Source organism: Promicromonospora sp. NPDC052451, assembly GCF_044547525.1.
GTDB lineage: Bacteria > Actinomycetota > Actinomycetes > Actinomycetales > Cellulomonadaceae > Promicromonospora.
This window is the reverse complement of record NZ_JBIUAP010000014.1, coordinates 114,094-171,736: the sequence shown is the minus strand read 5'-3', so window position 1 is coordinate 171,736 and position 57,643 is coordinate 114,094. Positions and strand designations below refer to the sequence as shown.

49 protein-coding genes (1 of these 49 cut by a window edge) are annotated in these 57,643 nt (G+C 73.4%); 17 read left to right on the top strand and 32 right to left on the bottom strand.

Annotation, left to right across the window (positions count from 1 at the left end; translation table 11 throughout):
* Positions 1–135: 135 nt before the first annotated feature.
* Entirely contained in the window at positions 136–1,764 is a 1,629-nt protein-coding gene (miaB, locus tag ACIG47_RS22090) for a tRNA (N6-isopentenyl adenosine(37)-C2)-methylthiotransferase MiaB (RefSeq protein WP_397433180.1), read from the bottom strand.
* Between the two features lie 160 nt (positions 1,765–1,924).
* Here miaB and ACIG47_RS22085 point away from each other — a divergent pair, with 160 nt between their 5' ends.
* The 4 genes from ACIG47_RS22085 to ACIG47_RS22070 all read left to right on the top strand — a co-directional run bounded on the left by ACIG47_RS22085 (position 1,925) and on the right by ACIG47_RS22070 (position 5,358).
* Positions 1,925–2,740, top strand: a complete 816-nt coding sequence (locus ACIG47_RS22085; RefSeq protein ID WP_397412907.1) for an amino acid ABC transporter ATP-binding protein — start codon at positions 1,925–1,927, stop codon at positions 2,738–2,740.
* Between the two features lie 59 nt (positions 2,741–2,799).
* Positions 2,800–3,642 (top strand): glutamate ABC transporter substrate-binding protein, encoded by an 843-nt coding sequence (locus ACIG47_RS22080; protein WP_397412908.1) that lies wholly within the window; start codon positions 2,800–2,802, stop codon positions 3,640–3,642.
* Between the two features lie 142 nt (positions 3,643–3,784).
* Positions 3,785–4,474, top strand: a complete 690-nt coding sequence (locus tag ACIG47_RS22075) for an amino acid ABC transporter permease (protein ID WP_397412909.1) — start codon at positions 3,785–3,787, stop codon at positions 4,472–4,474.
* Positions 4,471–5,358 (top strand): amino acid ABC transporter permease, encoded by an 888-nt coding sequence (locus tag ACIG47_RS22070; RefSeq protein WP_397412910.1) that lies wholly within the window; start codon positions 4,471–4,473, stop codon positions 5,356–5,358. Before ACIG47_RS22075 ends, ACIG47_RS22070 begins: the two co-directional genes overlap by 4 nt.
* Before the next feature lie 127 nt (positions 5,359–5,485).
* Here the strand turns inward: ACIG47_RS22070 and ACIG47_RS22065 are convergent, their stop codons facing one another.
* From ACIG47_RS22065 to ACIG47_RS22055, 3 genes are all read right to left on the bottom strand, one after another.
* Positions 5,486–6,130, bottom strand: a complete 645-nt coding sequence (locus ACIG47_RS22065) for a regulatory protein RecX (protein ID WP_397433179.1) — start codon at positions 6,128–6,130, stop codon at positions 5,486–5,488.
* A gap of 34 nt (positions 6,131–6,164) precedes the next feature.
* Positions 6,165–7,373, bottom strand: coding sequence for a recombinase RecA (gene recA, locus ACIG47_RS22060; RefSeq protein ID WP_397419316.1), 1,209 nt, complete (start codon positions 7,371–7,373; stop codon positions 6,165–6,167).
* Positions 7,374–7,629: 256 nt separating this feature from the next.
* Entirely contained in the window at positions 7,630–7,866 is a 237-nt protein-coding gene (locus tag ACIG47_RS22055; RefSeq protein WP_119137856.1) for a DUF3046 domain-containing protein, read from the bottom strand.
* A 103-nt stretch (positions 7,867–7,969) separates the two neighbouring features.
* On the opposite strand from ACIG47_RS22055, the gene ACIG47_RS22050 reads away from it, so the two are divergent.
* Complete coding sequence (locus ACIG47_RS22050) at positions 7,970–13,069, top strand: DEAD/DEAH box helicase (RefSeq protein ID WP_397433178.1); 5,100 nt, start codon at positions 7,970–7,972, stop codon at positions 13,067–13,069.
* Here the strand turns inward: ACIG47_RS22050 and ACIG47_RS22045 are convergent.
* Positions 13,035–13,772 (bottom strand): DUF998 domain-containing protein, encoded by a 738-nt coding sequence (locus ACIG47_RS22045; RefSeq protein ID WP_397433177.1) that lies wholly within the window; start codon positions 13,770–13,772, stop codon positions 13,035–13,037. The two genes, ACIG47_RS22050 and ACIG47_RS22045, sit on opposite strands and share 35 nt — an antisense overlap.
* 204 nt (positions 13,773–13,976) lie before the next feature.
* Here ACIG47_RS22045 and ACIG47_RS22040 point away from each other — a divergent pair, with 204 nt between their 5' ends.
* The gene (locus ACIG47_RS22040; RefSeq protein WP_397433176.1) at positions 13,977–14,786 is read left to right on the top strand and encodes a DNA-formamidopyrimidine glycosylase family protein; all 810 of its coding nucleotides are present in this window, start codon (positions 13,977–13,979) and stop codon (positions 14,784–14,786) included.
* 152 nt (positions 14,787–14,938) lie between these two features.
* Here ACIG47_RS22040 and ACIG47_RS22035 read toward each other — a convergent pair whose 3' ends face one another.
* The 3 genes from ACIG47_RS22035 to pgsA all read right to left on the bottom strand — a co-directional run bounded on the left by ACIG47_RS22035 (position 14,939) and on the right by pgsA (position 16,648).
* Positions 14,939–15,292: a helix-turn-helix domain-containing protein gene (locus tag ACIG47_RS22035; RefSeq protein ID WP_397419320.1), complete on the bottom strand. Its 354-nt coding sequence runs from the start codon at positions 15,290–15,292 to the stop codon at positions 14,939–14,941.
* A gap of 247 nt (positions 15,293–15,539) precedes the next feature.
* Positions 15,540–16,061, bottom strand: a complete 522-nt coding sequence (locus ACIG47_RS22030) for a CinA family protein (RefSeq protein ID WP_397433175.1) — start codon at positions 16,059–16,061, stop codon at positions 15,540–15,542.
* A complete protein-coding gene (pgsA, locus tag ACIG47_RS22025) occupies positions 16,058–16,648 on the bottom strand; it encodes a CDP-diacylglycerol--glycerol-3-phosphate 3-phosphatidyltransferase (RefSeq protein WP_397433174.1) in 591 nt (196 codons plus the stop codon). The genes ACIG47_RS22030 and pgsA overlap by 4 nt, the downstream gene beginning before the upstream one ends.
* Before the next feature lie 87 nt (positions 16,649–16,735).
* Here pgsA and ACIG47_RS22020 point away from each other — a divergent pair, with 87 nt between their 5' ends.
* Positions 16,736–17,986, top strand: coding sequence for a CapA family protein (locus tag ACIG47_RS22020; protein WP_397433173.1), 1,251 nt, complete (start codon positions 16,736–16,738; stop codon positions 17,984–17,986).
* A gap of 56 nt (positions 17,987–18,042) precedes the next feature.
* On the opposite strand, the gene ACIG47_RS22015 is transcribed toward ACIG47_RS22020, so the two are convergent.
* Both ACIG47_RS22015 and ACIG47_RS22010 read right to left on the bottom strand, forming a co-directional pair.
* On the bottom strand, positions 18,043–20,838 hold the full coding sequence (locus tag ACIG47_RS22015) for a DNA translocase FtsK 4TM domain-containing protein (protein ID WP_397433172.1): 2,796 nt from the start codon (positions 20,836–20,838) through the stop codon (positions 18,043–18,045).
* Between the two features lie 104 nt (positions 20,839–20,942).
* Positions 20,943–21,353: a hypothetical protein gene (locus ACIG47_RS22010; protein ID WP_397433170.1), complete on the bottom strand. Its 411-nt coding sequence runs from the start codon at positions 21,351–21,353 to the stop codon at positions 20,943–20,945.
* 88 nt (positions 21,354–21,441) lie between these two features.
* Between ACIG47_RS22010 and ACIG47_RS22005 the strand changes: the two genes are divergently transcribed.
* On the top strand, positions 21,442–22,029 hold the full coding sequence (locus ACIG47_RS22005; RefSeq protein ID WP_397433169.1) for a TetR/AcrR family transcriptional regulator: 588 nt from the start codon (positions 21,442–21,444) through the stop codon (positions 22,027–22,029).
* A gap of 80 nt (positions 22,030–22,109) precedes the next feature.
* Here the strand turns inward: ACIG47_RS22005 and add are convergent, their stop codons facing one another.
* The 5 genes from add to rraA form a co-directional block, all read right to left on the bottom strand.
* Positions 22,110–23,114 carry an adenosine deaminase gene (gene add, locus ACIG47_RS22000; protein ID WP_397433168.1) on the bottom strand — a complete coding sequence of 335 codons (1,005 nt, stop codon included), beginning with the start codon at positions 23,112–23,114 and terminating at the stop codon, positions 22,110–22,112.
* Positions 23,115–23,539: 425 nt separating this feature from the next.
* Entirely contained in the window at positions 23,540–24,295 is a 756-nt protein-coding gene (locus ACIG47_RS21995) for a DUF4328 domain-containing protein (RefSeq protein ID WP_397433167.1), read from the bottom strand.
* Between the two features lie 160 nt (positions 24,296–24,455).
* Positions 24,456–26,141, bottom strand: coding sequence for a ribonuclease J (locus ACIG47_RS21990; protein WP_397415975.1), 1,686 nt, complete (start codon positions 26,139–26,141; stop codon positions 24,456–24,458).
* A gap of 34 nt (positions 26,142–26,175) precedes the next feature.
* Positions 26,176–27,141, bottom strand: coding sequence for a 4-hydroxy-tetrahydrodipicolinate synthase (gene dapA / locus ACIG47_RS21985; RefSeq protein WP_397415977.1), 966 nt, complete (start codon positions 27,139–27,141; stop codon positions 26,176–26,178).
* A 117-nt stretch (positions 27,142–27,258) separates the two neighbouring features.
* Entirely contained in the window at positions 27,259–27,723 is a 465-nt protein-coding gene (rraA, locus tag ACIG47_RS21980; RefSeq protein WP_397433166.1) for a ribonuclease E activity regulator RraA, read from the bottom strand.
* Between the two features lie 98 nt (positions 27,724–27,821).
* Between rraA and ACIG47_RS21975 the strand changes: the two genes are divergently transcribed.
* The 7 genes from ACIG47_RS21975 to ACIG47_RS21945 all read left to right on the top strand — a co-directional run bounded on the left by ACIG47_RS21975 (position 27,822) and on the right by ACIG47_RS21945 (position 33,529).
* Positions 27,822–29,294: an NAD-dependent succinate-semialdehyde dehydrogenase gene (locus ACIG47_RS21975; protein ID WP_397433165.1), complete on the top strand. Its 1,473-nt coding sequence runs from the start codon at positions 27,822–27,824 to the stop codon at positions 29,292–29,294.
* A gap of 73 nt (positions 29,295–29,367) precedes the next feature.
* The gene (locus tag ACIG47_RS21970) at positions 29,368–30,177 is read left to right on the top strand and encodes an AzlC family ABC transporter permease (protein WP_397433164.1); all 810 of its coding nucleotides are present in this window, start codon (positions 29,368–29,370) and stop codon (positions 30,175–30,177) included.
* Entirely contained in the window at positions 30,174–30,494 is a 321-nt protein-coding gene (locus ACIG47_RS21965) for an AzlD domain-containing protein (protein WP_397415987.1), read from the top strand. Before ACIG47_RS21970 ends, ACIG47_RS21965 begins: the two co-directional genes overlap by 4 nt.
* 102 nt (positions 30,495–30,596) lie before the next feature.
* The gene (locus tag ACIG47_RS21960) at positions 30,597–31,100 is read left to right on the top strand and encodes a GNAT family N-acetyltransferase (RefSeq protein ID WP_397415989.1); all 504 of its coding nucleotides are present in this window, start codon (positions 30,597–30,599) and stop codon (positions 31,098–31,100) included.
* 91 nt (positions 31,101–31,191) lie between these two features.
* The gene (locus ACIG47_RS21955; RefSeq protein ID WP_397415991.1) at positions 31,192–31,659 is read left to right on the top strand and encodes a hypothetical protein; all 468 of its coding nucleotides are present in this window, start codon (positions 31,192–31,194) and stop codon (positions 31,657–31,659) included.
* 12 nt (positions 31,660–31,671) lie between these two features.
* Positions 31,672–32,172, top strand: a complete 501-nt coding sequence (locus ACIG47_RS21950) for a GNAT family N-acetyltransferase (protein WP_397433163.1) — start codon at positions 31,672–31,674, stop codon at positions 32,170–32,172.
* Positions 32,173–32,236: 64 nt separating this feature from the next.
* Positions 32,237–33,529, top strand: a complete 1,293-nt coding sequence (locus ACIG47_RS21945) for an MFS transporter (protein WP_397433162.1) — start codon at positions 32,237–32,239, stop codon at positions 33,527–33,529.
* Here the strand turns inward: ACIG47_RS21945 and ACIG47_RS21940 are convergent.
* From ACIG47_RS21940 to rimP, 16 genes are all read right to left on the bottom strand, one after another.
* Positions 33,435–34,937, bottom strand: coding sequence for an MFS transporter (locus ACIG47_RS21940; RefSeq protein ID WP_397433160.1), 1,503 nt, complete (start codon positions 34,935–34,937; stop codon positions 33,435–33,437). The genes ACIG47_RS21945 and ACIG47_RS21940 overlap by 95 nt on opposite strands.
* Before the next feature lie 190 nt (positions 34,938–35,127).
* The gene (locus ACIG47_RS21935; protein WP_397433187.1) at positions 35,128–35,631 is read right to left on the bottom strand and encodes a hypothetical protein; all 504 of its coding nucleotides are present in this window, start codon (positions 35,629–35,631) and stop codon (positions 35,128–35,130) included.
* A 38-nt stretch (positions 35,632–35,669) separates the two neighbouring features.
* Positions 35,670–36,443 (bottom strand): 4-hydroxy-tetrahydrodipicolinate reductase, encoded by a 774-nt coding sequence (gene dapB / locus ACIG47_RS21930; RefSeq protein ID WP_397433158.1) that lies wholly within the window; start codon positions 36,441–36,443, stop codon positions 35,670–35,672.
* An 89-nt stretch (positions 36,444–36,532) separates the two neighbouring features.
* The gene (locus tag ACIG47_RS21925; protein ID WP_397433157.1) at positions 36,533–37,861 is read right to left on the bottom strand and encodes a M16 family metallopeptidase; all 1,329 of its coding nucleotides are present in this window, start codon (positions 37,859–37,861) and stop codon (positions 36,533–36,535) included.
* A gap of 1 nt (position 37,862) precedes the next feature.
* Positions 37,863–40,097, bottom strand: coding sequence for a polyribonucleotide nucleotidyltransferase (locus ACIG47_RS21920; protein ID WP_397416004.1), 2,235 nt, complete (start codon positions 40,095–40,097; stop codon positions 37,863–37,865).
* 204 nt (positions 40,098–40,301) lie between these two features.
* On the bottom strand, positions 40,302–40,571 hold the full coding sequence (gene rpsO, locus ACIG47_RS21915) for a 30S ribosomal protein S15 (RefSeq protein WP_119137907.1): 270 nt from the start codon (positions 40,569–40,571) through the stop codon (positions 40,302–40,304).
* 199 nt (positions 40,572–40,770) lie between these two features.
* Positions 40,771–42,705 carry a heme peroxidase family protein gene (locus ACIG47_RS21910; protein ID WP_397433156.1) on the bottom strand — a complete coding sequence of 645 codons (1,935 nt, stop codon included), beginning with the start codon at positions 42,703–42,705 and terminating at the stop codon, positions 40,771–40,773.
* 102 nt (positions 42,706–42,807) lie between these two features.
* Complete coding sequence (locus ACIG47_RS21905; RefSeq protein ID WP_397433155.1) at positions 42,808–44,418, bottom strand: DUF6297 family protein; 1,611 nt, start codon at positions 44,416–44,418, stop codon at positions 42,808–42,810.
* Complete coding sequence (locus ACIG47_RS21900; RefSeq protein ID WP_397433154.1) at positions 44,415–45,095, bottom strand: ATP-binding cassette domain-containing protein; 681 nt, start codon at positions 45,093–45,095, stop codon at positions 44,415–44,417. The genes ACIG47_RS21905 and ACIG47_RS21900 overlap by 4 nt, the downstream gene beginning before the upstream one ends.
* 41 nt (positions 45,096–45,136) lie before the next feature.
* On the bottom strand, positions 45,137–46,132 hold the full coding sequence (locus ACIG47_RS21895) for a bifunctional riboflavin kinase/FAD synthetase (protein ID WP_397433153.1): 996 nt from the start codon (positions 46,130–46,132) through the stop codon (positions 45,137–45,139).
* Positions 46,133–46,265: 133 nt separating this feature from the next.
* Positions 46,266–47,348: a tRNA pseudouridine(55) synthase TruB gene (gene truB / locus ACIG47_RS21890; protein ID WP_397433152.1), complete on the bottom strand. Its 1,083-nt coding sequence runs from the start codon at positions 47,346–47,348 to the stop codon at positions 46,266–46,268.
* A 70-nt stretch (positions 47,349–47,418) separates the two neighbouring features.
* Positions 47,419–47,856, bottom strand: coding sequence for a 30S ribosome-binding factor RbfA (gene rbfA, locus ACIG47_RS21885; RefSeq protein WP_397416018.1), 438 nt, complete (start codon positions 47,854–47,856; stop codon positions 47,419–47,421).
* A gap of 92 nt (positions 47,857–47,948) precedes the next feature.
* The gene (gene infB, locus ACIG47_RS21880; RefSeq protein WP_397433150.1) at positions 47,949–50,894 is read right to left on the bottom strand and encodes a translation initiation factor IF-2; all 2,946 of its coding nucleotides are present in this window, start codon (positions 50,892–50,894) and stop codon (positions 47,949–47,951) included.
* A gap of 177 nt (positions 50,895–51,071) precedes the next feature.
* Positions 51,072–51,338, bottom strand: coding sequence for a YlxR family protein (locus ACIG47_RS21875; RefSeq protein ID WP_397433149.1), 267 nt, complete (start codon positions 51,336–51,338; stop codon positions 51,072–51,074).
* A 99-nt stretch (positions 51,339–51,437) separates the two neighbouring features.
* A complete protein-coding gene (nusA, locus tag ACIG47_RS21870) occupies positions 51,438–52,487 on the bottom strand; it encodes a transcription termination factor NusA (RefSeq protein WP_397433148.1) in 1,050 nt (349 codons plus the stop codon).
* Between the two features lies 1 nt (position 52,488).
* Positions 52,489–53,082, bottom strand: a complete 594-nt coding sequence (gene rimP, locus ACIG47_RS21865) for a ribosome maturation factor RimP (protein WP_397433147.1) — start codon at positions 53,080–53,082, stop codon at positions 52,489–52,491.
* A 313-nt stretch (positions 53,083–53,395) separates the two neighbouring features.
* On the opposite strand from rimP, the gene ACIG47_RS21860 reads away from it, so the two are divergent.
* A complete protein-coding gene (locus ACIG47_RS21860; protein ID WP_397416029.1) occupies positions 53,396–54,364 on the top strand; it encodes a DUF4439 domain-containing protein in 969 nt (322 codons plus the stop codon).
* A gap of 127 nt (positions 54,365–54,491) precedes the next feature.
* Here ACIG47_RS21860 and ACIG47_RS21855 read toward each other — a convergent pair whose 3' ends face one another.
* Positions 54,492–56,318, bottom strand: coding sequence for a proline--tRNA ligase (locus ACIG47_RS21855; protein WP_397433146.1), 1,827 nt, complete (start codon positions 56,316–56,318; stop codon positions 54,492–54,494).
* 760 nt (positions 56,319–57,078) lie between these two features.
* On the opposite strand from ACIG47_RS21855, the gene ACIG47_RS21850 reads away from it, so the two are divergent.
* Positions 57,079–57,643: the 5' portion of an Fpg/Nei family DNA glycosylase gene (locus tag ACIG47_RS21850; RefSeq protein WP_397433144.1), read on the top strand. It continues 347 nt past the right edge of the window; only the first 565 of its 912 coding nucleotides appear in the window; it begins with the start codon at positions 57,079–57,081; its stop codon lies off the right edge, out of view.

The window sequence follows — 57,643 nt, the reverse complement described above, 5'->3', positions numbered from 1 at the left end:
CGGGGGGCGGCGCGGCCCCCGCCGCGGCACCCCGCCGGGCCCCCCCCCCCCACTTACACCGGGGCACACACCGGGGGCGAGGTAGAACCGCAGCAGGACCTGCGGTTCTACCTCGCCCCGGTTCTGTCCCTCGTTCTACTTCGCGCGGAGGGTGGGCAGGCCCAGGGAGACCGGGCCCGACGGCGCCGGCGTGCCGTGCGAGTGCGTGTCCTCACCACCGCCGAGGCGGATCTTCTCCCGCTCGGCCCACGCGTCGCCGGATCGGGTGCGGCGCACCGCGAGCGGTCCCGGCGTGACCGGGTCGGCGATCAGGTGGTGCGGGGCGGCCTTCGTCACGGTCACCGTCACCATGTCGCCCGGCCGCGGCAGCCCCTGGGGCACGACGTCGGCCAGGCGCGGGTCGTCCAGGCTCGTCGGTGCGCCGGGGAGGTTCTCGGCGTCCGACGGCAGGCCGAAGTGCACGAGGCGGTTGTCGGCGGCCCGGCCGGACAGCCGGCGGCGCGCGCCGTCCTTGCGGCCCGAGTCCTCGGCGACGAGCACCTCCAGCGTGCGCCCGACCTGCCGCTCGGCCTCCTGGGCCCCGATGCGCTCCTGGAGGGCGAGCAGGCGCTCGAACCGCTCCTGCACGACCTCCTTGGGGAGCTGGTCCTCCATGGTGGCGGCGGGCGTGCCGGGGCGGGGCGAGTACTGGAACATGAACGCCGAGCTGAACCGGGACGCCTCGACCACGCGCATGGTCTCGGCGAAGTCCTCCTCGGTCTCGCCCGGGAAGCCGACGATGATGTCGGTGGTGATCGCGGCGTCCGGCATGGCGGCGCGGACGCGGTCCAGGATGCCGAGGAACTTCTCCGAACGGTAGGAGCGGCGCATCGCGCGTAGGATCCGGTCGGAGCCGGACTGCAACGGCATGTGCAGCTGCGGCATCACGTTCGGTGTCTCGGCCATCGCGGCGATGACGTCGTCGGTGAAGGCGGCCGGGTGCGGGGACGTGAACCGCACGCGCTCCAGGCCCTCGATCTGCCCGCACGCGCGCAGCAGCTTGGCGAACGCGCCCCGGTCGCCGAACTCGACGCCGTAGCTGTTGACGTTCTGGCCCAGCAGCGTCACTTCGATCGCACCGGCGGCCACGAGCGCCTCCACCTCGGCCAGGACCTCGCCCGGACGGCGGTCGCGCTCCTTGCCGCGCAGGTGCGGCACGATGCAGAAGGTGCAGGTGTTGTTGCAGCCCACCGAGATGCTGACCCAGCCGGCATAGACCGACTCGCGCCGGGTCGGCAGGGTCGACGGGAAGACCTGCAGGGACTCCGCGATCTCGACCTGTGCCGCCTCGTTGTGCCGGGCGCGCTCCAGCAGCACCGGCAGGGCGTCGAGGTTGTGGGTGCCGAACACGACGTCGACCCACGGGGCCTTGGCGACGATGTCGCCGCGGTCCTTCTGCGCCAGGCAGCCGCCGACGGCGATCTGCATGCCCGGACGCGCCGCCTTGATGCTCGCGAGCTGGCCGAGGTTGCCGTACAGCCGGGTCGCGGCGTTCTCGCGGACGGCGCAGGTGTTGATCACCACGACGTCGGCCGTGCTCGCCGCCTCGTCCTCGCTGGTCGCGCGCTGGTAGCCCGCCTGTTCGAGCATGCCGGCCATGTGCTCGGAGTCGTGCACGTTCATCTGGCAGCCGAGCGTGCGCACCAGGTAGGTGCGGGGGCGGTCGTCCGCAGCGCCGGCGGAGGCGGCGTCGGGCAGGGCTGGGGTGAGGGCGGTCGTGGACATCGGGGTCGATTTTACGACCCTCGCGGCGTGCCGCCGAACCGTGCCGGAGGAACGAATTCGCGCGAGAATCAGGGGCAATGCGGTCATCTGTTACCGAAACGTTGTGCTCGGATGACCCGTCGACTTGGTCCCTGAAACATCGGATCGTTAGGTTCAAGGGATGGACCAGAGCACCTCGACCACCGGCCAACCGGCGGCCGACGAGACCGCGGACGCTCCGACGTCGGATCGCGCCCTCGGAGCACCCCTCGTAGAGCTGAAGCACGTGAACAAGCACTTCGGCGCGCTGCACGTCTTGCAGGACATCGACCTCACCGTCCGCAAGGGCGAGGTGCTGGTCGTGATCGGCCCGTCCGGCTCCGGCAAGTCCACGCTGTGCCGGGCGATCAACCGCCTGGAGACCATCGACGACGGCACGATCACGGTCGACGGCAAGGAGCTGCCCGAGGAGGGCAAGGCCCTGGCCAGGCTGCGCGCCGAGGTCGGCATGGTCTTCCAGTCGTTCAACCTGTTCGCGCACAAGACCGTGCTCGACAACGTGACCCTGGGCCCGCGCAAGGTCCGCGGCCTGAGCAAGAAGGACGCGGAGGAGCAGGCCCGTAAGCTGCTCGACCGCGTGGGCGTCGGCAACCAGGCGGGCAAGATGCCCGCCCAGCTCTCCGGCGGCCAGCAGCAGCGCGTCGCGATCGCGCGCGCCCTGGCGATGCAGCCGAAGGTGATGCTGTTCGACGAGCCGACGTCGGCCCTCGACCCCGAGATGGTCAACGAGGTGCTGGACGCCATGGTCGCGCTCGCCCAGGAGGGCATGACGATGATCGTCGTGACCCACGAGATGGGCTTCGCCCGCAAGGCCGCGGACCGCGTGGTCTTCATGGCGGACGGGCAGATCGTCGAGGAGGCTCACCCCGAGGAGTTCTTCACGGCGCCCAAGAGCGAGCGGGCGCGCGACTTCCTGTCCAAGATCCTGACCCACTGATCTCACACCCGATCCCACCCCTCGGGGCCCATCAGGCCCCGGACTACCGAAGGGCAATCATGCGTAAGCACACCATGGGCCTCCTGGCGATGGCGGCAGCCTCGACCCTCGCGCTGTCCGCGTGCGGCAGCAGCCAGGTCGGCGAGCCGGAAGGCGGCTCGTCCGAGGGCGGCGACGGCATCACCATCGGCATCAAGTACGACCAGCCGGGCCTCGGTCTGCAGGACGGCGCCGACTACACCGGGTTCGACGTCGACGTCGCCCGGTACGTCGCGAACGAGCTGGGCTACAGCGAGGACCAGATCACGTTCCGCGAGACGCCGTCGGCCAACCGCGAGAGCATGCTGCAGAACGGCGACGTCGACATGATCTTCGCCACCTACTCGATCACGGACGAGCGCAAGGAAGTCATCGACTTCGCCGGCCCGTACTTCGTCGCCGGCCAGGACCTGCTGGTCGCCGCCGACAACACGGACATCACCGGTCCGGAGGACCTGGAGGGCAAGAACCTCTGCTCGGTCACCGGCTCGACCTCGGCCGAGAAGATCAAGACCGACTACGCCGAGGGCGTGCAGCTTCTGGAGCGCCCGGGCTACGCCGAGTGCGTCACCGCCCTGTCCGCCGGCCAGGTCGACGCCGTCACCACCGACGACATCATCCTCGCGGGCCTCGCCGCGGCGAACGGCGACGGCAACCTCAAGGTGGTCGGCAACCCGTTCTCCGAGGAGCGCTACGGCGTGGGCCTGCCCAAGGGCTCGGACCGGTGCGAGGACATCAACGCCGCGATCACCAAGATGATCGAGGAGGGTGCCTGGGAGGATGCCGTGGCCGCGAACACCGAGGGTGCCGACTACACCCCGAACGCGGACCTCAACCCGCCGACGCCGGACGCCTGCGCCTGACGTCCCTCCAGCGGTGACCGGGATCGCGTCTGAGCTGTCGGACGCGATCCCGTTCGCTGCGGGGCGGCGGCACCTCCGCCGCCCACGACCTGTCCGACCGGGGCGGGCCCGTCAGGGCAGCGCCTCACCCGAAAGGTGACCCGTGAACGACTATCTGTCCGGGCTCGGCTCGCTCCTGGAGCGGTACGACGTCCTGGGGGCGTTCTGGACCAACATCCAGCTGACGTTCTGGGGCGCTCTGTTCGCCCTGGTGATCGGCACCGTGCTCGCACTGATGCGGATCTCGCCGATCGCCTCGCTGCAGTGGTTCGGCACCGCGTACGTGAACATCTTCCGCAACACGCCGCTGACCATCATCATGACCTTCCTGGTCCTGGCGGTGTGGACGCAGCTCCAGGTCAGCCTGGCCGACGACTTCAACGCGAACTTCTTCCGGTTCGCCGTGGTCGGCCTGTCGGTCTACCACGCCGCGTTCGTGTGCGAGGCGATCCGCTCCGGGGTGAACACGGTGCCCCTCGGGCAGGCCGAGGCCGCCCGGGCGATCGGGCTGTCGTTCCTGCCGGCCGCGCGCCTCATCATCCTGCCGCAGGCGTTCCGCGGCGCCATCGCGCCGCTGGGCAACACGCTCATCGCGCTGCTGAAGAACTCGACGGTCGCCGCCGCGGCCTCGGTCTCCTGGGAGACCGCCTCCACGATGAAGACGATGATCGAGTTCAACGCCAACTACCGCTGGGAGATCTTCGGGTTGTTCGCCATCGGCTACGTGATCCTGGTGATCCCCATCGGTCTGCTGACCACCTGGCTGTCCAACCGTCTGGCGGTGAAGCGATGAGCTCCTCGGTCCTCTTCGACGCACCGGGACCCCGCGCCCGGACCTGGATCCTCGGCGGGAACGTGCTCGGCGTCCTCGCCGCGATCGGGCTGATCGCGTGGTTGCTGAGCGAGCTCGCCGCCAAGGGGCAGCTGTCCTGGGACCTGTGGGGGCCGGCCTTCTCGGCCCGCACGTGGGAGTTCTACCTGCTCCCCGGGCTGATGAACACGCTGCGCGCCGCGGCCTACGCGATCGTCGGCGCCGTCGTGTTCGGCCTCGTCTTCGGCATGGGCCGCCTGTCGCACATCACCGCCGTGCGCTGGGTGAGCGGGGTGGTCGTGGAGTTCCTGCGCGCCGTGCCCGTGCTGCTCATGATGGTGTTCTTCTACGGGCTCTTCGGTCAGCTGCTGCCCGGCGTGGCCGACAAGGCGTTCGTCGCCGTCGTCGTGGCGCTCATCCTCTACAACGGCTCCGTCATCGCCGAGCTGGTGCGGTCCGGTGTGGGGAACCTGCCGAACGGCCAGGGCGAGGCCGGGCTCGCGATCGGTCTCACGCGGGGACAGACCCTGCGCTCGATCCAGCTCCCGCAGGCCCTCGTGGCGATGCTTCCGGCCATGGTCTCGCAGGTGGTGGTCGTCCTGAAGGACTCCGCGCTCGGGTCGATCATCGGCTTCAGCGAGCTGCTCCGGAGCGGTCAGATCGTCTCCTCCGGCGACGGCAACCCGCTGCAGGTGCTCGCCCTCGTGGCCGTGGTGTTCATCCTCGTGAACTGGCTGCTGACCGTCGTGGCCCACAAGCTGTCCGGCCTGCTGTCGAGCCGCACGTCCGGGTCCACGGATGCCGGGCCGGGTATCGGCAACCCGACCGCGGTGGCGGATGCCGCCGGCGGGCACGGGAACATCTGACAGGTCCCGGAACACCTCGGGGAGGAGACGAGGGGGCCGGGCGGGTCCGCAGCCTTCGGCTGCCGGCCCGCCCGGCCCCCTCGTACGTCCCGGCCGTCAGTCCTCGGCCGTCAGTCCTCGGCCGTCGTCAGTCCTCGGCGTAGCCGAGGTCGTCCGTCTCCTCGCCCTCCGCGGCCAGCGCGTCACGGACCAGCTCGAACGCCAGGCCGGGCGGGTACCCCTTGCGGGCCAGCGAGCCGACGGCCCGGCGCACCCGAACCTGTCGGTCCAGGCTGCGTGTGCGAGTGACGAGCTTGGCGGCTGCTCGTGCACCCGCGGCGCGCTCGTCGTCCGGATCGAGCTGGTCCAGGGCCACGGTCGCCGTGTCCTCGTCGATCCCCCGCCGCCGCAGCTCGGCGGCGATACCGCGCCGGGCCAGACCGCGTTCGGCATGCCGGGTGCGGACGATCGTCTCGGCGTAGGTCGCGTCGTCCACCAGGCCCACCTCGCCGAACCGGTCGAGCACCTGGGCCACGACGTCCTCCGGGTAGCCCTTGCGGGCCAGGGACTGCTCGAGCTCGCGGCGGGACTTCTGCGCCGCCGTCAGGATCCGGAGGACGACCTCACGGGCCTTCTCGACGGCGTCGTCCCGGCTGATCTCGCCGGCCTCCAGGCGTTCCGCGACGGTCAGCCGGGGCGCCCGGTCGGCGCCGCCGCGACGGTCGCGACCGCCTGCTCGACCGCCCGGACGGTCCCCGTCCCGGGCAGCGGGACGGCCCCGACGCTTCCCCACGCCGGGACCGTCCGCTGGATCACCGTACTGCACGTCAGAACGGTGCCTTCTCGGCGGCCGCCTCCGCCTTGGCCGCGGTCTTCGTCGCAGCCGGCTTGGTGGCCTTCGCACGCGTCGCGGTCGACTTCGTGGCCTTGGCCGTGGCGGTCGTCCGGGTGGACGAGCTCGCCGCGGCGACGGTGCCCGTGACCGACGTCGTGTCCGTGGCCGGGGCCGCCGGGCTCGCGTCCGCCGGGGCGTCGACCTTCGGGCCCACGCCCAGCTTCTCCTTGACGCGCTTCTCGATGTCGTTGGCGAGGTCCGGGTTGTCGCGCAGGAAGGACCGCGCGTTCTCCTTGCCCTGCCCGAGCTGGTCGCCCTCGTAGGTGAACCACGAGCCCGACTTGCGCACGAAGCCGTGCTCCACACCCATGTCGATGAGGCCGCCCTCGCGGGAGATGCCCACGCCGTACAGGATGTCGAACTCGGCCTGCTTGAACGGCGGGGCCATCTTGTTCTTGACGACCTTCACACGGGTGCGGTTACCGACCGCGTCCGTACCCTCCTTGAGAGTCTCGATGCGGCGGATGTCGAGTCGCACCGAGGCGTAGAACTTGAGCGCCTTGCCACCGGTCGTGGTCTCGGGCGAGCCGAAGAACACACCGATCTTCTCGCGGAGCTGGTTGATGAAGATCGCCGTGGTGCCGGACGCGCTGAGCGCACCGGTGATCTTGCGCAGGGCCTGGGACATCAGGCGGGCCTGGAGACCCACGTGGCTGTCACCCATCTCGCCCTCGATCTCGGCCTTGGGCGTCAGTGCGGCCACCGAGTCGACCACGATGATGTCGAGGGCACCGGAGCGGATCAGCATGTCCGTGATCTCCAGCGCCTGCTCACCGGTGTCCGGCTGCGAGACCAGGAGGGCGTCGGTGTCGACGCCGAGCTTCTTGGCGTACTCGGGGTCCAGCGCGTGCTCGGCGTCGATGAACGCGGCGATGCCGCCCTGACGCTGGGCGTTGGCCACCGCGTGCAGCGCGATGGTCGTCTTGCCGGAGGACTCCGGACCGTACACCTCGACGATGCGCCCACGGGGCAGTCCTCCGATACCGAGCGCCACGTCGAGGGCGATCGAGCCGGTCGGGATCACCTCGATCGGGGCGCGCGTCTCGTCGCCGAGGCGCATGACCGAACCCTTGCCAAAGTTGCGGTCGATCTGGGCGAGGGCCGCTTCGAGGGCCTTCTCGCGATCTGCTGGTGCGGGCATGTGCAACACCTTCGTCTTCAGGGCGCTCTGTGCGCCGGCGTGGATGGCTCGGTACGTCGTTGCCGACCGTACGCGGAACCACTGACACGGACGCCTGCTCCGGCCGCCGCCTGTGGACGACGTTCCGAAATCCGTGCCTGTGGTCGAAGTCTAGCCGAACGCGTGTTCGAGGCAAGGCGCGACACGCGGGCGTGTCGCGCGGCCCGTCACGGCGCGGTCCTGCACGAGGACCGCAGTCGTCACCGCCCGCGTCAGGTCAGCGCCGGGGCGGCGGAGCCTGGCGGAACTTGTCGGTGCCCCAGCGCTCGGCGTCGGGCACGTCGAGCGCGTCGCACAGGGCGTGCCACACGTCACGGGGCTCGTCCCCGTCCTCCAGGGCCGCCACCGGGGTCCGGCCGTCCAGCGCGGGAAGGACCTGCTCGCGCGCCAGGGCGCGCCCGTACGCGGGACCGAAGACCTCGTCGACCAGCTGCCAGAAATCCCGTTCGCGCACCCGTCAACCCTACGTCCCCGGGGGCGCACCACGGCAACCGGCCTCCTCCACGGCCGGGCACCAGGTCAGGGTGTGTGTCGGTGGTCGGGGACAGAATGGGTCCATGTCCACGCCCGACGACCCGCTCTCCCGTTTCGGCCCCGCCACCCGTACCTGGTTCACGGGCGCGTTCGCGCAGCCCACCGCAGCCCAGGCCGGTGCGTGGGACGCCGTCGCGGCCGACCGGCACGCCCTCGTGGTCGCGCCGACCGGTTCGGGCAAGACGCTCGCGGCGTTCCTCTGGTCGATCGACCGGATCATGTCCGCGCCCCCGCCGGCCGAGCGCACCCGCCGCTGCCGCGTGCTGTACGTGTCGCCCCTGAAGGCCCTGGCCGCCGACGTGCAGCGCAACCTCCGCTCCCCGCTCACCGGGATCCGCCAGGCCGCAGCCCGCGAGGGCATCGAGGTGCCCGACGTCACCGTGGGCATGCGCACGGGAGACACGCCCGCGAACGAGCGGCGTGCGTTCGCGACCCGCCCGCCGGACATCCTCGTCACCACCCCGGAGTCGCTCTTCCTCGTGCTGACGTCGTCGGCCCGCGCCGGGCTCGCCGGCGTCGAGACGGTGGTGCTCGACGAGATCCACGCCGTCGCCGGTACCAAGCGAGGGGCGCACCTCGCCCTCAGCCTGGAGCGTCTCGACGCGCTGCTGGACCGGCCGGCCCAGCGCATCGGCCTGTCGGCCACGGTGCGGCCGGTGGACGCGGTCGCCCGGTTCCTCGCGGGCGGACGGAACGGCGACGGCGCCCGCGAGGTGGTCGTCGTGCAGCCACCGTCGCGCAAGGAGTGGGCCATCGACGTCGTCGTGCCCGTGCCGGACCTCGCCGACCTCGACAGCGCCCCCGCGCCCGAACCGGCCGGCGCCCGGGACGACGGGCACCCGGGCTCCGGCGACGACGAGATCGACCTCTCGGGCGAGGCCACCCGCCCGCTGCGTCGGGCCTCCGTCTGGCCGCACGTCGAGGAGCGGGTGGTCGACCTCGTCGCGGACCACACCTCCACCATCGTCTTCACGAACAACCGCCGGGGCGCCGAACGGCTCACGGCCCGCATGAACGAGGTGTGGGCGCAGCGGCAGGGCCTGGAGGTCGCCGACCCGGCCAGCACCTGGGCCGCGCTCGTCCCGGGTCAGTCCGGCACGGCGGCCGGGATCCCCCGGCCCGCCCCCGGTCGGCGCGGCCTGCCCGAGGCGGTCCCTGGACAGGGCGGACCGGGTCAGGGCGCGCAGGGTCAGGACGGCCAGGACCAGGACACCGTCCTGGCCCGTGCCCACCACGGCTCGATGAGCCGTGCGGAGCGCACACGTACCGAGACGGAGCTCAAGGAGGGCCGGCTGCCCGCCGTCGTCGCGACGTCGTCCCTGGAGCTCGGCATCGACATGGGCGCGGTCGACCTCGTGGTCCAGGTCGGTGCCCCGCCGTCGGTGGCGAGCGGCCTGCAGCGGATCGGGCGCGCCGGGCACCAGGTCGGCGCGGTCTCCCGGGGTGTGGTCTTCCCGATGTTCCGGGGCGACCTGGTGCCCGCCACCGTCATCGCGGAGCGGATGCGCGCGGGCGAGATCGAGCACCTGCACGTGCCCGCCAACCCGCTCGACGTGCTGGCACAGCAGGTGGTCGCCGCGCTCGCCGTCGACGACTGGGCCGAGGCCGACCTGCTCGCCCTCGTGCGCCGTGCCGCACCGTTCACGCACCTCGGCGACGCCACGTGGCGTGCCGTGCTCGACATGCTCGCGGGGCGCTATCCGAGCGAGGACTTCGCGGAGCTGCGTGCGCGGATCACGTGGGACCGCGCCACCGGCATGCTGCGCGGCCGTCCTGGCGCGCTGCGCCTGGCGGCGACGAGCGGCGGCACCATCCCCGACAAGGGCGCCTACGGCGTGTTCCTGGCCACCGAGGGCCCCACCGGCGGCACTCCCGACGACGTGCTCGCCGACAGCGTGACCGGCGGCGCCGCCCGTGCGCGGGGCGGCAAGCGGGTCGGCGAGCTGGACGAGGAGATGGTCTACGAGTCCCGCGTGGGCGACACGTTCACGCTCGGGTCCAGCACGTGGCGCATCGAGGAGATCACCACCGACCGCGTGCTGGTCACCCCCGCGCCCGGCCTACCAGGCAGGCTGCCGTTCTGGAAGGGCGACGCGCCCGGCCGGCCCGCGGAGCTCGGGCGCGCGGTCGGCGCCTTCGTCCGGGAGGCCGACGCCGCCCTCGCCGCCGACCCGGCCGCCGGTCGCGCCCATCTGCGCGCCGCCGGGCTGGACGACTGGGCCGCCGACAACCTCGCCGCGTACCTGGCCGAGCAGCGGCTCGGCACGGGTCGCGTACCCGACGACCGGACCGTGGTGGTGGAACGGTTCCGTGACGAGCTCGGCGACTGGCGCGTGGTGATCCACTCGCCGCTGGGCGCGCGCGTGCACGCACCCTGGGCGCTGGTGATCTCCGCCCGCCTGCGGGCGCGCTTCGGCCTGGACGTGGCAGCCATGCACTCCGACGACGGCATCGTGCTCCGGCTGCCCGACACGGGCGGCGGCTGGGACGGCGGGCCGGACGGCGACCCGTGGGATACGGGCGGTGCTCCGGCCGCCCCGGACGACGACGGCTACCCGGACGGCGCACCGCACGCGCGGCACGTGTCCGGCCGGATCACGCTCGAGGACCTGCTCCTGGACCCGGACGAGGTGCTCGGCTCCGTGCGCGACGAGCTCGGGTCGTCGGTGATGTTCGCCGCGCGGTTCCGTGAGGCCGCCGCCCGCGCGCTGCTCCTGCCCCGGCGCCGCCCGGACCGGCGGCAGCCGCTCTGGCAGCAGCGGCAGCGGTCGGCACAGCTCCTGGAGGTGGCCAGCCAGTTCCCCGACTTCCCGATCGTGCTGGAGGCGGCCCGCGAGTGCCTCCAGGACGACTTCGACGTCGCCGCCCTGGCCGGCCTGATGCGCGACATCGCCTCCGGCGGTGTCCGGGTCGTCGAGGTCACCACGGCCACACCGTCGCCCTTCGCGCAGTCGCTCCTGTTCGGCTACACCGCCCAGTTCCTGTACGACGGCGACGCGCCGCTGGCGGAGCGCCGCGCGGCCGCGCTGTCCCTGGACCCGGAGCTCCTGGCCGAGCTGCTGGGCGAGCAGGGCACCGCCGACCTGGCGGACCTGCTGGACCCGGGCGCCGTCGAGCGCACCGAGGCGGAGCTGGCCAGGCTCGCACCCGACCGGCAGGCCCGCGACGCCGAGGGGCTCTGGGACCTGCTGCGCCGCACCGGACCGCACCCGGTGGACGCCCTGGCGGCCCGTACCCAGGAGGACGCGCGGCACGCCGTGGGGAGCTGGCTCGAGGAGCTGGAGGCCTCCCGGCGTGTGATCCGCGTCCGGTTCGCCGGCGAGGAGCAGTGGGCGGTCGCGGAGGACGCAGGCCGGCTGCGCGACGCGCTCGGCGTGGCGCTGCCTGTCGGCGTGCCGGAGACGTTCACCGAGCCCGTACCGGACCCGCTCGGCGATCTGCTGCGCCGGCACGCCCGTACGCACGGTCCCTTCGGCGCAACCTCCGTGGCTCAGCGCTTCGGGCTCGGCGTCGCCGTCGTGACGCACGCCCTGGCGCGGCTGGAGGCCGACGGGGTGCTGGCCCGCGGCAGCCTGCGACCGGCCTCCCTCGGCGGCACCGGCGACGAGTGGTGCGACCCCGGCGTGCTGCGCCTGCTCCGGCGCCGCTCGCTGGCAGTGCTGCGGGCCGAGGTGGAACCGGTCGAGCAGGAGGCGCTCGGCACCTTCCTGCCCCGCTGGCAGAACGTCTCCACGGGCCTCCTGCGCGGTGCGGACGGTCTGGTGCAGGCGATCGAGCAGCTCGCGGGGGCGGCGGTGCCGGCATCGGCGCTGGAGACGCTCGTGCTGCCCGCCCGGGTCGCCGACTACTCCCCCGCGCTCCTCGACGAGCTGACGGTCGCGGGCGAGGTGCTGTGGTCCGGGCACGCCCGCCTGCCCGGCTCCGGCAGCGGGGACGGCCTGGTGTCGCTCCACCTGGCCGACGGCGCCCCGCTCACCCTCGCCGACCCGGCACCGGTCGAGGAGGACGGCCCGCTGGACTCCGACCTGCACCGCGCCGTGCTGGACCTGCTGACAGGGTCCGGCGGCTTCTTCCTGCCCCGGATCACGGAGCTCACGGGCGCCGAGACGGACGCGGTGCTCGACGTCCTCTGGGACCTCGTCTGGGCCGGCGAGGTCACCAACGACGGGCTGGGCGCCCTGCGCGAGCGTGTCAGTGGCTCGGGCGCCCACCGGGCGCCGCGCACGGCGGCGCGGGCGCGCCCGGTGCGGCGGTCGAGGTTCGCGCTCTCCCCGGGGCGCCCGGCCTCCGCGCTGCGAGCGAGCACGTCCGTTCCGGGCGGGGGCGGCCGCTGGGCCGCGCTGCCGGCGCGCGAGACCGATCCGACCGTACGCGCGCATGCCCTGACCCAGGTGCTGCTCGAGCGGCACGGTGTGCTCACCCGGCCTGGTGCCGCAGCGGAGGGCGTGGGCGCGGGATACCGCGACGTCTACCGCGTGCTGTCCGGGCTGGAGGAGCGGGGCGCGGTGCGGCGCGGGTACTTCGTCGAGCACCTGGGTGGCTCGCAGTTCGCGCTGCCCGGGGCCGTGGACCGGCTGCGGGTCGACGCGCAGGACCGCGCCCGGGTCGTCGAGGCCGAGCTGGAGGCGGTGGAGCGCACGTCCGCCCCGGCGTCCTCGGGCACGGGCGGTGCCGTGGTGCTCGCCGCGATGGACCCCGCCAACCCCTACGGCGCGGCGCTCGCCTGGCCCCCGGGCCCGGCGCCGGACGACCGCGCCGGGGGCGACACGCCGTCCGAGAACGGCGCTCCGGCGCCCGGCACCAGCGGCACCAGGGCCGTCACCGCCCACCGCCCCGGTCGCAAGGCCGGTGCCGTCGTGGTGCTCACCCACGGTGACCTCACGCTGTTCGTGGAACGGGGCGGGCGCACGGTCCTGTCCTTCACCGAGAACACCGCCCGGTTGGCGGCGGCCGCCGCCGCCCTCGCCCGCGCCGTCCGCGAGGGACGGCTGGGGCGGCTGGTGGTCCAGCGCGTCGACGGGGAGCCCGCCCTGGACGCCGCCCGCCGTCAGCCGGCGGCGCGCGCGCTCCTGGAGGCCGGGTTCGCGATCACCCCGCGAGGTCTGCGGATCTCGGTGCGCTGAGCGCCGGAACCGGCTCGGTGCCGGGCTCCTCGACCGGGCCCTCCCGGTCGATCGTGGCCGCGAGCAGGAACAGGTAGCCGATCATGATGACGAACCCGATCCGCTCGATGAGGCCGAAGGCAATGATCCCCGAGTCGGCGAAGAACACGAGCGAGAGGTGCACCGCCAGGAACACCGCCACCACGATGCCCAGTGCGCTCGCCGCCGCCCGCAGGCCCTGCGGGAGCGCGGACCGCGGCCGCTCGATCGAGCGCTCCAGGCTCAGGCCGACGAGCGGGAGCACGCAGAACGCGGTCGCCGCGCTCACGCGATGGATCGTGGCCGAGAGAGTGGCGGCCGTGCCCGGCGGGTCCGTCGGGAAGGCCCCGACGAGCACCATGGCCACGGCGAAGACGATCATCGCGGCAGCGGGCACGGGCCCGACGGCGAGCCCGGCACGGTACATCCGGACGGTGAGGAGCAGGCCGAGCACCGCCAGCGTCACACCGCCGGCGAGGATGAGCTCGCCACCCCCGGGAACGAAGGCGTACCAGCTGATCGGGTCGAGCACCGGGTCGACGACCGACGCGCCCACCACGTGCGCGGCGACCATGGGAAGCAACGCGGTGGCACCGAACCAGCCGACCGCACGGGTGCTGCGGGCGTCTACGGGCGTAGCGGGCTGCTCGGGATGTCGTCCCAGGTCAACGGCTTCGACGGTCATGGGACATAGCCTGACCGACCGGCGGCACGGAATCCATCGGGTTTCCCCCCGATCGCACCCTGACATCTGCGGGGGTCATCCCCCTGGTCACCCGCTCCCGCTGTCCGGTGTGCCCGGTCCGGCCGGGGTGATATGCCGGTCGCACGCCATCACCGGGCAGAGGACGCCCACTACGCTGAAGGCCCCACGACGAGGGGAGCACTCGTGCCCGAGGGCGATGTCCTGCGTCTGACCGCCGAACGGCTCACCGCCGCGCTGCGCGGACTGCCGCTCGTGCGCGCCGAGCTGCGCTGGCCCAGCGCGGCCGCCGCTCACCTGACCGGGGCGACCGCCCTGGAGACCGTCGCGTACGGCAAGCACCTGCTCACCCGGCTCGACGACGGCCGCACCCTGCACACGCACCTGCGGATGGAAGGGCTCTGGAAGATCCATCGCACCGGTTCGCGGGACGCCACGGCACGCCACCCCGCCATCCGCGCCGTGCTCGCGACCGACGCCTGGACCGCCACCGGATGGCACCTCGGCATGCTCGACCTGCTCCGCACGCACGACGAGCACCGCGTGCTGGCCGGGCTCGGCCCCGACGTGCTCGGTGCCGACTTCCCCACCGTCGGGCTGCCCGACGCCGCCGCACGGCTGGTGCGCGATCCGGACCGGCCGCTGTGCGCCGTCCTGCTGGACCAGCGGACCGCGGCCGGGATCGGCACCATCTGGATGGCCGAGTCCCTCTTCGCCCGACGCCTGTGGCCCTGGACCCCGGCGGGGACGCTGTCGGAGCGGGAGCGGTACGACCTGCTGCGGACCGCCCGCCGGCTCATGGAGCGCAGCGTCGCCGTGGGCCGCGCACGGGGCCTGGGCGCGGTCGAGATGCACGCCCACGGCCGTGCGGGACGGCCCTGCCACCGCTGCGGCACCCCGATCGAGGTGGGGACGGCGAACGAGAAGCCCTTCGAGCGCCCGGTGTTCTGGTGTCCGGGGTGCCAGGCCCCTGACCGGGCCTCCGGCGCGGCGTGACGCACGCAGACACAGAGCCGGGGGGGGGGGGGCGGGCGCCCGGCCCCGGCCCCCCCCCCCCCCCCGGGGGGGGGGGGGGGGCCGGGGCCGGGCGCCCGCCCCCCGCCCCCCGGCTCTGTGTCTGCGGTACTGCCGTTCCTGGTGCTGCCGGCTCAGCCGACCGGTGCCAGGTCCGACTGTGCGACCTCCCGCCGCCCTGCGGTCCGGTCGCCTCCCCGAGCCAGGAGCCCGGCGACGAAGTCCGCCGGGATGGTGTCGGGGATCTGGAAACCTTCGGCTACCGCTACGCGGTCGCTCACCTCACGCAGCACCAAGGACAGCGGCACGTCGAGCGCCTCGCAGATGGAACCGAGCAGCTCGGACGACGCCTCCTTCTGTCCTCGCTCCACCTCGCTGAGGTAGCCCAGCGACACTCGTGCCGCCGAGGAGACCTCCCGCAGGGTGCGCCCCTGACGCTGCCGCGTGTCACGCAGCACGTCTCCGATCTCTCGCCGTAGTACGACCATCTCGCGCCCCCTCTCGGTGCCTGTCCCTGTACTCACGCCCTGTCCTGACTGGACCGGACGTGCCTTGCGTGTGGTGCGTCCTCCAAGAGCGGAGGTCGTTCTACCGTACCCCGCGCTCGTGGAGTTCTTGCGCCGGCTCCGGGTGGTCGGCCTGTTCGTGATCACACCGGGACCAACGTCGTGGATATGAGCCTTGTTCCCGAAGGCCCCCTCCGTCAAGCCCTGTGCAAGATTAAACCAAGAAGTTTCACTTGTCTGTAACTTCACGCGACTCGATCGCGGGCGTGTCGTGGTTTTCACCCGGCGCCTCGCTGACGAGCGTCGACGCGAGGTCCAGGACCCCGCGCACCGCACCCGAGATCACCGTGGAACGATCGCCCGCGAGGTCGAGCCGGTGCACCTCCGTCGCCACGGGCGTGCTCACTGCGACGAACACCACGCCGGGCGGCTGACCGTCCTGAGCGTCCGGGCCCGCGACGCCCGTGGTCGCCAGGCCCACGTCGGAGCGCGTCAGCGCACGGACCCCGGCCGCCATCTGCGCGGCGACCGCCTCGTCCACGGCGCCCCGTTCGGCGAGCAGGTCCACGTCCACGCCGAGCAGCCCGGCCTTGAGGTCCGTCGCGTAGGCCACCACGCCGCCGCGGACGACGCGCGACGCGCCAGGGACCGAGACCAGCGTCCCCGTCACGAGGCCGCCCGTCAGGGACTCCGCCACGCCGATCGTCCAGCCCCGGGCGGCCGCCGCGGCCAGCAGCTCGGCAACGGTCATGCCCGCGGCGCCTTCGCCCGCGCCTCCCGGCGGATCCGCCACCCCTGGTAGACGTACTCGACGCCGGTCACGACGGTGACCACGAACGCCGCCATCAGCACGACCCAGGCGATCACGGTGAGCCAGCCGAGGCCCTCGCGCGGGAGCAGGAACAGCGAGATGGCCACGGTCTGCAGCACCGTCTTGAGCTTGCCGCCCCGTGACGCGGGCATCACCTCGTACTTGACCATGCCGAGGCGCATGAACGTGATGCCGAGCTCGCGCACCAGGATCACCACGGGGATCCACCAGGGCAACTCGCCGAGGGGGATCCAGAGCAGGATCAGCGCCGCGCCCACGAGCAGCTTGTCCGCGATCGGGTCGAGCAGCTTGCCCAGGTCGGTGATGAGGCCCCGCGACCGGGCGAGGTAGCCGTCGATCTTGTCCGACACCGCCGCGACCACGAAGATCGCCGTGGCCACGAGCCGCCACGTCGTGTCGTCCCCGCCTTCGACGAGAAGTGCCCAGGCGAAGAACGGGACCATGGCGATGCGAATCATCGTGACGATGTTCGCAATGTTCCAGGGCGACGGAGCGTCGTTGACCATTGCCCAAGCGTAACGGCGCCGGGCGCCCCGCCCGGACCGGCAGCTCCTTTGGTCGCCGCGGCGTGCGACCTGCCATAGCATCCGGAGGTGACCACAGCCCGCGCCCTGCGGATCCTCGCGTCCGCGGCCCTGTCCGGCGCCCTCGTGGCCGGCGCGGCGGGCTGCACGCCCGTCGCCGGACCGGCACCGGCGTCGACGCCCTCCCGGCCCGCCGCCCCGAGTGCGGCCCCCTCCCCCTCGCCCACCCCGACGCCGCGCGACGTCCGGTTCACGCTGCTCGCGGCGGGCGACGTGCTGACGCACGACCCGGTGAACGACTCGGCGACCGGCACGGACGGCATCGACTACTCGCCGCTGCTGTCGGGCATCGACCCCTGGGTCGCCGGGGCGGACCTCGCCCTGTGCCATCTCGAGGTGCCCGTGGCGCCCGACGGCGTGGCGCCGTCGGGCTACCCGGTGTTCCGGGCGCCGCAGGAGATCGTCCGCGACCTGGGCGAGCAGGGCTGGGACGGCTGCTCGACGGCGTCCAACCATTCGGCCGACGCCGGCTACGACGGGCTCGCGGCCGCCCTGGACGCGTTCGACCGCGCGGGCATGGGACACGTCGGGACCGCACGCGACCGGCAGGAGTCGCTGGAGCCGCAGTACTACGAGCTGAACCGGGAGGGCCGGACCGTCACGGTCGCCCACCTGGCGGCGGCCTACGGGCTGAACGGGTACACCCCGCCGCGCGGCGACTGGTCGGTGGACCTCATCGACTCCACGCAGATCGTCCGGCAGGCCGAGCAGGCGCGGGCCGCGGGCGCGGACCTGGTGGTCGTCAGCCTGCACGACGGCACCGAGTACGTCACCGAGCCCACCGACCACCAGAAGGAGACGGTCAAGGCGCTGGCGCGTTCCGGTCAGGTGGACCTCGTGATCGGCCACCACGCGCACGTACCGCAGCCCGTGGCGCACCTGCGCGGCGGCCCGGGCGGCGACGGGATGTGGGTGGCGTACGGCCTCGGCAACCTCCTGTCCAACCAGGGGCCGGACTGCTGCGTGCTGGCGTCGAACGTCGGACTGATGATGGTGGCCGACGTCGTGCAGCGACCCGGCCGGCCTGCGCGCGTGACCGGCGTGCGGTGGGCGGGCACCACCGTCGACCTGGCCGCGGGCCATCGGCTGCGGGTGACCCGCGACGCGCTCGCGCACCCGGACCAGGGACAGCTCTCCGCCGCCGACCTGCAGCAGCGGCTCGCCATCGCCCAGGATGCGGCCGGTCACGCCGCGCGCGAGCAGAAGAAGCCGCCGCGCCCGACGGGCGAGCCCCCGCGCGTCGTCCCCCGCGGCCGCTGACCCACGACGGCCGGTCAGCGGCGACGGCCGGTCAGCGGCTCAGGTCACCCGAGAGGTCAGCGCAGCGCCTCGGCGTCGTCGTGGTACTCCGTGGCGACGGGCGGCATGTGACCGTCCGTGCCCTCGGCGTACTGGTCCTGCGGCGGGTAGCCCGCGTCGCCGTCCGGCTCGGCCTGGTCGAACACCTGCGGCGGCTGATCGCCGCGGATGAGGGCGAGCGCCGCGGGCAGCTCCTCGGCCGTGACGAGCACGTCGCGCGCCTTGGAGCCCTCGGACGGGCCGACGATCTCCCGCGACTCCAGGAGGTCCATGAGCCGCCCCGCCTTGGCGAAACCGACGCGGAGCTTGCGCTGCAGCATGGACGTGGACCCGAACTGCGTGGTGACCACGAGCTCGGTGGCCTGCAGCAGGAGGTCGAGGTCGTCGCCGATGTCCTCGTCGACCTGCTTCTTGGCGGCCGCCGGCGCGGCGACGTCCTCCCGGTAGACGGGCTTGAGCTGCCCCTTGACGTGCTCGACGACCTCGTGCACCTCGGACTCGGTGACCCAGGCGCCCTGCACGCGCATCGGCTTGGCCGCACCCATCGGCAGGAACAGGGCGTCACCCTGGCCGATGAGCTTCTCGGCGCCGGGCTGGTCCAGGACCACGCGGGAGTCCGCGAGCGAGGAGGTGGCGAACGCCAGCCGGGAGGGCACGTTCGCCTTGATCAGGCCGGTCACGACGTCGACGGACGGCCGCTGCGTGGCCAGCACGAGGTGGATGCCCGCGGCACGGGCGAGCTGCGTGATGCGCTGGATCGAGGCCTCGACGTCGCGCGGGGCGACCATCATGAGGTCCGCGAGCTCGTCGACCACCACGAGCAGGTACGGGTACGGCGCGATCTTGCGCTCCGAGCCCGGCAGCGGCTTGACCTTGCCGGCCCGGACGGCGACGTTGAAGTCGTCGACGTGCTTGTAGCCGAAGGTGGCCAGGTCGTCGTAGCGGGCGTCCATCTCGCGCACCACCCACTCCAGGGCCTCCGCGGCCTTCTTGGGGCTGGTGATGATGGGCGTGATGAGGTGCGGGATGCCCTCGTAGATCGTGAGCTCCACGCGCTTGGGGTCCACCAGGATCAGGCGCACCTGCTCGGGCGTGGAGCGCATCAGGATCGAGGTGATCATCGAGTTGATGAAGCTCGACTTACCGGCGCCCGTGGCACCGGCCACCAGGATGTGCGGCATCTTGGCCAGGTTGGCCACCACGTAGCCGCCCTCGACGTCCTTGCCCACACCCATCACCATCGGGTGCTCGGTGCGGCGCGCGGCGCCCGAGCGCAGCACGTCGCCCAGCACGACGGTCTCGCGGTCGGAGTTCGGGATCTCGATGCCGATCGCCGACTTGCCCGGGATGGGCGACAGGATGCGCACGTCGGCGCTCGCCACCGCGTAGGCGATGTTGTTGGACAGCGAGGTGATCCGCTCGACCTTGGTCTTGGGCCCCACCTCGACCTCGTAGCGCGTGACGGTCGGGCCGCGGCTGAAGCCGGTGACCTTCGCGTCGACGCCGAACTGCTCGAACACGCCGGTCAGCGACTCCACGACCCGGTCGTTGGCGGCGGAGCGCGCCTTGTGCGGCGGGCCCTGCACGAGCAGGTCCTCGTCGGGGAGCAGGTAGACGGTGTCGCCCTCGAGCATGGGCTGGACGCCGCGCGGTATCGGCTGGCTCTCCTGCGGCGGCCGGGGCCCGTCCGCGGGCTTCGCCCGCTCGCCGCCGGGACCCAGGACGCCGGGGCCGATGGCGGGGGCGCCCGTGACCTTGCCCGCGGACTCGCTGGTCGGGATGCGCTGGGTGGTGAGCTTGCCGGCCTTCGCGGCGCGCTCGGCGGCCTCGACCTCGGCGGCCTTCTCGAACGCCTCGTCGCCCACGAAGCCCGCCAGGCGCTCCTTCTCGGCGGCGATCTCCTGCTTGGTCCGGCGCTTGCGCCGCTTGGTCTCCGGCTTGCCGTCGTGCGCCGAGACGCCGTCGGCCAGGGCGAGCCCGTCCTCGCCCGCCGCGTCGTGGTCGCGGTGGTTGCCGGTCAGCCGGTCGTACAGGCCGCGCAGGCGCGCGGGGATCCGGTGCACGGGCGTGGCCGTCACGATGAGCACGCCGAAGAACCCGGCCAGGACGTACAGCGGGATCGCGAACCACTGCGTCAGGCCGGTGACCACGGGGGTCGCGAAGAGGAAGCCGATCACGCCGCCGGCGTCCTGCACCGGGGTGAAGCCGTCGGCCGGGGACGGCAGGTCCGCGCTGATGTGCACCAGGGAGCACGTGGCCACCACGAGGAAGCTGAGCCCGATGGCCACCCGGCCGTTCTGCTGGGTGCGCTCGGGATGACGCATCACCCGGAAGGCGAGCCAGACGAGCAGCACGGGCAGGGCCACGCCGGCCACGCCGAACGTGCCCGCGACCACGGCGTGCACGCCGTCGCCGAAGGGTCCGTCGATGCCCCACCACTCCCGGGCGGCGACGATCACCGCCACGGCGAGCAGCGCGAAGCCGACGCCGTCGCGCCGGTGGTCCGCTTCCAGTTCCTGTCCTCCCTGCTGTCCTGCGGTCCGCGCGGTCTCGTCGGCCGGGTCCTGCGCCGCCCGCGGCCCCGCGGCGCGGGTGGCGCTACCGACCGCGTGGGCCATCCCCATCCACAGGCCGCGCACCGCGCGGACCGGCCACGGCGGGCGGACCGGTGCGGACGCGGCCTTCGCGGCCGGGCGGGCAGCCCCCCGGCGCTGCGTCGACCGCTTCGACGCGGCAGCCTTGGGCCTGGCGCTCTTCGCGCCCTGCCCGGTTCCCTTCCCGGAGCTTCGCCGGGCCGACGTGCGGGTCGCCATGATGTCGCCACCGTAACCGCGGACGACGGCCCGGCCCAGGAACCCCTCGCGGTGTGTCCTGGACCGGGCTGCTGTCCGGTATGTGGTGATCCCCTCGTGTGACGTCAGGCCAGGAGGAGCCCGGCCGCGAGCGTGACGACGCCGGCCGCGAGCACCACGGCCCCCGCAGGGAGCAGCACGACGGCGCGGTTGGGCGTCGTGCGCCCCTCCCCCATGGCCGAGAAGAAGAACCCGGCGGGCAGGAGGATCGCCGCGCACAGCACGCCGGTGGCGCCGAGCCAGCGCCAGAAGCCGGTCAGGTCGGTCGCCTCCGCGAGCAGGAGGCAGAGCAAGCCGAGGATCACCAGCACGCCGGCGTGCGCGTGGCCGGCCCGGAAGAAGCTCTTCTGCAGGTCGGTCGCCACCATCCGCCCGCCGAAGACCTTGAGCAGGAAGAACCCGCCCGACTCGATGCCGACGACGGTCAGCAGCACGATGCCCGCGGTGATGCGGGCGGGGTCCGAGAGCTCGAGCACGACGTCCTCCTGGGACTGGTCCGTTGTTTTGTAACAGCGTTATCAAACAACGTTCGCAAACTCTCGTCAAGGCTTCTAGACTCACGGCATGGCCCGCCCACGACTGCACGACGACGCCCTGCGCACCCGGCTCCTCGACATCGCGTCGCAGGTGATCTCCGCCGACGGCGAGGGCGCCGTCACCGTCCGCAAGGTCGCCGCCGACGCCGGGACCAGCGCCTCGGCGGTCTACGCGCTGTTCGGCTCGCGGGAGGCGCTGGTCGAGGCGGTCGGCGCGGAGGGGTTCCGGCGCTTCGCCGATCACCTCGCCGCCGCGGGCAGGGACGGCGACGCACTCGACGACCTGCGCGACCTCGGGCGCGCCTACCGGCGGTTCGCCCTGGCCGACCCGCACTTCTACCGGGTCATGTTCTACCGCGGCGTCGCCCCCGCGGACGGCGACCGGACCACCGCCGTCGAGCAGCCCACCTTCCGGGTGCTGCACGACGCCGTGGCCCGGGTGCTGGGCGGCGCCCCGCCCGAGCGCGTGCTGAGCGCCGCCGTCGGGCTGTGGGGCCTGGTGCACGGCCTGGTCTCGCTGGAGCTCGCGGGTCTGCTGCCCGGGGACGAGGCCACGCGCGAGGCCACCTACGCCCAGGCCGGACGGACGGTCGCCGAGGCACTGCTGGCCGGCTGACGCCGCACGGTGCGGATCATCGCCGAGCCCGCTGGAGAGTTCGTGCCGTCCGCCACGACCGGCGGCGGCCGGTTCCCGGGTCAGGCGGCACGGCGCCAGGACTCGACGTCGGCCAGGTAGGCGGCCACCCGCTCCGGCGGCAGGAACGACCCGCGGAACGACGCGGCCGCGAGCGCCGCCCGCTGGTCACGGGTGTGGCCGAAGGCGGCGGTGACGGCGTCGTCGACGTCGTCCACGTAGGCGCCGAAGTAGGGCGGGTCGTCGGAGTTGACGCTCACCAGCACGCCCGCGGCCATCATGGCGGGCAGCGGGTGCTCGGCCAGCGACGGGACGGCACGCAGCCGCACGTTGGACACCGGGCACACGGTGAACGGGACCTGCTCGGCCGCCACGCGCGCGAGGAGCTCCGGGTCCTGCACGACGGCGATGCCGTGGTCGATGCGTTCGGCGTGCAGCAGGTCGAGCGCGTCGCGGATGTTCGCTGCGGGACCTTCCTCCCCGGCGTGCGCGGTGCGGCGCAGTCCTGCGGCCTCGGCGCGCGCGTAGACCTCGGCGAACAGGCCCGGCGGGTGGCCGATCTCCGCGTTGTCGAGGCCGATGCCGGCAACGGGGGCTCCCATCGCCAGGAGCTGCTCCAGGACGTCCAGGGCGTCGGCGGCGGCCTTGTCCCGGTGGAACGCGGCGATCAGCAGGGTGGAGACGCCCAGGTCGGCCTCACTGCGTGCCAGGACCCCGGCGATGCCGGCCACGACGTCGTCCAGCGGCACGCCGCGCACCAGGTGGGCCTGCGGGTCGAAGGTGATCTCGGCGTGCCGCACCCCGGCGCGGGCCGCGCGCTCCAGGTAGACGCGGGTGAGGTCGGCGAAGTCGGCGGCGGTGCGCAGCACGGCCATGTTGGCGGTGTAGAGGTCGAGGAACGACTGGAGGTCCGCGAAGTCGTACGCGGCACGCAGGGCGTCCGGGTCCGCGTACGGCAGCCGGACACCGTTCCTGGCGGCCAGCTCGAACGCGAGGTCCGGCTCCAGCGTGCCCTCCAGGTGCACGTGCAGCTCGGCGCGGGGCGGACGGTTCGACGGTTCGGCCATGGGGGCAGGCTACGTCGCCAGGGGCCCGAGCTCGGTCACATGCACCGTCAGGGCTGGTGGGTTCGGTCGGTTCGCCGGTTCGGCCACGGGGGCAGGCTACGTCACCAGGGGCCGAGCTCGGTCACATGCACCGTCAGAGCTGGTGGGCTCGGTCGGTTCGCCGGTTCGGCCACGGGGGCAGGCTACGTCACCAGGGGCCGAGCTCGGTCACATGCACCGTCAGAGCTGGTGGGTTCGGTCGATTGCCTCGAGATCGGTCCATTGAACTACCGATCTCAAGGCAACCGACCGAACACTCGGTGTCAGCACACGCAGCTGACCGAACACCCGGAAACGTCGGGGGCAACTGACCGAACACCCGGAAGCGGGGCGTGGGGCAACTGACCGAACCGAGACCATCGCCACCGGGCACCCGGTTCAGCCGGTCAGTACTGCGTGGTCGAGGTGGCCGCGATCCGCTCGACCTGGGCGCGGGTGATGTCACGGACGATGCGGATCCACAGGACGAGCGCCACGATCATCGCGACCGTGGCGACCGCCTCGACCGGCACCAGCAGGTCGGCCGCGGCCTGCGTCACCGTCGGTGTGGTGCTGCTGCCCATCCGGCCCGCCACGTTGTAGGCGAAGAAGAAGACGAGCCAGAGCGCCCACCATCCGCCGATCCCGGACACGGGGCCGGTCGCCGTTGCGCGCCGGATGTCCCGCACCACCTGATACGGGAACCAGTACGAGACGATCGGCACCCACCAGCCCAGCCAGGTCCAGGCAGCGCTGCGCTCGTGGACGAACGACGGGTTGGCGGCCCTGGCGGTCGACCGGCTGCGGTAGAGCCAGACACAACTGACGACATAGCACGCGACCTGCAGGGCGAAGAGCACGATGCTGACGCCGTCATACCCGGTGAACTGACTGTTGAACGCCGACAGCCCGGCCTCCCCCGCCGCACGCAGCACCTCGGCGGACTGGGGCGCCAGGGCGAGATGCATCACCTGGACCGCTGTCCACACGCACGCCAGCACGAGCGAGGCCATGCCCAGGCCGGAGGCGCTACGCAGGGGCGGCAGGTCGTACAGAGGCGCCCCGTAGGTGTACTGCGGAGCGGGCGCTGCCGCAGGCAGGTTCCCAGGCACGGGCGGCGTCGGGCCGCCGGGCGCTGTGAAGGGGTTGTCGGGCTGCGTCATCAAGGTGCCTTTCCGGACGTTCTCAGGAACACCGGAACGCTAGCCCGACCAAACCACCACCTAAGCCCGAAAAAGGGTGAACTCGTGGGCGAAAGAGAACGGGGCCGTGCGCCTGATCTGGCTGATCAGGCACACGGCCCCGTCCCCCGGGTGCCGGCCGTTACGCCTCGACGACCACCGGCACGATCATCGGCTTGCGCCGCAGCCGGGTGGCCACGTAGCGACCGATGGTCCGCCGCATGATCTGCTGAAGCTGGTGCGTGTCCGTGGCCCCGCCCGCGATCGCGTTCTCCAGCGCCGCGGTGACCTCCGGCATCACCTTGTCGAACACCGAGGCGTCCTCGGCCATACCCCGCGCGAGCACCTGCGGGGGTGCCAGCACCTTACCCGTCGCCGTGTCGATCACGGCGAAGACCGAGACGAAACCCTCCTCGCCCAGGATCACGCGGTCCTTGAGCTCGGCGTCGGTGATCTCGCCCACCGACGATCCGTCCACGTACACGTAGCCGCACGGCACGGCGCCGACCACGGAGGCCTTGCCGTCCACGAGGTCGACCACGACGCCGTCCTCGGCGAGCACCACGCGGTCGGCCGGAACGCCCGTGCGGACCGCGAGCGCCCCGTTGGCCACGAGGTGACGCACCTCGCCGTGCACCGGCATGACGTTCTTCGGCTTGAGGATGTTGTAGCAGTACATGAGCTCGCCGGCCGAGGCGTGCCCCGATACGTGCACCTTGGCGTTGCCGCCGTGCACCACGCGCGCACCGAGGCGGGTGAGCCCGTTGATGATGCGGAAGACGGCGTTCTCGTTGCCCGGGATGAGCGACGAGGCCAGGATCACGGTGTCGCCGTACTCGACCTGCACCTTGTGGTCACCGTTGGCCATGCGGCTCAGCGCGGCCATGGGCTCGCCCTGGGAGCCGGTCGACATGTAGACGATCTGGTCGTCCGGCACCGAGTCGGCCTTCTTCAGGTCGATCAGCACGCCCGGCGGCACGTCGAGGTAGCCGAGGTCGGCGGCGATGCCCATGTTGCGCACCATGGAGCGCCCCACGAGGGCGACGCGGCGGCCGTGGGCGTGCGCGGCGCGCAGCACCTGCTGCACACGGTGCACGTGGGAGGAGAACGACGCGACGATGATGCGCTTGTCCGCGTGGGCGAACACGTTGTCCAGCACGGGGCCGATCTCGGCCTCCGGCGTCACGAAGCCCGGCACCTCGGCGTTGGTGGAGTCGACCATGAACAGGTCGACGCCCTTCTCGCCGAGGCGGGCGAAGGCGCGCAGGTCGGTGATGCGGCCGTCGAGCGGCAGCTGGTCCATCTTGAAGTCACCGGTGTGCAGCACGGTGCCGGCGGCGGTGGTGACCGCCACGGCCAGCGCGTCCGGGATGGAGTGGTTGACCGCGACGAACTCGCAGTCGAAGACGCCGAGCTTCTCCCGCTGTCCCTCCCGCACCTCGAGGGTGTAGGGCTTGATGCGGTGCTCCTTGAGCTTCGCCTCGATGAAGGCGAGCGTCAGCCGGGAGCCGACCAGCGGGATGTCCTTGCGCAGGCGCAGCAGGTAGGGCACGGCGCCGATGTGGTCCTCGTGCCCGTGCGTCAGCACGATGGCCTCGATGTCGTCGAGGCGGTCCTTGATGTAGTCGAAGTCCGGCAGGATCAGGTCCACGCCGGGCTGGTTGTCCTCGGGGAACAGCACGCCGCAGTCGATGACGAGCAGCTTTCCGGCATGTTCCAGGACAGCCATGTTGCGTCCCACCTCGCCCAGGCCGCCGAGGGCGACCACGCGCAGGCCGCCTTCGGGCAGCGCAGGGGGCAGGGACAGTTCAGGGTGAGGATGACTCACGTGGCCTCCAAGGCCTCGTTCCAACAGAAAAGTTTCAGTGCCCGACGGCGGCGCTCGCCTCCGCGAGCTCGTTCGCCTCGGGCCGGGGTGCGCCGTCGCGCAGCAGGCCGGCCTCGGCCAGCACCGCGCGCAGGACGGCGACCTCGTCGTCGGTCGCGGCGACGTTCGGCAGCCGCAGGAAGCGGTTGTCGGTGATGCCGAGCAGCTCGACCGCGGCCTTGGCCATGACGGCCTGCGCACCGGCACCGTTGAGCGCGTCGATCACGCCGGTGGTGGTGCGGAAGACCTCGGCCGCTCCGGCCAGGTCCCCGGCGTCGAACCGGCGGACTGTCTCCGCGAAGCGGGCGCCGACCACGTGGGCCGACACGGACACGATACCCGCGCCGCCGACGCTCAGGAACGGCAGGAGCAGCCCGTCGTCGCCGGAGTACCAGGCCAGGCCCGTCTCGCCGATGAGCTTGGTGGCCGCGTAGACGTCGCCGGTGGCGTCCTTGTTCGCGACGATCCGGGGGTGCTGTGCCAGGCGGCGGTAGGTGTCGGGGGCGATGCGCACCACGGTGCGGCCAGGGACGTCGTACAGCATCACGGGCAGGTCGGTCGCGTCGGCGACGGCCACAAAGTGCTGGTACAGGCCCTCCTGGCTGGGCCGGGAGTAGTAGGGGGAGACGACGAGCAGGCCGTCCGCGCCGGACTCCGCCGCCTGCTCGGCCATGCGGATCGCGTGCACGGTGTCGTTCGAGCCGGCGCCCGCCACGACGGCGGCGCGGTCGCCCACGGCCTCCACGACCGCGGCGACGAGCTCTTCCTTCTCGGGGGTGTGCGTGACCGGCGACTCGCCGGTGGTGCCGGACAGGACGAGACCGTCGTTCCCGTCGTCGACCAGCTTCTTCGCCAGCTTGACCGCCGCCTTCAGGTCCACGGCGCCGTCGGGCGTCATCGGGGTGACCATGGCGGTCAGGACCGCGCCGAACGGGCGCGCGGGGTCAGTGGGAAGAACCATGGCACTACCGTACCGTTTACGGCACCGTTCACCGCCCGGTGACGGGCGTGCGGAGCCGCTGCACCGGGCGACGGACGCCCGGGTCGTGCGGCGCCGCGGGCCGTGCTCCCGCCGCGCTCAGCGCTCGACCAGCACCCCGTCCTCGTCGGCGTAGACCATCGCGCCCGGCCGGAAGACGACGCCGCCGATCTCGACGGGCTCGTCCAGGACCCCGGCACCGGTCTTCGACGACTTGCGAGGGTTGGTGCCGAGCGCCTTCACGCCCAGGTCCAGCCCGCCGATCGCCACCGAGTCGCGGATCGCGCCGTAGACGATCGTCCCGGCCCAGCCGTTCGCGACGGCGGCGCCCGCGATGAGGTCGCCCATCAGGGCGCTGCGCAGCGAGCCGCCGCCGTCGACCACCAGGACCGCGCCGTCGCCCGGGGTCTGCGTCACCGCCTTGACGATGCCGTTGTCCTCGTGGCACCGCACGGTGCGGACCCGGCCGGAGAAGGCCCGGACCCCGCCGAAGTCCCGGAGCTGGACGGCGAGCGAGGCAAGGGCCTCGCCGTGCTCGTCGTACAGGTCGGCAGTCACGGTCATCGTGGTCCTCCGTCTCGTGGGCGTAGGCCGGACGATACCGGGGAGCCGGGCGGCCCCCGCGATCACCGGCGGCTTGCGCGGGCGTGGATACTCGAAACATGACGGCGACGACGCTCTCCCCCGCCCTCGTGGCGCACCTGCCGACCGGTCTGCTCGTCGACGGGCACTGGGGGCCCGCCGCGGACCGGGCCACGTTCGAGGTGGCCGACCCCGCGACGGGTCAGACGGTCTTCGACGTCTCCGACGCCACGCCCGCGGACGCCGTCCGCGCCCTCGACGCCGCCCACGCGGCCGCCCCCGCCTGGCGGGCGGTGCCGCCGCGCGAGCGCTCCGAGCTGCTGCGCGCCGTGTTCGCCCGCCTGGTCGCACGCGCCGACGACATCGCGGCCCTGATCACCGCCGAGGCCGGCAAGCCCCTGGCCGAGGCCCGCGCCGAGGTGGTCTACGGCGCCGAGTTCCTGCGCTGGTTCGCCGAGGAAGCCGTACGCGCCGACGGCCTGGTGCGCAGGGCGCCGTCGGGCGGGAACACACAGTACGTGAGCCGCCGGCCCGTGGGCCCCTCGCTGCTCATCACCCCCTGGAACTTTCCCATCGCGATGGCGACCCGCAAGATCGCCCCCGCCCTGGCCGCCGGCTGCACCGTCGTGGTCAAGCCGTCGGAGCTCACACCGATGACGACGCTGCTGGTGGCCGAGATCATCCGCTCCGAGGCGGAGTCCCGCGGCCTGCCGACGGGCATCGTCAACGTCGTGCCCACCACGCACGCCGCCGCGGTCACCGGGCCCCTGTTCGAGGATCCCCGCCTCCGCAAGGTCTCGTTCACCGGCTCGACGGGCGTGGGGCGCACCCTGCTCGCCCAGGCCTCGAAGAACGTGCTGCGCAGCTCGATGGAGCTGGGCGGCAACGCCCCGTTCGTCGTGTTCGAGGACGCCGACGTCGACGCCGCGGTGCAGGGCGCGCTGATCGCCAAGCTCCGCAACTCCGGGCAGTCCTGCGTGGCGGCCAACCGGTTCCTGGTGCACGACGCCGTCGCCCACACGTTCGCGGAGAAGTTCGCCGCCGCGGTGGGCGCCAAGGTGACCGCCCCGGGCACCCAGCCCGGGGCAGAGGTCGGCCCGCTCATCAACGAGGCCGCCGTCGAGAAGGTGACCGACCTGGTGGACGACGCCGTCGCGCACGGCGCGCAGGTGCTCACCGGGGGCTCCCGGCTGGAGCGCCCCGGCCACTTCTTCGAGCCGACCGTGCTCACCGGTGTGGACGGCGACGCGCGGATCGTCACCGAGGAGATCTTCGGCCCGGTCGCCCCGATCGTGGCCTTCGGGTCCGACGACGAGGCGTACGAGCTGGCCAACGGCACCCCCTTCGGGCTCGCCGCCTACGCGTACACGACGTCGCTGGCCCGCGCCCAGCGCGCGATGGACGAGATCGAGGCCGGGATGATCGGCATCAACCGCGGGCTCGTGTCGGACGCGAGCGCCCCGTTCGGTGGCGTGAAGTCCTCCGGGCTGGGTCGCGAGGGCGGCGACACGGGCATCGACGAGTACCAGGAGACGGTGTACGTGGCGCTGTAGCGCCCGGTCGCGCTGCCGTCCGGTCGGCGGGCAGCCGCGCCGCCGCGCACCCGCGACGACGTAACCTCGCCGCGTGAAGCTTCTCCCCAGCGACCCCGCGGCCCGTGCGGCGGTCCGCCAGGGCGTGAGCGTCTCGGTGGCCACGGGGCTGTACGGCGTCTCGTTCGGCGCCCTGTCGGTGGCCGCGGGCGTCGGCCTCGGCCCGACGATGGCGCTGAGCCTGCTCATGTTCTCGGGCGGCTCCCAGTTCGCGCTGGTCGGCGTGATCGGCGCGGCGGGCACCCCGGTCGCCGCCGTCGCCACCGCCGCCCTGCTCGGCCTGCGCAACACCCTGTACGGCGCCGTGGTCTCACCGCTGCTCCAGGTGCGCGGCTGGCGCCGCGTGGCCGCGGCCCAGCTCACCATCGACGAGTCGACGGCGGTCGCCGTCGCCCAGCCCGGGCCGGCGGCGGCGCGCGTGGGCTTCTGGGTGACGGGCGCCGGCGTGTTCGTGCTCTGGAACACGTTCGTGCTGCTCGGGGCGCTCGCCGGAGACGCGCTCGGCGACCCGCGCGCGTGGGGGCTCGACGCCGCGGCCGCCGCCGCGTTCCTCGCCCTGGTCTGGCCCCGGCTCGCCCCGCGGCGGGCCCAGGTCGTGGCGGGGCTCGCGGTCGTGGCCACGGCGGCCCTGATCCCGTTCGTGCCGGCCGGCATCCCGGTGCTCGCGGCGGCCGCGGTCGCGATCGTCGTGGGGCTGGTGGCTCCGAACGGCAGCGCGGCAGACCCGGGCCAGGACGGCCCGGAGGACGGCACGACGGCCGGTCCCGGCGGGACCGGCCACGACACCAGCCACGACACCGGCCACGACACCGACCGTGACACCGACCGGGAGGCCGTCCGATGACCACCGCAGCCCTCTGGACCACCGTGCTGGTCGCGTCGTTCGCCTGCTTCGCGCTCAAGCTCGGCGGACACCTCGTCCCCCGCTCCTGGCTCGCCTCGGAGCGCGTCTCCCGGGTCACCACGCTCGTCACGGTCGCGCTCCTCGTGTCGCTCGTCGTGGTCCAGGGCTTCGCCGACGGCCGCTCGCTCGTGATCGACGCCCGGGTGCCCGCCCTCGCTGTCGCGGCCCTCGCCCTCGCCCTGCGCGCCCCGTTCATCCTCGTGGTCCTCCTGGCGGCGGCCACGGCAGCGGGCCTCCGCGCCCTCGGCTGGGGCTGACCGCACCCGACGCCGGGCCCGGCTGCTGCCGCCACGACCGGCCCGTCCTGGCAGCGGCAGCCGTGGTGAACGCCGTCCGGCGGGCGACGCTAGGGTGGGCCGATGGCACTGTTTCGTGAGATCGCCGACGTGTCCGTGCGGCCCGCCGTCCCCGGCGACGAGTCCGCCGTGACCGCCGTGCAGGTGGCCTCCTGGCGGGCGACCGGCGTGCTGGGAGAAGGCGTCATGGAGGCCCTGGACGTCCCCGCGATGCGCGAGCGCTGGGCCTCTGCCATCACCTCGCCGCCCGGCCCCGGGTTCGCCGTCCTCGTCGCGCTCGACGGGCCGGACGTCGTCGGGTTCGCCGCCGTCTCCCCGGGCCAGGTGCTGTCGCTGGAGGTGCTGCCGGAGGCGCAGCGCGCCGGCCACGGGTCGCGGCTGCTGGCGGCCGCCGTGGACCGCCTCCGTGCGGACGGGTCGGACACGGTCACCACGTGGGCGCTCGCCGACGACACGGCGCGCGCCGCCTTCCTGGACGCCAGCGGGCTGGGCGAGGACGGTCGCAGCCGCACCCTGGCGACGGGGGTCCGCGAGGTCGTCGAGCACCGCTGGTCCGCGCAGATCTGACGCCAGCGGGTGCCCGCGTGTTCGCCACGCGAACCCCAGGTTTCACGCCCGTGTGACAGTCCCGTGACACGGCCTTGCGACGATCGCCGGCATGGGGATCCGCACCGAGTACTTCGCAGCGCCGACCGACGAGGCGGCGGCGACGGTGCTCCTCGCGCCCGGCGGGCCCTCCGAGCCGGACCTGCGCACCGACCAGCCCCGGTTCGACGCCGTCGCCGTACCGTCCGTGGACCCGTTCGTGATGCTCGGTGGCCTCGCCGGCGTGCTGTCCGGCCGGTCGTACGCCGAGGTCACCGCGCACCCGCGGCACGGCGCCCTGGTCGGCAGCGGGGGCGAGGAGGGGCCGTGGGTGGTGTCCGTCCAGCAGCCGCTCGTCGACGACCTCGCCTCGGCCGGACCCGCCCGGCTGGCCGAGGCCGCGCGGGAGTGGTCCGGCACGGCGACGCGCGTCGTGGCACCCCAGGTGCTCGTGGCCGCACTGCTCTCCCTCGGGGCGCTCGCCGCGCGCGCCGCCGACGAGCGGCAGAGCGTGTACTGCTGGACGAGCCTGACGGACTGAGAGAGCAGCATCATGCGCGCCACCGGCACCCCGCCCGTCGTCGTCCACCCGTTCGGACCGGGCTCCCCCACGGAGGGCCTCGCCGCCCTGCTGACCGCGTACCACCTGCAGACGGAGGCCGAGAAGGGCATCCCGGCCGGGCACGTCGACGCCCTGCCCGACCGCTACCGGGCGGAGATCGCCGACCCGCGGGCCGCGTTCGCGGACGACACGGTGCTGCTGGCGGGGTGCGGTCCGGCGTCCGTCGGCTGCCTGGTCGGCACGGCGCCCGTCGCCGGCCGCACCGAGCTCAAACGGCTCTGGACGGACCCCGCGCTGCGCGGTCAGGGCGTGGCGTCCCTGCTGATCGGCGCAGCGCTGACCCGGGCGGCCGCAGACGGCGTGCGCACTGCCGCGCTGTCCGTCTGGGCGTGGCGGACGGGCGCGATCGGCCTGTACGAGAGGCTGGGCTTCACCGTCGTCGACCCGTGGGACGAGCGGGAGGGTCTGGTCTGCATGGAACGGCCCCTGTAGCCCGGGCCGGCCGAGGGACGAGGCGGGTGCACGGCCACCGGCGCGGAGGTGCTTCACTAGCCCCGTGACCCGCTCCCCCAACCCGCTGTGGCGGACCCTCGTCGAGCTGCGCGGCAACCCCCGCGCCTGCGTGTGGACGGAACCGCTGTGGGGCCTGTCGATGGCTCTGGTGCTCCCGTACGCGTCGGTGTTCATGCTGGCGCTGGGCCTGCACGACTACCAGATCGGGTTCCTCGCGACCGTCGGCATGATCTCCCAGGTCGGCTTCGGGCTGGCCGGCGGGATCATCACCGACCGGCTCGGCCGGCGCGCCACGACGGCGTGGTTCGACGTGATCGCCTGGGTGATCCCGTGCGTGCTGTGGGCGTTCGCCCAGGACTTCTGGTTCTTCCTCGCGGCCTCACTGGTCAACGGCGCCCTGCAGGTCACGCAGAACTCCTGGGACTGCCTCATGGTCGAGGACGCCGAGCGCGGCCAGATCACCCGGATCTACTCGCTGGTCAAGGTCGCTGCCGACTGCTCCGCGCTGTTCGCGCCGCTGGCCGCCGTCCTGGTGGCCCAGCTCGGCCTGCAGCCCGCCGTCCGCATCCTGTACCTCAACGCGGCGGTCGTGATGACCGTGAAGATCGTCTGGCTCTACCTGTGGTCGCGGGAGACCCGCCAGGGCCGGATCCGCATGGACGCCACCCGCGGGCAGAGCACGTGGCGGCTCCTGGCCGGGTACCGCGGGGCGCTCGGGCTGCTGCTGCGCTCGCGCGGGTCGCTGCTGGCGCTCGGCATCGCCGCGCTGACCGCGGCCGTCACGCTCGTCAACGGCACGTTCTGGCAGGTGGTGGCGAGCCAGCACCTGCACGTGCCGGACGCGCTGCTGCCCTTCTTCCCGATGGTCCGCTCGGTGCTGTCGGTGACCTTCTTCTTCACGCTGATCCCGCTCCTGACCACCGCCGTCGACCTGCGGCGCGCCGCCCTGTGGGGGTTCGGCGTGCATCTGGCCGGGCAGGTCGTGCTGGTCGCGATCCCGGCCGCCGACGGCTCCGCGACGGCGTCGACGTACGCGTTCCTGGGCCTGTGCCTGCTGCTGGACAGCTTCGGCGCGGGCATGCTGTTCATGCTCTCGGAGTCCCTCGTCGCGCTGCACGTGGACGCCGGCGAGCGGTCCCGCGTGATGGCCATCCAGCGCACGTGCATCATGCTCGCCGCGGCGCCCTTCGGCTGGATCTCCGGGTGGCTGTCCGGCATCGACCGCACCTACCCGTTCGTGCTCACGTCCGCGCTGCTCGTCGTCGGGCTCGTGCTGGTGGCGGTGCGGTGGGTGCCGACGCACCCGGACGCCGACCCGTCGCCCGAACCGGCCTGACGCGGCGGGGCCTGGGGTGGTGCTCGCCAGGCCCTCCCCGCAGGAGCACGTGCCCGGGCGCCCGGCGCGGTGAGCCCGGCACCGCCGGCGACCAGTATGCCGCCAGGACCGCTCCGGCGGCGGTCGCGAGCAGCACCACCACCCCGCCGGCGACCAGGGCACCGCGCACGCCCAGCAGCTCCATCAGGAGGCCGAGCAGCGGCGGGCCTGCCAGGCCCCACACCGTGCTCGCACTGCGCCAGACACCCAGGACACGGCCCCGCATGGCGGCCGGCGGATCGGTCTGCAGCACGGTGGCCCCCGCGGTGTCCGACAGCGACTCGACCACGGCCATCGGTGCCACGGCGACCAGCAGCAGGGCCAGGCTCGGCGACAGCCCGGCCCCGACCTGGAGCAGCGCCCCGGCCGCGGCCAGCACCGCCACGAGCCGCACGGTCGGACGGCGGAGCCGCCCCGCCAGGAACGCGCCGACGATGCCGCCCACGGCCAGCACGGTGGCCACGGTCGCGAAGTCCTGCGTGGTCCCGGCGAGGGCACCCGTGACGAGCACGGCCAGGGTGAGGGAGTAGTTGCGTCCGAGGACGGCGCTCACCGCGGTCACGCCCAGGAGCGCGACCAGGCGGGGACGGCTCCAGAAGTACCGGATGCCGTCGAGCGACCCACCCCGTGCCGGGGCGGGCTCGACGGGGCGGGGCGGGAGCGCCGCGGGGACGGGCTCCACCGCCTCCAGCGGCTCGGTCGCCCCGGGAGGCCGCCGGTACGGCCGCAGGAACGGCACGAGCGCGGCGACCGCCAGGAACGAGACGCCGTTGGCCAGGTACGCCGCGGCCGGCCCCGTGAGCGCGACGAGGCCACCCGCGAGGCCGACGCCCGCCAGCCGGCCGACGCTGTGGGTCACGGAGCCGAGGCCGATCGCGGAGGGCACGTCGCCGGGTGCCACGAGATCGTTGCCCAGCAGCGACGTGGCCGGGCCGTCCACGGCCGCCACCAGCCCGGTGATCGCCGACAGGGCGAGCAGCACCGGCGTGCTGAGCAGGTCGAGGCCGACCAGCCCCGCGGTCGCGAGAGCGATCACGCCCAGCGCCGCCTGGCTCCCGGCGACCACGGTCCTGCGCGGCCACCGGTCCACCACGGCGCCACCGGCGACGCCGAAGAACAGGCCGGGCGCGGCCTGGACCGCCAGCGAGAGGCCGGTCGCGGCCGGGGAACCCGTGATCTGGAGGACCAGCAGGTTCTGGACGGTCATCTGCATCCAGGTACCGGCGCTGGAGACCAGGTTGGCGCCGGTCCACCAGCGCATCGCAGGATGCCGCAGGGCCCGCCACGGGGACCGGCCGGAACCGGTGCCAGGCAGGGTGTTCGTCTTCGGCGCGCGCGGGCGCGCCCGGAGGAAGGCAGGGGTGGGCACGGCAACTTTCCGTCAGGGAGGAGACGCCGCCCGGCCGGTGTCGCCGGGCGCGGCGCCGACCATTGAAACAACCGCTTCCCGGTGCGCTCCACCCTCTGGGCCCGTTCGTGAGCAAGGTCGCAGACGACCCCGCCGGCCCGGCCCTGCGCCTCAGACCCGGCGCCTCAGGTTCCGTGCGTCGGGCCCTGCCTCAGGAGGCCTTCGTGGTCCCGGCGCGGTAGAGGCCTGCGGCCCTGCGCAGCGCCTCGCGGGCCCGCCGGCGGTCACCCGCGGCGTCGTAGGCGAAGGCCAGGTGGTACCAGGCGCGCCAGTCCTCGGGGGCCGCCTCGACGGCGGCGCGCCGGGGCTCGAACGCCGCGTCGGCCGCGGCCCGGTCGATGCGCCCGCCCGGCGAGCGCGGCAGGTCGTCCACCGGCAGGTCACCCTCCGCGAACAGCGTGTCCGCCATCCGCTGCACCGTCGCGGCGAGCCAGTACTCCCGGGCGATGAGCCCGATGACCAGCAGCGGGATGACCAGCACACCGAGGCCGATCGCGATCAGCACCGGCTCGCCCGTGCCGATCATCGCGACGCCGCGCCCCGCGATCTGCCACACGTACAGTGCGAGCAGCGCCGTCACGGCCAGGGCGCCCGCCAGCCCTCGGGGCAGGCCCCGGCGGCCCGACGACGCGTCCGGCGTCGACGGCCCCGGCACCTCCGCCGGGCCGTCGGAGCGCTCGCGGCCCTCGTCGCTCACGACAGGTCCAGCACGTTCTCGAGGCCCACGGTGAGCCCGGGACGGGACACCACGGAGCGGACGGCGAGCAGCACGCCCGGCATGAAGGACGCGCGGTCGAAGGAGTCCTGCCGGATCACGAGCTGCTCCCCCTCGTTGCCGAACAGGATCTCCTCGTGCGCCACCAGGCCGCGCAGCCGCACGGCGTGCACGCGTACCCCGTCCACGTCGGCGCCGCGCGCCTCCCAGCCGGACTCGGTGGCGTCCGGCGAGGGCCCGCGTCCCGCCTCGGCGCGGGCCGCCGCGATGGCCGCGGCGGTGTGCCGGGCGGTGCCCGACGGCGCGTCGACCTTGTTCGGGTGGTGCAGCTCGACCACCTCGGCCGACTCGAAGTAGCGCGCGGCCTTGGCGGCGAACGTCATGGCCAGCACCGCCGACAGGCCGAAGTTCGGGGCGATGAGCACGCCGAGCGCTCCCGGGCTGCCCTGGCCCCCGGGGGACAGCTCGGCGAGGTGCGCCGCGACGCGGGCCCGGGAGTCGTCGTCCCAGCCCGTGGTGCCGACCACGGCGTGGGCGCCGGCGTCGAGCACGGCGTGCACGTTCGCCTCGGTGACGGCCGGCACGGTGAAGTCGACGACGACGTCGGCCCCCGCGAGGCTCTCCGCGGAGACGGTGTCGCCGCGGCCCAGGCGCGCGACGAGCCGGAGGCCGTCGGCGCCCTCGACCGCCGCGCACGCCTGGCTGCCCATGCGCCCGCCCGCACCGAGCACGGCCACCTTGATCTCACTCACGATCTACCACCCTACGTAGTCGTCGAGTGCGGGACATTCGCCCGTTCTGGTGCGCCGAAAGGGCGAATGTCCCGCACTCAACGGGTCAGTCAGTTGTTGGAAGGGCCCACGCGGACTATCGAGCGGGGGCGGGACGCCAGGTCCTGCGCCAGCGACTGGACGTCCGAGGCCGTGACCGACTGGATGCGGTCCAACGACTCGGCCAGGGACAGGAGCTCGCCGTAGACGAGCTCGGCCTTGCCGAGGCGGCTCATGCGCGAGCCGGAGTCCTCCAGGCCGAGCACCGTACCGCCGGAGAGCTGCCCGACGGACCGCTTCAGCTCGGCCTCGGTGATGCCGTCGTGCGCGAGCTTCTCCAGCTCCGCCACGAGCAGCTCGGTGACCTGGTCCGCCTTCGCGGACGCGCAGCCCGCGTACAGGCCGAAGGTGCCGAGCCCGCCGTGCGCGGAGGCGAACGAGTAGGTCGAGTACGCCAGGCCCCGCTTCTCGCGGATCTCCTGGAACAGCCGGGACGACATGCCGCCGCCCAGCACGGCGTTGAGCACCGACAGGGCGAACCGCCGGTCGTCCGTCGCGGAGATGCCCGTGGAGCCGACGATGATGTTGGTCTGCTCGACCGGCCGCTCGACCAGGCGCTCGGTGCCGGCCTCCGGCACGCCCACGCGGTCCTCCGCGACCGGCCGGCGGTCGCGGGGGGCGACGGCGGCATCGAGGTCCCAGCCGCCGTCGGACAGGGCCTGGGTCACCTGCTGCACGAGCTTGTCGTGGTCGATCCCGCCCGCCGCGGTGACGACCAGCGTCTCCGGGCGGTAGTTCCAGCGGTAGTGGTCCCAGACGGCGTCGCGCGGCACCGCGTTGATGGTCTCGGGGGTGCCGCCGATGGGCCGGCCCAGCGCGTGGTCGCCCAGGACGGCGGCCGAGAACTGCTCGTGCACGACGTCGGTCGGGTCGTCGTCGTTCATCGCGAGCTCTTCGAGGATGACGCCGCGCTCGGTCTCCAGCTCGTCGGAGTCCAGGCGGGCGGAGGTGACCATGTCGGAGATGACGTCGACCGCCATCGGCAGGTCCGAGTCGAGCACCCGCGCGTAGTAGCAGGTGTGCTCCTTGCCCGTGGCGGCGTTGGCCTCCCCGCCGACGGCGTCGAACGCCTCGGCGATGTCCATCGCGGTCCGCCGGGTGGTGCCCTTGAAGAGCAGGTGCTCCAGGAAGTGCGTCGAGCCGAAGTGGCCGTCGGTCTCGTCCCGCGAGCCGACGCCGATCCACGCGCCCACCGTCGCCGAGCGCTGGCCCGGCATGTGCTCGGTGAGGACACGGACACCGCCGGGCAGGACGGAGCGACGGATCGTCGCGCCGTCCTGCCCGGCGGTGAGCTCGGCACCGGGCTCGCCCGCGGGGACGAGCGGCAGGTGCCATGCCATGTCAGGCGTCCGCGGGTGCGGGGGTCTCGGCGGCCTCGGCCGGGGCCGACTCCTCCTCGTCGGTGACGGCGACCAGCGACAGCTTGCCGCGCGGGTCGATCTCACCGATCTCGACCTGGACCTTCTGGCCGATGGACAGCACGTCGTCGACGTTCTCGACGCGCTTGCCGCCCACGAGCTTGCGGATCTGGCTGATGTGCAGCAGACCGTCCTTGCCCGGGGACAGCGAGATGAACGCGCCGAACGACGTCGTCTTGACGACGGTGCCGACGAACCGCTCGCCCACCTCGGGGACGTGCGGGTTGGCGATCGCGTTGATCGCCGCGCGGGCGGCCTCGGCCGAGGGGCCGTCGGTGGCACCGATGTACACGGTGCCGTCGTCCTCGATGGAGATGTCCGCGCCCGTCTCCTCCTGGATCTGGTTGATCATCTTGCCCTTCGGGCCGATGACCTCGCCGATCTTGTCGGTCGGGACCTTCACCGTGATGACGCGCGGGGCGTTCGGGGACATCTCGTCCGGGACGTCGATCGCCTCGGCGAGGACCTCGAGGATCGTCAGGCGGGCGTCGCGCGCCTGACCCAGGGCGGCCGCGAGGACCGACGCCGGGATGCCGTCGAGCTTCGTGTCGAGCTGGATGGCGGTGACGAACTCCTTGGTGCCGGCGACCTTGAAGTCCATGTCGCCGAAGGCGTCCTCGGCACCCAGGATGTCGGTCATCGCGGCGTAGCGGGTCTCGCCCTCCACGGTGTCGGACACGAGGCCCATCGCGATGCCGGCGACCGGGGCGCGCAGCGGCACACCGGCGTTGAGCAGCGACAGCGTGCTGGCGCACACGGAGCCCATCGAGGTCGAGCCGTTGGAGCCGAGGGCCTCGGACACCTGACGGATCGCGTAGGGGAACTCCTCGCGGCTCGGCAGCACCGGCACCAGGGCACGCTCGGCGAGCGCGCCGTGGCCGATCTCGCGGCGCTTCGGGCTGCCCACGCGGCCGGTCTCACCGGTCGAGTACGGCGGGAAGTTGTAGTTGTGCATGTAGCGCTTGCGCGTCTCCGGACCGAGCGAGTCGATCTGCTGCTCCATGCGGAGCATGTTCAGCGTGGTGACACCCAGGATCTGGGTCTCGCCGCGCTCGAAGATCGCGGAGCCGTGCACGCGGGGCAGCACCTCGACCTCGGCCGAGAGGGTGCGGATGTCCGCGAGGCCACGACCGTCGATGCGCACGCCGTCGGTGAGCACGCGCTGGCGCACGAGCTGCTTCTGCAGCGAGCGGAAGGCGGCCGACAGCTCCTTCTCGCGGCCCTCGAACTGGGCGTCGAGCTGCTCGTGCAGCCCGGCCTTGATCTCGTCGAGGGTGTTCTCGCGCTGCTGCTTGTCGGCGATGGTGAGCGCGTCGCGCGTGGCGGCGGTCACGGCACCCTCGACGGCGGCGTACGCGTCGGGCTGGTAGTCCGGGAAGAGCGGGAACTCCTGCGTCTCCTTGGCGGACTGCGCGGCGAGCGCGGCCTGCGCGTCGCACAGGGCCTTGATGAACGGCTTGGCCGCCTCGATGCCCTCGGCGACGACCTCCTCGGTGGGGGCCGCGACGCCGTCGTTCTTGATGAGGTTCCACGCGTCGTCGGTGGCCTCGGCCTCGATCATGGCGATCGCGACGTCGTCACCCACGACACGGCCGGCCACGACCATGTCGAAGACCGCGCGCTCCTTGTCGGAGTACTTCGGGAACGCGACCCACTGGCCGTCGACCAGCGCGATGCGCACCGCGCCGACCGGGCCGTCGAACGGCAGGCCGGAGATCTGGGTCGACGCCGACGCGGCGTTGATCGCCAGGGTGTCGTACGCGTCGTCCGGGTGGATCGCCATGACGGTGATGACCACCTGGACCTCGTTGCGCAGGCCCTTGACGAACAGCGGGCGCAGCGGGCGGTCGATCAGGCGGCAGGCCAGGATCGCCTCGGTCGAGGGGCGGCCCTCGCGGCGGAAGAACGAGCCGGGGATGCGGCCCGCGGCGTACATCCGCTCCTCGACGTCCACCGTCAGCGGGAAGAAGTCGAACTGGTCCTTGGGGTGCTTGCCGGCGGCCGTGGTCGACAGCAGCATGGTCTCGCCGTCCAGGTAGGCGGCGACGGAGCCGGCGGCCTGCTTGGCGAGGCGCCCGGTCTCGAACCGGACGGTACGGGTGCCGAAGCGGCCGTTGTCGATGACGGCCTCGGCGAACTGGATCTCGGGACCCTCCACGGGTGCCCTCCTTGTTCTCTCGTACGCCCCCGTGCCCGACGGTCATCGATCGAGGCCCACCGAGCCGTCGCTGGTGCGACGTTCTCGGGAGGCCACTACCGAGGACCGGACGAGGTCACGGGCGGCGCTGTGGTTGTTGTACTACAGCATCTCACCAGACCAGCCCGGCCCCCGCAGCGGGGGCCGGGCTGGTAGGCGTCAGGTTCAGCGGCGCAGGCCGAGCTTGTCGACCAGGGCGCGGTAGCGCTCGATGTCGATGCCCCGCAGGTAGCCCTGGAGACGACGACGCTGGCCCACCAGGAGCAGCAGACCACGACGGCTGTGGTGGTCGTGCTTGTGCTCCTTGAGGTGCTCGGTCAGGTCCTTGATGCGCTGCGTGAGGAGCGCGATCTGCACCTCGGGCGAGCCGGTGTCGCCCGGCTTGGTCCCGTACTCGGAAATGATCTGCTGCTTCGTGGCAGTGTCGAGCGGCATGGCTCTCCTTCAGTGTCGTTGCGCGGTGCTCCGGGACTCGTTCACCGGGCGCTCTGGATCCGCGGCCGTTCAGACGGCGGTACAACATTACCAGTGCTGAGCCCGTACGTCCGACTGCCCGGATGAGACCTCCCGCACGTGTCAGACGCTCAGGTCACCCGAGCGACCTGAGCGTCTGGCACGTGCGGCGCGGTGGACGTCACGCGCCGTCGTGGCCTGCGTAGCCCGTGCCCGTGGTGTCCCGGCGGAACCGCGGCAGGCCCACCTCGTCCTGACCGACCGGGAACACCCCGGCGAACGCCAGCAGGTCCGTGATCGTCGTGACCAGACGCCCGTCCTCGAACCGCACCCCGTACGCCGGGTTCCAGTCGCCGCCGGGCCGGCGCATGAACGAGTCGGGATCCAGGCGCAGCAGGTAGAGGAACGTCTCGACCAGGATGCGGCTGCCCACCTCGCCCAGGAAGCTGCCGTTGCCCTGGACCTCGGCCTCCTTGAGCACGTAGTACCACAGGGGTGTGCCGTCCAGGTCGTCGAGCGCCGCCACCACCTCGGGCGACGCGTTCCGGCGGAGCTGCTCCGGCGTGAGCGGACGCACGCGCAGCGCCCGCGCCACGGCCTCCCCCGTCGGGATCGCCAGCATGTACCCGCGCAGCAGGTTGCGCTGCGCGAGCTGCTTCAGCAGCGCCCGGACCGGACCCGAGGCCGCGTTGCCCTCGTTGAGCAGGTCTCCCAGGCCGTCGGCCAGGAACGGGTCGATCTTGCGGGCCATGCGGAACGTCAGGGGGTCTCCCTTGTCGGTCAGCCGGGTCCACTCGACGGGCCAGTTCGACGGCAGGGCGGGGAGCGGGTTCGCCGGGTCGGGCGACAGCCCGCCGTTGCCGGTGAACCGGAAGAGCTGGTCCAGCGTCGCCACCCCGCCGGGCCCGCCGCCCGTGAAGTTGACGTTGAAGTCGTAGGCGCCGCGCACCATCGAGTGCCCGAACCGGAACGCCGCCACCGCGAACTCCAGCGGCATCGCGACCCGGCGGGCGGGCCGGAACAGCGACGGCCCCGTCGCCAGGACCGAGTCCAGGACGCCGGCCTTGGTCAGGGTGCGCAGGTAGTCGTGCACGACCAGCCACTGGTAGTGGAACCGGACGAGCTGCTGCGCGCGGTCGAACAGCGAACGCTGCGTCACCGCGAACCACGGCTCGTGCCGCGACACCCAGTCCACCACCGCGTTGTGGAACCGGATCATCGCCACGTGGAACTGCGCCACCACGAGGTTCTCGTCGTTGCGGCTGTCGGGGATCAGCGGCATGCGCTCGCTGCCCGGCGCGGTGCTGCGGGGCAGGTCGCGCTGCGGGTCGTCGCCGGGCGCCACGAGCTGGAACCCGCCGATCGGCTGCGTCGAGACCCGGCCGAGGCGCAGCTTGGCCGAGCCCGGCACGTACGCCGCCTCGCTGCGGGTGGTGCCCCGGTCCTTCTCCCCCTCGAACCGGGGCCCCGACCCGTACAGGCTGTCGAGGTCCAGGAGCGGGATGCGGCCGTTGTGCAGGCTGCGCCGGACGACGTCGGGCGCGAAGACGCGGAACGGGTCGCTGACCACGTCACCCAGCGCCTGGTCCCCGCCCGGGCCGGAGCCGTCGTCGGGGCCGTTCGTGTTGAGCGTGATGTCGTGGTCGATGAACTGGCCCCAGTAGGTGTAGATCGCGGGGACCGTCGAGTCGCGCGGCGGTGCCGGCGTCGCCGGGGGCGCGCCCGGGGACGGCGCGGGCGGCGGCCCCGCGGGGGCCTCGATCATGCCGGCACCGAGCCGCAGCAGGGCGTCCCGGGTCTGCGCCACCCGGTCGCCCACGGGCAGGTGGGCCTCCGGGAACTGCCGGGCGAGGTCGCGCAGCAGGTAGTCGAACGACGTCGTGGCGTCGAACCGGTGCTCGCGCAGGTCGCGCCGCACGGCGGCCTCGGTGCGCGGCATGAGCGTCGCCGTGCTGTCCTGCGGCGCGGCCTGCGCGTCCGCGTCGGCCGGTACGAACACGCCACCGTGCCCGATGCGGCGCACCGTCCGGCCGGCCGGTGTCTGCGCCAGGTCGACCGCCTCGTGCGGGGTGTGGTTGGGGTCGCCCTGGGGCGGCGCCTGGGTGGTCTGGGCCATGATCCTCTCCTTGGCTGGTGTGAAGGCCTTCCACCAGAGGAGAGCGGGACGCCGCAGCCTGCGTGCCGGGTTCGGCCAGGGCCGAATCACCCGGCGCAGGTGTCACGACGTGCGCTTGACGTGCGCGGCCCACAGCACCGCGCCGACGGCGCACACCACCTGTGCCGCGACCACCGCCGGCGCGGCGGCCCCGGCAACCGCCGCCCAGGCGAGCGGCACGGTACCGAGCACCGTCAGGTCCAGGCCCCTGAGCTGGTGCAGCACCAGCCCCGTGGGCAGGGCGCCCGCCGGCGTCGCGATCATCGGCACGTCCCACGGCACCGGCCCGCGGTAGGCGGTCCGCACGGCGGCGGCGCCGAGCACGACGGCGGCCGGGACCGCGGTGGCGACCCACGCCCCGCCACCGGTCGCCACGGCGACCGCCAGCAGCACCACGGCGGCGCCCGCCGTCGGCCAGACCGTGCGGACCGCCCGGGTGCCCCGGGCGCCGAGCGGGACCAGCGCGTCCAGGCGCGGGTTCTCCCCCGCCGCCCGCGGGCCGACGGCGCTCGCGACGGCCCCCGCGTAACCCAGCACCGCCAGGACCGCCCACAGCCCGATCCCGTCGGCCAGCAACGGCACCAGCACGGCGACGGCACCCGTCGCCGCGAGGGCCACCAGCCCCGCCAGCGCCGCGGACGAACGGGCCAGGAACGTGACGTCGGCGGCGAGCACCGCGCTGACGCGTCCGCGCGCCAGCCGGGGCACCCCGGCCAGGACGCGCGACGCCGTCGGGCCGGAGCTCAGCAGCGCGCGGCTCACGCCCCCGCTGTCGAGCGACAGCAGCGCCGCCGAGGCCTGCATGGCCGCCGAGGCCCGCGCCCGCAGGTCACCGGCGCGGAGCCGGTCGAGCCCCGCCGGCCAGGCCGCGAGGGCTGCCGCGCCCACGAGCGCCAGCGCCGCGGGCACGGGCCACGGCACGGTCCAGGCCGCCCAGCCGGGCACCCACAGGGCCCCGGCCAGCCCCGCCACCGGCACGGCGGCGAGCAGCAGGGTCAGCACCTGCCCGAGCCGCGTGCCGGACGTGGTCCCGGCCACCTGGAGCAGGCCCGCGCCGGTCACGACGACGAGACCGAGCGCGCCACCGAAGGCGGCGTCGAGCAGGATCCCCACCGGGCTCACGCCGACGAACGCCGCAGGCAGCCCGCCCGCCACGACGCCGGCCCCCGTGCCGGCCAGCACGGTCCGGACGAGCGACGGCGATGCCAGACCGGCCCGCCCGGCGGGCGTGGGCAGCCACCACCGCACTCCCGCGGCCGGCAGCCCTGCCGGGCCGAGCCGCGTCGCGAGCACGGCCCCCGCGGCGACGGCGAGCGCGAGGACGAGCGCCTGGATCAGCCCGGGACCGAGCCCGAACCCCGTCGCGTCCGAGCCGAGCAGCTCGCGCACGGGTGCCCCGAAGCCCCACACGTACAGGGCGACGAGCGTGAGCAGGATGGTCACCTCGCCCACGTCCGTCACCACCTGGCCGGTCTCGGGCGGCAGGTTGTGGGCTCGCACGCGCGCCGTGAGACGGCGCAGCTCGGCGCCGGTCAGTCGTTCGGCGTCGTCCCTGGCGAGGCGCGGAAGCGGCCCGACGGCGCCCACCGCCCCGCCCGGGCCCGGCTCCGCCGCCGCGTCCGGTGCCCCGCCCGCCTTCGGTGCCCCGCCCGCCTCCGGCGTCCCACCCGTCACCGGAAGCCCGCCAGCACGCCCGGCGCCTCGGCCGGGTCGAGCAGCTCGGCGCCGTCGTCGGACAGGTGGAGCGCGCGGGCGCCCGTGGCCGCCAGCAGCCGGTCGTCGTGCGTGGCGTACAGCACCGCCGTCCCGGCGTCGGCCTCGGCGCGCAGCGTGTCGCCTAGGCGGGCGCGCATGGCGGTGTCGAGGCGCTGCTCGGGCTCGTCCAGGACCAGCAGGTCGCGGGGGCGCACCAGGGCGCTCGCCAGCAGGAACCGGCGGCGCTGCCCCGAGGAGAGGGTGTGCGGCATGGCCCCGCCGTGCGCGGCGATGCCGACGTGGTCGAGCACCTGGTCGGTGACGGCCCCCGCGTCCGGCACGCCGTGCCCGCGTGCGGTGAGCACGAGGTGCTCGCGGACGGTGACGCCGGGGAAGAACGCGTCGTCGTCCAGCACGCCCGCGACCCGGGCCCGGAAGCCGCGCTCGCGCTCGTCCACGACCCGCCCGAAGGCGCGGACGGTGCCGCTCAGGGGTTCCTGCAGTCCGAGCACGGTGCGCAGGAGCGTGGACTTGCCGGTGCCGTTGGTGCCGATCACCGCGACCACGTCGCCGGGTGCCACCGTGAGCGTGACCGGCGGGCAGACGGCGTTCCCGCCGTACCCGACCACCAGGTCGGACAGTTCGAGAAGCGTCATGCCCGGCTCAACGTACGAGCGCCGCAAACGTCTCCACGACCTCAGGTCCGGAGGATCTCACGGGAGCGTGCCACGTCGTCGTTCATCTGGGCGATCAGCGGCTCGATGCCGTCGAACCGCAGCGTGGGGCGCAGGTGGGCCACGAACTCCAGCACCACGGTCTGGTCGTACAGGTCCAGGTCGGTGCGGTCGAGCACGTACGCCTCCACGCGGCGCTCGACGCCGTCGAAGGTCGGGTTGGTGCCCACGGAGATCGCGGCGGGCAGGATCTCCTCCTGCCCCCGGGCGCCCTCGTCCGCGGGCGTCGCCAGGCTCGCGCACGTCGCCGACGTGCCGCGGCGCAGCCAGCCGGCGTAGACGCCGTCGGCGGGGACGAGGCCGGTGATGTCGCCGAGGTTCGCGGTCGGGAAGCCCAGCTCCCGGCCCCGGGCGTCGCCGTGCACCACGGTGCCACGCACGAGGTGGGGGCGGCCGAGCACGTCGGCGGCCTGGCCGACGTCGCCCTCCGCGAGGAGCGCGCGCACCGCCGTCGACGACCAGCGCTGGTGCCCGTCGCCCGCCGAGTCGCCCACGTCCTCGATGGCGACCACCTCGAAACCGTGCTGCCCGCCGAGCTCGACCATGGTGGCCAGCGTGCCGGCGTTCTGCTTGCCGAAGCGCACGTCGTGCCCCACCACCACCGTCCGCGCCCGCAGGCCGTCGACGAGGTACCGGGAGACGAACTCCTCGGGCGTCTGGGCGGCGAAGTCGAGGGTGTAGTGCACCAGCAGCGTGGCGTCCAGGCCGGTGCGCTCCATGAGCGCCAGGCGGTCCTCCAGGCCCGTGATGAGCTCGGGCGCCGACTCCGGCCGGTGCACCGCCGACGGGTGCGGCTCGAACGTCACGGCGACGGCGCTCGCGCCGTCACCCCGGGCGAGCCGGAGGATGCGGTCGAGCACCGCCTGGTGGCCGCGGTGGACGCCGTCGAAGTTGCCGATCGTCACCACGGATGGCCCGAATCCCGGGGGAACCTGCTCCAGGTCCGTCCACAGCTGCACGCGGGTTGCTCCTCATGAATCAGGTGGCGCGGGTGCGGGCGTCGCATCGCGCCGTCCCGCACCGAACGTCAAAAGCGTAGCCCGAGCCCGGCGGTGCCCCGTGCGCGGGACCACCCGGCGGCGCCCGGTCGCCTCAGTCGGCCGGTGCGAGCACCAGCACGGGCCGGGCCAGGTTCTCGCCGCGCCGGCGCGTGTCCTCCAGCAGCGCCACCAGCGTGCCCGACGGCGACAGCGCGGCCACCACCTCGGGCCGGCCGGACGGCTCCACCCACTGCCCGTAGCCCAGCGCCCGCACCTCGACCTCGTCGAGCCGGCGGACCGGGAAGGTGCCGCGGGCGGCGTCGGCCAGCGGGAGGGTGGCCAGGGTGCCGTCGGCGTCGGTCTGCGCCTCCAGCTCCTCCAGCGTGCGGGCACCGGTCAGGTCGTAGCCCCCCACGCGGGTGCGGCGCAGCGCGGTCAGGTGCCCGCCGGTGCCGAGCGCGGCCCCGAGGTCACGGGCCAGGGCACGCACGTAGGTGCCCGACGAGACGGTGACGCGCACGTCCACGTCGATCACGGGCACCTCACGCCTCGGGACGCCGCCGGGGTCCGCGGCGGTCGGCGCGCGGCCCGGCTGCGCGGCGTCGCCCGGGGGTACGTCGTCCGGGTCCACGTAGACGTCGGCGACGTCGCCGTCGGGCACCGCCGTCGTGGTCGTGCGGACGTCCAGCACCTCGAACCGGGACACCGTGACCGGCCGCGCCTGGAGCGTGACCTCCTCCCCGGCGCGGACACGCGCGTAGGCGCGCCTGCCGTCCACCTTGATCGCGGACACGGACGTGGGCACCTGCAGGATGTCGCCCGTGAGCCCGGCGACCGCGGCGTCCAGCGCCGCCCGCTCCACGCGCCCGACCGCCTCCGGCCCGGCGACGGCCGCGACCGTGCCCTCGGCGTCGTCCGTCGTCGTGGCCACGCCGAGCCGGATCGTCGCGTCGTAGTCCTTGTCCGCGCCCACCACGTAGGTGAGCAGGCGGGTCGCCTTGCCGACACCGAGCACGAGCACACCGGTCGCCATCGGGTCCAGCGTCCCCGCGTGCCCGATCTTCCGCGTCCCGGCGAGCCGCCGCATGCGCCCGACGACGTCGTGGCTGGTCCAGCCCTGCGGCTTGTCGACGACGACGAACCCGTCGGCCGCCGTCGGACGACGGGTCTGCGCCTGCGGGGTGGGAGAAATCATGGGTACCAGTATCTCGCGGCTCAGGGGTGGCGCACGGCATCGGGGTCACCCGCGGGCGCGGGGCCCGGAGTCACTCCGCGTCGTCGTCCTCGCGCGGCTTCTTGTACGGGTCGGCCTCGCCGGCGTACTGGGCGCCGGCGCGCAGCGCCTCGAGCTCGGCGTCCCGCTTGCGGGCCTCGATCAGCGCCGCGTCGAGCGTGGCGGCGGTCTCGGGCACCGAGTCGAGGTGGAACTCGATGGTGGGCGTCAGGCGGATCCCCGTCTGCTTGCCCACCTCCGAGCGGATCAGGCCCGTGGCGCTCTTCAGCGCCGCGGCCGTGCCCGCCCGGTCCTCGTCCGAGCCGTACACCGTGTAGAACACCGAGGCGTTCTGCAGGTCTCCGGTGACCCGGACGTCCGTGACCGTCACGAAACCGAGGCGCGGGTCCTTGATCCGCGTGTCGATCATCTGCGCGACGATCACCTTGATGCGGTCGGCGAGCTTGCGCGCCCGCGGGTTGTCGACCATGAGTCTGTTCCCTTTCAGCGTGAGTGCGGGGTATCCGCACGGACCGGACCAGCCGGCCGGGCAGACACCCCGCACTCAATGAACCATCAACGTCAGGCGCGCGGCTTCTCGCGCATCTCGAACGTCTCGATGGTGTCGCCCTCGACCACGTCGTTGAACGACCCGAGACCGATACCGCACTCGAAGCCCTCGCGGACCTCCGTGACGTCGTCCTTCTCGCGGCGCAGCGACTCGATCGTGAGGTTGTCCCCCACCACCGTGCCGTTCCGCAGCACACGCGCCTTGGCGTTGCGGCGGATGGTGCCCGAGCGGACCACCGAACCGGCGATGTTGCCGAACTTCGAGGAGCGGAAGACCTGACGGATCTCCGCGGTCCCGAGCTGGACCTCCTCGTACTCCGGCTTGAGCATGCCCTTGAGGGCCGCCTCGACGTCCTCGATCGCCTGGTAGATGACCGAGTAGAACTTGACGTCCACGCCCTCGCGCTCCGCCAGCTCCTCGACGCGCTCGCCGTACTTCACGTTGAAGCCGATGATCACGGCGCTGTCGACGGTGGCCAGGTTGACGTCGTTCTGCGTGATCGCACCGACACCGCGGTGGATGACACGCAGCTCGACCTCGTCGCCCACGTCGATCTTGAGCAGCGCGTCCTCCAGTGCCTCGACGGCACCGGACACGTCGCCCTTGAGGATGAGGTTGAGGCTCTCGACCTTGCCCTTCTTGAGCTCGGTGTCGAAGTCCTCGAGGCTGATCCGCTTGCGACGCTTGGCCAGCGTCGCGGCGCGCTCGGCCGCCTCGCGCTTCTCGGCGATCTGCCGAGCGGTCCGGTCGTCCGGCGCCACGAGGAACGTGTCGCCGGCGCTCGGGACGCTCGTCAGGCCCAGCACCTGCACCGGACGGGCCGGCAGCGCGGCCTCGACCGAGTTGCCGTGCTCGTCGAACATCGCACGGACACGGCCGTGGGCCGTACCGGCGACGATCGCGTCACCGACGTGCAGCGTGCCGGACTGCACCAGCACCGTGGCCACGGAACCGCGGCCCTTGTCGAGGTTGGCCTCGATGGCGACGCCGCGCGCGTCCTTGGTCGGGTTGGCGCGCAGGTCCAGCGAGGCGTCCGCCGTGAGCAGGACGGCCTCGATGAGGTCGTCGATACCGATGCCCGGCTTCGCCGCGACGTCGACGAACATGGTGTCGCCGCCGTACTCCTCGGCCACCAGGTTGTACTCGGTGAGCTGCTGACGGACCTTCGCCGGGTTGGCACCCTCGACGTCGATCTTGTTGACGGCGACCACGATCGGCACGCCGGCGGCCTGCGCGTGGTTCACGGCCTCGACCGTCTGCGGCATCACGCCGTCGTCGGCCGCGACCACGAGGATCGCGATGTCCGTGACCTGCGCACCACGGGCACGCATGGCGGTGAACGCCTCGTGACCCGGGGTGTCGATGAACGTGATGGCGCGCTCGACGCCCTCGTGCTCATGCGTGATCTGGTAGGCACCGATGTGCTGGGTGATGCCGCCGTGCTCGCCGGCCACCACGTCCGACTTGCGGATGGCGTCCAGCAGCTTGGTCTTACCGTGGTCGACGTGACCCATGACGGTCACGACCGGCGGACGGGCGACCAGGTCGTCGTCGGACTCCCCGGCCTCCTCGGCCTCCAGGTCGATGTCGAAGGTCCCGAGCAGCTCGCGGTCCTCCTCCTCGGCCGAGACCATCTCGATCACGTAGCCGAGCTCGGCGGCCAGCGTGCCGAAGGTGTCCTCGTCCAGGGACTGCGTGGCCGTGGCCATCTCGCCCAGGTGGAACAGGACGGTCACGAGCGACGCGGGGTTCGCGTCGATCTTGTCCGCGAAGTCGTTCAGCGAGGCGCCGTGGCGCAGGCGCACGACCGTGCTGCCGTTGCCGCGAGGAACCTGCACGCCGCCGAGCGACGGGGCCTGCATCGCCTCGAACTCCTGGCGCTTCGCCCGGCGCGACTTGCGTCCGCGGACCGGCTTGCCGCCGGCGCGCCCGAAGGCACCCTGGGTCGCACCGCGACCACCGGCACCACGACGCGGGCCGCCGAAGCCGCCACCGCCACCGGGACGACCCGGGGCACCGGCACCGGCGCCACCACCGGCACCACCCGGACGACCGCCGCCACCGGGGCGACCACGGCCGCCACCCGGCGCCGGGCGGTCACCCGGACGCGGCATCGAGGTCTTGCCCGGCATCATGCCGGGGTTCGGACGCGGACCGCCGCCACCACCGGGACGGGGGGCCGACGGACGGGGACCACCGGGGCGGGGGCCGCCCGAGCGCTCGCCGCTCGCGTCCGCACGCTCGGGGCGCTGCCCCGGACGGGGCATGCCCTGGCTCGTCGCGAACGGGTTGTTGCCCGGACGCGGGTTGCCACCGGCAGGCCGGTCACCGGAGCCTGCGCCCGGACGGCCGCGGCCGCCACCGGGACGGGGCATGCCCTGGCTCGTGGCGAACGGGTTGTTGCCCGGACGCGGCGTGCCGCCACCCGGACGGTCGCCGCCCGGACGCGGACCACGACCACCGTCACGCGCGGGACGCGCGCCCGAGGGCGCGGCACCCGGCTTCGGGGCACCGGGCCGCGGGGCCGCGGCCGGCTTCGGTGCACCCGGCTTGGGTGCGGCCGACGGCTTGGCCGACGCCGCGGGCGCGGCCGGGGCCTCGTCGGCGGCGGGAGCCGGAACCGGGGTGGCCGGCGCAGGGCTGGCGGGAGCCGGAGCCGGAGCGGCCTCGGCCTTCGGGGGTGCCGCGGGTGCCGGAGCAGGCGCGGCGGGCTTCTGCGCCGCGGGCTTCGCGGCGGGCTTGGGTGCGCTGGGTGCGGGCTTCGCCGCTGCGCCCTTGTCGGACGGGCCGGCAGCGCCACCGGCCGGGAACTTGTCACGCATCGCACGCTCGACCGGCGCCTCGAGGGTCGAGGAGGCCGAACGGACGAACTCGCCTGCGGCCTTCAGCTCGGCCATCAGGGTCTTGCTCTCCACTCCGAGCTGCTTTGCGAGCTCGTGAACGCGGATCTTAGCCACATCTCTCCTGTCTCGGTCCATCCCGGGACAGGGAGGACCGCCATTAGTACCAGGTACTCATCGCTGGGGACTCATCGGGTGCCCATCGGCTTCTGACCCGCTTCCTTGTCGACGATTCGCTAGGTTCGGCCGGACGCGCAGGGGCGCCCGGTCGGGACGGTCTTGCGGCCGGCGCACTCACCGGCCGAGGTGTGCTCGTACCTCGGCCAGATCGACGGGGCCGTCGACGCGCAGTGCGCGGGACACGGCCCTACGACGCTCGGCGAGCTCCAGGCACCGCGACTCCGGGTGAACCCAGGCGCCGCGACCCGGCAGGCAGGCCCGGACATCGACGACGACGTGCCGTGGACCTGCCACCGCATCACCGTGCATCGAGGGGTCCGGCACCAGACGCAGGAGTGCAGACCGCTGGTCGCGCCCCCGGCATCCGACACACGTTCGCACCGGACCCTGGACGGGTGGTCCCGGATCAGGCACGGGGGAGGTCGAAAGACGGGCGCGTGGCCCAGACTCGGACAGTCTACCGCGCCGTCCCACCTGGCGTTACCGACCCCTCTGCGTGTCGGCGGGCGCCCCACCTGCGCCGGAGTCGGTCGCCTCGTCCGACCGGATGTCGATGCGCCAGCCCGTCAGCTTCGCGGCGAGGCGCGCGTTCTGCCCCTCCTTGCCGATGGCGAGGGAGAGCTGGTAGTCCGGCACCACGGCCCGCGCGGCGCGGGCGTCCGCGTCGACGACTGTGACCGACGACACACGGGCCGGCGACAGGGCGCTGGCCACGAACGCGGCCGGGTCGTCGCTGTGGTCGACGATGTCGATCTTCTCGCCGTGCAGCTCCGCCATCACGGCGCGCACGCGAGCACCCATCGGACCGATGCAGGCACCCTTGGCGTTCAGCCCGGCCACCCGGGACCGGACCGCCATCTTGGTGCGGTGGCCCGCCTCGCGGGCGATGGCCGTGATCTCCACCGAGCCGTCCGCGATCTCCGGGACCTCGAGCTCGAAGAGCTTGCGCACCAGGTTCGGGTGCGTACGGCTCAACGTGATCTGGGCGCCCTTCATTCCGCGGCTGACCTCGACCACGTAGGCGCGCAGTCGCTCGCCGTGCACGTACTCCTCGGTCGGCACCTGCTCGTGCGGCGGGAGCACGGCCTCGGTGCCACCGACGTCCACGAGCACGACGCGCGGGTCACGGCCCTGCTGGATGACGCCGGCCAGCACCTCGCCCTCCTTGCCGCGGAAGGTGCCGAGCACCTGGTCGTCCTCGGCGTCGCGCAGACGCTGCACGATGACCTGGCGGGCCGTGGCCGTGGCGATCCGGCCGAAGTCCTGCGGGGTGTGGTCGAACTCGGGGCCGAACTCCACGGTGGGGCGCGCGTCGGGGTCGTCGGGGTCGGGCTCGACGGGCAGCTCCTCGCGCGCCCAGACCGTGACGTGGCCGGACGAGCGGTCCAGCTCGACCCGGGCCCGGCTGTAGGCGTCAGGGGTGCGGTGGTAGGCCGAGAGGAGTGCCTGCTCGATGGCCGCGACGAGGACGTCCAGGCTGAGATCCCTCTCGCGCTCCAGCATCCGCAGGGTGGTCATGTCGATGTCCATGTCAGCCTTCCTCGTTGCGGCCGGGGTACCCCGCGGTCGCGTCGTCGAAACCAGCACCGTCGACGTCGTCGTCGGTGTCTTCACCTGCACTCTCGCCCAGTTCGGTGCCCTCGGCATCCTGGACGTCGTCGAGCCGCTTGAGCTCGACCTCGACCTTGCCGCGGACCACGTCGGCGAGGTCGATCCGCCGGTCGTCGTCGAGCACGAGGACCGCCGTGGCGCCGTCGGCGAGCACGTCGGTCAGCCGGCCCTCGGCGCGGCCGCCGTCCGCCAGCTTGAGCGTCACCAGCCGGGTGCGGGCCCGCTTGAAGTGCCGCAGCTCGGTCAGGGGCCGGCTGGTACCCGGCGTCGAGATCTCAAGCGTGTACGCACCGGCGACGACGTCGTCCACGTCCAGGGCCGCCGACACGGCCCGCGACACGTCGCCGAGGGCGTCGGAGTCGAGGCTGCCCACCGCGTCCTCCGGCAGGTCCACGGTGATCCGCACGACCGACCTGCTGCCGGCCCGAGTGGTGGTCACCTCTTCCAGGTACAGACCCGCGGCCTCGACCGCCGGCCGCACCACGTCGCGGACCGCTTCCGCCTGCTGTGTCATCGCCTGCCTCCCGTCGGCTCCCCCGTGCGGGGGCACGGTTCGAGCCGGAACGGTTCGACCGATGTGCTGTTGTCGTCTGTGCTTGCTGCCTGTGTCCAGCCTAACGAAGCGCCGGGGCACGGCACCTCGCGCGGGACGTGACGTCCGTGACCCGACCGCAACCGGCACGGCCCGGGTCAGCGCACGAACCGGCCTGGGGAACGTGGCATCATCGGCCACGATGAACCCCAACGGCCCCAGGTCCCGTACGCGACGCCGGTCAGGCCTGACCGCGCTGGTCCTGACCTGCGCGATCATTCTCTCAGGTTGCGGGGTGCGTCTGGAGACGCCCCCGCCGACCGAGCCGGTGCCCGACGCGGCCGAGGTGGTCCGGCGCACCGCCGTGGCGGACGCCCTGCTCGTGGCGGAGCAGGCCGAGGCCGCCGCCGGCACGCAGGGGGTCGACGCCGACGTCGCGGCCGAGCTGGAGCGGATCGCGACGGCCACCACCGAACAGGCGGAGCAGCTCGGCGGCGAGTACGACTCGGGCCTGGACGACATCGTGACCGACCGGTCCGCCTCCTCCCCGTCGGCGACCACGCCGGACCACACCCCCGCCGCCGTCCTCACCTCCCTGGTCGACGCCGCGACCCGGACGCGCGCCGCGGCGAACCAGGTCCAGCTCGGGCCGCTCGGCCGGCTGCTCGGGTCGGTCTCCGCGGCGCAGACGCGGTACGCGACGGACCTCGCGCGGCTGACGGGAGCGCAGGCCCCCGACCTTCCGCCGACGACGATCCCCGAACCCACCGCGCCCAGCGCCGATCCCAGCGAGGGTGACGAGACCGCGGCCACCCCGGCCGCCGCATCCGTCCAGGACGCGCCCGTGGTGCCGACCGGGCTGTCCGCCGAGGACCTGAGCGCCCTGGTGCTCGCCGAGGACACCGCCGGCTACGCCCTGGAGGTGCGAGCCGCGCAGGCCGAGGGCGACGTGCGGACCCGGGCCGCCGACCGCGCCCGGGCGCACCGTGCGCGGGCGCAGGCCTGGGCCCTGGTGGCCGGCGTCGACGGCACGGACCAGGACCCGCGCCGGGTCGCCTACACGGTTCCCCGGGGCGACACCCCGACGCAGGACCTCGCCCGCGACCTCGAGAACGACCTGGCCCAGAACTACGCGTCCCTGGTGGGCCTCGCCGAGCCCGGCACACGCACCGTGCTGGTCTCGCTCCTCACGGACGCCGCCCTGGCCGCCGGCCGGTGGGGCGCCGCGGCGGTGCCTTTCCCGGGGCTTCCGGAGCAGGCCTGACGGTGCCTGGCCGTGGGCGGTTGCCCGCGCACGGCCAGGCGGTGCCGAGGCGATGGCCCGGCCAGGTCGGCGGCCTGGCCGAGGCGATGGCCCGGTCAGGCCGAGGCCGGTGGCCTGGCGCCGGTGGTCACGCCAGGAGCGCCGCCACCCGGGCCGCCACCGCGTCCGCGGCCTCGCCCACGGGAAGCTGCTCCGCCTCGCCGACGCGCGGCCGCACCTCGACCACGCCGTCGGCCAGGCCCTTGCCCACCGTGACCACGAGCGGGGCGCCGAGCAGCTCGGCATCCTTGAACTTCACGCCCGGCGACACCTTGCCGGTCCGGTCGTCGTAGAGCACCTCGACGCCGCGTGCGGCCAGGTCGTCGGCGAGCGTCGCGGCCGCGTCGAACACCTCGGCGTCCTTGCCCGCCGCCACCAGGTGCACGTGCACCGGCGCCACGTGAGCCGGCCAGGCCAGGCCCTTGTCGTCGTGGTTCGCCTCGGCGAGCGCCGCGAGCGCCCGCGTGACGCCCACCCCGTAGGAGCCCATGGTCACGACGGCCTGCTTGCCGTTCTCGTCGAGCACCACGAGGCCCAGGGCCTCGGCGTACTTGCGGCCGAGCTGGAAGATGTGGCCCATCTCGATGCCGCGCGCGAGCTCCAGCGGGCCGGAGCCGTCGGGGGCCGGGTCGCCGGGGCGCACCTCGGCGGCCTCGACGGTGCCGTCCGCGGTGAAGTCACGGCCGGCCACGAGGTCGAACACGTGCTTGCCGGGCTCGTTGGCGCCGGTGATCCAGCGGGTGCCGGACACCACGCGGGGGTCGAGCAGGTACCGGATCGCGGGGATCTTCTCGCCGTCGGCTCCCTCGACCTGCTCGCCCTGGGGTCCGAGCACCTGCGGGCCGATGTAGCCCTTGACGAGCTGCGGGAACTTCTTGAAGTCCTCCTCGGTGGCGGCCTCGGGCTCGGCCGGCGTCAGCGCCGCCTCGATGCGCTTGAGGTCGACCTCGCGGTCACCGGGCAGGCCGACGACGACCAGCTCACGGGTGCCGTCGGGCTGGTTGAGCGCCAGCACCACGTTCTTGAGCGTGTCGGCGGCGGTCCAGGGCCGGTCGGGGCGCGGGAACTTCGCGTTGGCGACGTCGACCAGCGTGGCGATGGTCGGGGTGTCCGGGGTGTCCTCGACGTGGGCCGCGGGGGCGTCGTCGTACGGGACCGCCTCGGGGACCGGGGTGACCACGGCCTCCACGTTCGCGGCGTACCCGCCGGGCGAGCGCACGAACGTGTCCTCGCCGATGGGCGAGGGCGAGAGGAACTCCTCGGAGCGGGAGCCGCCCATGGCACCCGACATCGCGGACACGATCACGTAGTCCAGGCCGAGGCGCGTGAAGATCTTCTCGTACGCCTCGCGGTGCTTCTGGTAGCTGACCTCGAGGCCCTCGTCCTTGACGTCGAACGAGTACGAGTCCTTCATGATGAACTCGCGCCCGCGGATCAGGCCCGCGCGGGGGCGCGCCTCGTCGCGGTACTTGGTCTGGATCTGGAACAGCGTGACCGGCAGGTCCTTGTACGACGAGTACAGGTCCTTGACCAGGAGCGCGAACATCTCCTCGTGCGTGGGCGCGAGCAGGTAGTCGGCGTCCTTGCGGTCCTTGAGCCGGAACAGGCCGGCGCCGTACTCCTCCCAGCGACCCGTGGCCTCGTAGGGCTCCCGCGGCAGCAGCGCCGGGAAGTGCACCTCCTGGCCGCCGATCGCGACCATCTCCTCGCGGACGATCGCCTCGATCTTGGCCAGCACCCGCAGGCCCAGCGGCAGCCACGAGTAGATGCCCGGGGCGGCCCGGCGGATGTACCCGGCCCGCACGAGGAGCTTGTGGCTGGCGACCTCGGCCTCGGCCGGGTCCTCGCGCAGGGTACGGACGAAGAGGGACGACATGCGCAGCACGTCGCCCTGAGTGAGGCGTGCGGAAGACATGGGGCACAGCCTATCCGCGCGGAGGCTTGCGGTTCTCCTGGAATACGTGGTGCCGGCGGTGTCCGGCGGGAGGGCGGGGGGTGGGTGTTCGGTCAGCTGCAGCCGGGAGGGGCGGGTGGTCGGTCGGATGTGGCCGGTCGGGGCGAGTGGGCGGTCGGCTGCAACCGGGAGGGGCGAGTGGTCGGTCAGCTGCGGCCGGACGGGACGAGTGGGCGGTCAGCCGCACCCGGACAGGGCGAGTGGGCGGTCAGCTGCAGCCGGACGGGACGAGAGTTCGGTCAGCCGCACCCGGACAGGACGAGAATTCGGTCAGCCGCACCCGGACAGGACGAGAATTCGGTCAGCCGCACCCGGACAGGACGAGAATTCGGTCAGCTGCACCCGAACGGGACGAGAGTTCGGTCGGTTGCGCCGAGATCGGTCGATCGAGTGACCGATCTCGGGGCAACCGACCGAAGACAAAGCCGTGCGACCTGCAAGAGACCGAACCCAGGACCGCCGCCCCTCCTCTGCCCACCTGCCACTTCCCCCTGTCACCTCCCACCCACCGCCCCGCCACCTCCCACCGCTGCCCCGCCACCTCCCACCTGCCGCCTGCCCCTCACCCACCTCCCACCCGCCCCTCTCCCCTCACCCACCTCCCACCCGCCCCTCTCCCACCTGCCCCCACTCCCACCTCCCCCCGCCACCTCACACCCCCGCCCCTCCCCACCCCAGCTCCTCCCTTGCCGCATCCGCCGAACTCTCGGAGGATGGGCGCATGCCTGAGCTGCCCGAGGTCGCCGCGCTCGCGGACTTCCTGCGCGAGCGCACCTCCGGGCACACGGTCCGCTCGGTCGAGGTGGGCTCGATCGTGGCACTCAAGACGTTCAGCCCGTCGCCCGACGCGCTCGCGGGCGGCACGGTGAGCGGTGTGGCCCGGCACGGCAAGTGGCTCGACGTCGTCGTCACCACGCTGCCCGACGGCGAACCGCTGCACCTGGTCTTCCACCTCTCGCGGGGCGGGTGGGTGCGCTGGTCGGACGCCCTGCCGGACAAGCCCGTGCGGCCCTCGCTGGGCGGTTCCAGCCGGGGCGCCGTGCTCGCGCTGCGGGTGCGGCTCGACGACGGGTCGGGGTTCGACCTCACCGAGGCGGGCACCCGCAAGCGCCTGGCCGTGCACGTGGTGCACGACCCGGCCGAGATCGAGATGGTCGCCTCCCTCGGTGTCGAACCGCTGGACCCCGCCTTCACGACCGAGGTGCTGGCAGGGCTGCTCGCCGCGAGGAACCAGCAGGTCAAGGGCTTGCTGCGCGATCAGCGGGCCATCGCGGGCATCGGCAACG

Excerpts from the sequence above, each read along its gene's own strand:
- miaB (WP_397433180.1), bottom strand. The coding sequence starts at position 1,764 with ATGTCCACGACCGCCCTCACCCCAGCCCTGCCCGACGCCGCCTCCGCC.
- ACIG47_RS22085 (WP_397412907.1), top strand. The coding sequence starts at position 1,925 with ATGGACCAGAGCACCTCGACCACCGGCCAACCGGCGGCCGACGAGACC.
- ACIG47_RS22080 (WP_397412908.1), top strand. The coding sequence starts at position 2,800 with ATGCGTAAGCACACCATGGGCCTCCTGGCGATGGCGGCAGCCTCGACC.
- ACIG47_RS22070 (WP_397412910.1), top strand. The coding sequence starts at position 4,471 with ATGAGCTCCTCGGTCCTCTTCGACGCACCGGGACCCCGCGCCCGGACC.
- recA (WP_397419316.1), bottom strand. The coding sequence starts at position 7,373 with ATGCCCGCACCAGCAGATCGCGAGAAGGCCCTCGAAGCGGCCCTCGCC.
- ACIG47_RS22050 (WP_397433178.1), top strand. The coding sequence starts at position 7,970 with ATGTCCACGCCCGACGACCCGCTCTCCCGTTTCGGCCCCGCCACCCGT.
- ACIG47_RS22045 (WP_397433177.1), bottom strand. The coding sequence starts at position 13,772 with ATGACCGTCGAAGCCGTTGACCTGGGACGACATCCCGAGCAGCCCGCT.
- ACIG47_RS22035 (WP_397419320.1), bottom strand. The coding sequence starts at position 15,292 with ATGGTCGTACTACGGCGAGAGATCGGAGACGTGCTGCGTGACACGCGG.
- ACIG47_RS22030 (WP_397433175.1), bottom strand. The coding sequence starts at position 16,061 with ATGACCGTTGCCGAGCTGCTGGCCGCGGCGGCCGCCCGGGGCTGGACG.
- pgsA (WP_397433174.1), bottom strand. The coding sequence starts at position 16,648 with ATGGTCAACGACGCTCCGTCGCCCTGGAACATTGCGAACATCGTCACG.
- ACIG47_RS22015 (WP_397433172.1), bottom strand. The coding sequence starts at position 20,838 with ATGGCGACCCGCACGTCGGCCCGGCGAAGCTCCGGGAAGGGAACCGGG.
- ACIG47_RS22005 (WP_397433169.1), top strand. The coding sequence starts at position 21,442 with ATGGCCCGCCCACGACTGCACGACGACGCCCTGCGCACCCGGCTCCTC.
- add (WP_397433168.1), bottom strand. The coding sequence starts at position 23,114 with ATGGCCGAACCGTCGAACCGTCCGCCCCGCGCCGAGCTGCACGTGCAC.
- ACIG47_RS21995 (WP_397433167.1), bottom strand. The coding sequence starts at position 24,295 with ATGACGCAGCCCGACAACCCCTTCACAGCGCCCGGCGGCCCGACGCCG.
- dapA (WP_397415977.1), bottom strand. The coding sequence starts at position 27,141 with ATGGTTCTTCCCACTGACCCCGCGCGCCCGTTCGGCGCGGTCCTGACC.
- rraA (WP_397433166.1), bottom strand. The coding sequence starts at position 27,723 with ATGACCGTGACTGCCGACCTGTACGACGAGCACGGCGAGGCCCTTGCC.
- ACIG47_RS21975 (WP_397433165.1), top strand. The coding sequence starts at position 27,822 with ATGACGGCGACGACGCTCTCCCCCGCCCTCGTGGCGCACCTGCCGACC.
- ACIG47_RS21965 (WP_397415987.1), top strand. The coding sequence starts at position 30,174 with ATGACCACCGCAGCCCTCTGGACCACCGTGCTGGTCGCGTCGTTCGCC.
- ACIG47_RS21960 (WP_397415989.1), top strand. The coding sequence starts at position 30,597 with ATGGCACTGTTTCGTGAGATCGCCGACGTGTCCGTGCGGCCCGCCGTC.
- ACIG47_RS21955 (WP_397415991.1), top strand. The coding sequence starts at position 31,192 with ATGGGGATCCGCACCGAGTACTTCGCAGCGCCGACCGACGAGGCGGCG.
- ACIG47_RS21950 (WP_397433163.1), top strand. The coding sequence starts at position 31,672 with ATGCGCGCCACCGGCACCCCGCCCGTCGTCGTCCACCCGTTCGGACCG.
- ACIG47_RS21925 (WP_397433157.1), bottom strand. The coding sequence starts at position 37,861 with ATGGCATGGCACCTGCCGCTCGTCCCCGCGGGCGAGCCCGGTGCCGAG.
- rpsO (WP_119137907.1), bottom strand. The coding sequence starts at position 40,571 with ATGCCGCTCGACACTGCCACGAAGCAGCAGATCATTTCCGAGTACGGG.
- ACIG47_RS21910 (WP_397433156.1), bottom strand. The coding sequence starts at position 42,705 with ATGGCCCAGACCACCCAGGCGCCGCCCCAGGGCGACCCCAACCACACC.
- ACIG47_RS21900 (WP_397433154.1), bottom strand. The coding sequence starts at position 45,095 with ATGACGCTTCTCGAACTGTCCGACCTGGTGGTCGGGTACGGCGGGAAC.
- truB (WP_397433152.1), bottom strand. The coding sequence starts at position 47,348 with ATGATTTCTCCCACCCCGCAGGCGCAGACCCGTCGTCCGACGGCGGCC.
- rbfA (WP_397416018.1), bottom strand. The coding sequence starts at position 47,856 with ATGGTCGACAACCCGCGGGCGCGCAAGCTCGCCGACCGCATCAAGGTG.
- nusA (WP_397433148.1), bottom strand. The coding sequence starts at position 52,487 with ATGGACATCGACATGACCACCCTGCGGATGCTGGAGCGCGAGAGGGAT.
- rimP (WP_397433147.1), bottom strand. The coding sequence starts at position 53,082 with ATGACACAGCAGGCGGAAGCGGTCCGCGACGTGGTGCGGCCGGCGGTC.
- ACIG47_RS21855 (WP_397433146.1), bottom strand. The coding sequence starts at position 56,318 with ATGTCTTCCGCACGCCTCACTCAGGGCGACGTGCTGCGCATGTCGTCC.